Origin of the sequence: Nonomuraea sp. NPDC049269 (genome assembly GCF_043197155.1) — a bacterium.
GTDB lineage: Bacteria > Actinomycetota > Actinomycetes > Streptosporangiales > Streptosporangiaceae > Nonomuraea.
Genome location: NZ_JBICSO010000010.1, coordinates 340,066 through 395,995, shown reverse-complemented (window position 1 = coordinate 395,995; position 55,930 = coordinate 340,066). Strand labels below are relative to the sequence as shown.

The following is a 55,930-nucleotide window of genomic DNA, read 5'->3' as shown; positions in this document are numbered from 1 at the left end:
AGCCGAGGCCGCCGTGCAGGTCAACGTTGCCGACGGAAGTTCGCGCAACGTGTGCCGGGCGGTGGTCGCTTGTGGTCGTCTAGCGCAGGGCGGCGATACCTGTCAGGAAGATGTCGACGCCGGCGAGGAATTGCCGGCGATCGTCGTGCTCGCGCAGCTGCGTCGCCGCCGCGTGCACGAACGGGTACTGGCTGGGGTTGACTTGCGCCCATTGCGCGGCAGCGGTGTCCAGGAAAGCCGCTCGGTCGGTGTCGCTGTCGGCGAGGTGCCGGGCGTTCGCGGCGTTCTGCACGGCAACACCGAGGACGTAGTTCATGAGCGTGCCGGCCGCGTCGAAGCGCGCTCGCTCGGGGACGGCGAGTGCGTCCAGCAGTCTGGCGATGCTCTCGTAGAAGTCCAGCAGCGCGGGTCGCCATGGTTGCCGGGAGAGTTCTGCCCCGACCCAGGGGTGTGCGTCGATCGCGTCGAACAGGCCCAGGGCCAGGCGGCGCAGGGTTTCGCGCGGGTCGGTATCGATGACCGCGCCGGACAGTACGCGGGTGATGATGTCGTCGGTGGCGGCCGCGAGCAGGTCGCTCTTGTCCGCGACGTGGTGGTAGATCGCTCCGTAGCCGGTGCTCAGGCGAACGGTGAGCGCGCGCAGGGTCAGCGCACTCTCGCCGCCGCTGTCCAGAAGCTCGGTCGCGGCCTGGATGATCAGCTCTCTGGACAGGCCGTCCGTGCGCCGCGGGGCCCGCTGAGATCGCGTCGCGGTTTTCTTGCCCATGGTCCTCATCATCGCACGAGTGGAGCGTCACTCCAACATCGTGTTAGCTTTTGGAGTGACGATCCAATCCGGATCGGTTCAGCGAGTCTGTGAGGAAACCCATGACGACACCGGTCACGATCATCGGAGCGGGCCTGGGCGGCCTGGTGCTGTCTCGCGTGCTGCACGTGTACGGCATCCCGTCCACGGTCTACGAGGCGGAATCCTCCCCGTCGGCGCGCACGCAGGGCGGGCTGCTCGACATCCGCGACTACAACGGCCAGCCGGCGCTGGAGACGGCAGGCCTGACCGAGGAGTTCCGCGAGCTCGTCCTGGAGGGACGCCAGGCGATGCGGCTCCTGGACCGGGACGGGAACGTCCTGCTCGGCCTGCCCGACGACGGGACGGGTGGCAACCCCGAGGTGCAGCGCGGCGAACTGCGGCAGATGCTGCTCGACTCGCTCCCGGCCGGCACCGTCCGGTGGGACCACAAGGTCAGCGGCGTGCGTGCCCTTGGCGACGGCCGCCATGAGGTGGCCTTCGCCAACGGCACCGCCGCCACCACGAGCCTGCTGGTCGGCGCGGACGGCGCCTGGTCCCGAGTCCGGCCACTGCTTTCCGGTGCGACACCGGAGTACACCGGCTTGTCGTTCATCGAAACCCACCTGTTCGATGGCGACAACCGGCACCCGACCAGCGCGAAAACCGTCGGCGGCGGAGCGATGATGGTGCTCGAGCCGGGCAAGGGGATCCTCGCTCACCGGGAGCGCGGTGGGAACCTCCACACCTGGGTGATGCTCTCCAGGCCGCAGGACTGGTTCGCCGATATCGATTTCACCGACCCCGCCGCGGCCATCGCACAGATCGTGCGGGAGTTCGACGGCTGGGCACCGGAGCTCACCGCGCTGGTCACCGACGGCGAGACCGCGCCGGCCCTGCGCACCATCTACACCCTGCCCATCGAGCACCGGTGGGATCGGACACCGGGGGTGACCCTGCTCGGCGACGCCGCGCACCTCTCGGCCCCGAACGGCGAAGGCGCCAACCTGGCCCTGTGCGACGGCGCCGAACTGGGCAAGGCGATCGCCGCGCACTCCGACGACATCGAGACCGCGCTCACCGAATACGAGCAGGCCATGTTCGTGCGCAGCGCCGCGTCCAACGCCGAGGCCCCTGATCTTCAGGTGATGTTGGGCGACGGCACACCCCACAACCTGATCAACGCCTTCACCGGGAGCTGATCAGCACAGGGCGGCGGCGATCCAGTCCTTGATCGGCATGGGGAACAAGAGAACAGCCACCAGCGGTAAGACCGGACGGCGATGTCGTCGTCATGACGACCTTTGACGACGTCCGGGAGTTGTGCCGTGGAACCTACCTACGACCTCACCGACCCCGACGATGCCCGGCGGTTCCTCAACGACGACCCTGCAGGGGGGCATCCGGAAGCGAGCCCATCTGCGTCGGGCAATTGGCCTCGCTGCTGCAGTTTGCAGGGCCGCATCAGGCCAACCACACCCTGACCGGAGATGAGGCGTTGCGGGACTGGCTGACCGAGCCCGAACTGATCGATGCGGTCCGCCTGCACGGGGTCACTTGGGAGGAATTCGCGCCCGTGCTGCGCTACCGGTCGTTGGTCAGCATGACGGTGCCCTCGTTCGGGAAGCCTTCGGGGTGGCTGTGGCCGATGGCGTCGTCCCACTTGCCGTCGCTGATCGTGTTCCAGTAGTCCTCGTCGGTGCGGATGCGCTCGCGGGCCTGCTTCGAGAGCAGCTCGTAGCTTCCCGCGCTGGCGTAGCGACCTTGGGCGGCAGCGAGCTGGTTCTTCCAGTAGTAGCCGATCTGTTCCGCCATGTTGCGGTAGGACTGGACTCGATGGAGCACCTGTTGGTAGAAGGCGGAGCGATAGCGCGGGTCGAGCTTGGCGGAAACACCCTTGAGCGTCGCCACCAGCTCGTTGGACTCGTTGATGTAGCGCTGGAGCTCATCCCCGTCCGAGGTAGCGCTGAACGGGAAGACCTGACCGTTGTGGATCCTTCCTGAGTTCGCGTTGGAGGAGTTGATCTCCCCCCAGAACTCGGCGCGCTTGGTGTTCTCGAGCGCGTCGAACCTTTCCAGCGCGTCGGCGACCACGGCGGCGTCCTTGCCCCTCAGCCGGAAGTCTCGCTGTACGTGCTCGGTGCGGAACCTGGTGTCGTCGTAGCCCTCGACGTCCCACGCGAGCTTGGCGAACAGGTCGAGCTTGATCTCGCCGGGCTTGATGTCCCCGACGTTGAGGATCCAGTAGCGTCCCGCGGCGGAATTCCACGCCCGGCGCAGCTGCTGCACCATCAGGGACATCGGCGTCGAGTTCAGCCACAGGTAGCTCTTCGGCTCGCCCCAGTAGGAGATGTGGTAGTAGACGCCGTTCCCGCCGGACCGGGCGGCTTCGGATCGCGTGGGCACCTGGCGCAGATAGCCCTGGTTGTCCTCGGTCCACATCAGGGTCACGTCGGCGGGGATGTGGTCCTTCAGCCCGGCGTTGTAGAGATCGTTCATCTCCTTGCAGGGGATGAACACCTGCGGCACGGCGTCGGCGCTGCCGTAGACCTCTGCGATCAGTTTGCGCTGCTCGCGAATGACGTCGGCCAGCATCTCGATCTTGTCTTTGAACCCGTACGGGTTGCCGGGTGTGAACACCGGATCGCTGTCGTGCACACCGCGGATGCCCAGGGCGAGGATGTTCTCGAAGCCGGCGTTGGCGACCACGCGCCGGCGCCAGTACTCGAGGATCGCGGGCTTGTTGATCGAATAGTTGAAGGCCGCCACGGCGTCCGGGCCCTTGATGTCGAGCGCGTCCTTGTTGCGGTCGTACCACTGTCGCCACTCGCCCTCGTTGTTGCGCAGCATGAGCTCGGCGTGGGAGGAGGATGCGACCACGCCGTACGCCGCCGCCTCGCGGGCGTTGATCGGTGTCCCGTTGTCGTACGTCCCGGTGTCGGTGACCGCGTTGAACGCCCTGGAGGCCAGGTGCATCGCCGGCCACAGCGTGTTGAGCCTGAGCCGCAGCATCAGCTCATAGACGTGCCGGTAGTAGTTGACATCAGGCGTGCCGTCGCGGGTGGGGAACTTCTTCTTCGCCCACGCGATGGTGCGTTCTTCGTCGTTGATGAAGATTCCGCGGTACTTGACGTCCGGCCCGTCCTCGACCCGGGTCTTGCCTTCGACCTCGATGTCGTCGCGCTGCCTGACCGGCACGTCACTGTACCAGTACCAGGGCGAGACGCCGATCTCCTCGGAGATCGAGTAGATCCCGTAGATCGTCCCGCGGGCATCGCTGCCCGCGATCACCAGCGCGTTGCCGACTCCGGGGAGCGGGTTCTTGATGGTCTTGGTCGCGTACGCCTCCCACGTGCCCTTGATCCCGGCGGCCTCGTCGAACTTGCCGGCTGCGACGATCTCGTCGATCAGCCGGCTCTGTCCGAGCTGGCCGACGATGATCGCGGTCTTCTGACCCGTGGCGTTGGTCAGCAGGGCCGGCTCGCGGTAGAGCTCTTGATCGAGCAGTTCGCCGCACGATCACAACGCGAGGGCGAGACGATCCGCCTGCCTACCGAGCTGGTGCTCCGCGAGTCGTCCGGCCCAGCGGGACGCCGCGCCTGAGTCGCCCTGTTCTAGGGTGCCTGCATGAAGATCCGCGTCGCCGCAGCGGAGGATGCCAGAATCCTGGCCCTGCTGAACCCTCACGTTCATGTGATCCACGCCGCTCACCGCCCGGACGTCTACCGCGTCGACCCACCTGAAGAGGAGCTGACCGACTACTTCGCGACGCTCCTGGTCAAAGACGTCACGCGTGCGTTCATCGCCGAGATTGATCGTCCAGTCGGGTATGCCGTGGCTGCCATCGTGCGTCGCGAGGAAAACCCGTTCCTCCAAGCCGAATCCTTCATCGTTCTCCATCAGCTGGCGGTGGATCCGAAAGCCGCCAGAGGCGGGGTTGCGAGTCAGCTGATCGAGGCCGTGCGGAATGCAGGCAGGCTGGAGGGCTGCCGGAGGCTGCTGACCGACGTGCTGGACTTCAACGAGGGCGCCAAGGCCTTCTATGCGGCGGCCGGATTCGCTGAGTTGAAACACGTGCTGGAGCAGCCGCTTTGATGCTCGCGTGGAGTTGTGGGGGCCAGGAACGCCTCGGCTGCTGCGTATTCTCCCAGAACGCCATACTGCGGATAATGAACCCTATCTGCGATAGAGGCGCAAGATCGCCGATCGCTGCTGCCTACCTCAAATCCGGTGCGATCCTTCCGAAGGTCGACCGAGACACTCGATGTCGACGGTAACAGGTGGAAACCCCTGCTGATGAGCTTTCCGCCCCGAGAGAAGGTCACAGACGAATTGGCTACGGGGATTTTAGTGCCGGGGCTCGGGCCGCCAGCCAGGTAGGCTGCTCCGGATAATCTGCTGGCAGGCTCAGATGCTACAGGTGAATTTTGAGCTGTACAGCCTGTGACGGCGAGAATCAAAAGCGCCGCTAAAAGGCATGCAGGCTGTTCTTCATGTTGATCTCCTTTGCGGTCTCAGCCGCCGCGAACCCCTTGCTGACTGGATTGACGACCAACTTCAGCACGTAGACTTTGGATGGTGCCGTACAGGTTGGCGTGTGACCAGAAGAGCGGCCTGAGCACGCGCCGGTCGACGTCGGTGGGCGGGGTCACGTTCGGGTTCGAGCGGGCACCGTGGCGTACGATCTGACGGTGCCATTGACGCCGTCAGCCCATGCCATCAGCCAGTACGCGACCACGACCGATAATCTCTCCGCGCGTATCGCGTTGCACGTCGGGAAGCGCACCGTGCTGATCACCGCGGCTCGCTGAACGCGCTGCCGTTGAGCAGCCCCATCGGCACGTCTGTCGATCTCCGGAGTTTCCTGCACGGCCAAGAGCGCTTGATTAGCTGATGCGCTCGAGGTCCGGGCGGCGGGCCGAATTGAGGGCATTGATCAGCTGGCCTTGACGGTAGACGATCGCGCTTTCGGGAAAGTGGTCCCGTTGCCGGCGAGTGCGGTCCAGCTGTCGGCGTCCGAAGTGCCCACTGCACGGATGTCCGACATTCTGTGCGCGCCCGGTGATTCGGTTCTAGCTAGTACTCCAGCAGCACTTTGGAATTTTCCCTGTTCAGGGCTATCTGGCCGTGGCCGCCGTGTTCGAGAGGAAGCGCCGGCTCCTACGACCTCTACGCACTGCCGGGCGCCCCGTCGCGCTCGCTTCGTCGGGCGAGGCGCTGGGCCTGCCCGTTGTGCACATCGCTCACCCACTCCCAGCCGGGCTTGGCCGATGGGCCGACCCGCGGGTCACTGGGAACCTGGCCCTCACGCAAGGCGAGCCCGTACGCCCGATCCAGCTCGATCCGTGCGTGTACCTGATCAGCTCCGCCGATGAACCCGTGGCCGGGGACGAGGACATCGACGTCACCCGCCACGCCCTCCAGCAGCCGCAGCGCGGCGAGGTAGTCCTCGATCGGGTCAGCGGTGCCGTTCAGGTCGAGCATCGGAATCAAGACATCGGAGAGCATGTCGCCGGCGACGAGAACCCCGCGTTCTTCGATCAACAGCGCCGCATGACCCGGTGCATGCGCTTGATGCTCGATGATCCGGACTTGAGGGCCATCCCAAGGGATCTGCGCGGTTTCGGCGGGCAGGCCGGTGATGAGGCCGAGCAGGTCCAGCGGTACCTGCCCGGCGATTTCCGTCTCGAGCAGGTGGTCGGCGATGCGGGCCTTCGCATCCGCGTCCGACAGCTGATCTCGGACGGTGGCCGCGCAGCGGGCCGTGCCGTAACGAGGGGCGGTGCCGAGCTGGGCGTGCCAGAGCAGGTGATCCCAATGAGGATGCGTCGAGAAGCCTGCCACAACGGTCTGGCCCAAATTGGACAGGTCGTTCGCGAGGCAGGCCATTTCGTGGCCCTGGACCCCGGGGTCGATGAGCAACACGCCAGCCCGGCCTTGCACGACAACGGCGTTGCTCTGGCAGAACTCGCTCTCGTGGATCAGCACACCCTCCGCGACCTGTCTCAGCACGGTGGCCCCTTCCGCTTGTGGTTTGCAACCGCTCGTCGAGACGGTAGTCCTGGCGGTGGTAGATTGCAAGCACTATGGACGAAGTGAATGAGCCGCGGTCGGAGTGCCCGATCAATGCAGCCATCGAGGCGTTCGGCGATCGCTGGAGCTTGATCGTCCTCCGCGACATCGTCTTCGGAGACCGCCGCTATTTCCGAGAGCTGCAGGCCAAGTCAATCGAGGGGATCGCCTCAAATATTCTCGCCGACCGACTCAAGCGACTCGTCAAGTCGGGACTGCTCACCCGCGAGGACACGCGACCCGGCCAGCGGGCACGCTACAGCCTGACCGAATCCGCGATCCAACTCGTACCCGTGTTCGCGCAGCTGGGCAGCTGGGGACTTCGCCACCGACCCACGAGCAGCGCGCTGAACGCTCGCGCCGTGCTGCTTGAACAAGGCGGCCCCGCGCTCTGGCAAGAGTTCATGGACGAGCTTCGCCGCGAGCACCTCGGCTCCGAACTCCCAGCGCGATCACCGAGTGTTCGCGAGCGCCTGAACACGGCCTACCTCGCTGCCACCAACTCCCCGTAGCTGCCAGGCCGACGGCCACGTCCCAAGGCGCCAACGGACGTCGCCCGAGATGATGTCTCACATAGGAACGGCAGTCGTGTGCACGGCTGTCGCGGAACCTTGGTGGTGAGAGTGGCCGCTCGGCCCGTGCGCCTGGAAGCTGATGGAGGAGAAGGAGGCGAAGGAGGAACTCGGCAAGGGGAAGCTGTACGGCGCACTCGTCGTGCCCGGCAACTTCACTTCCTCCGTCACCGCACTGACCAGCGCCGCAGGCGCCGAGCGCCCGATCCGCCCGACGCTGAGGGTGCTGACCAACCAGTCCGCCGGCAGCCTCGGTTCCAGCCTGGCTCGGGCGGCTTCGACGGCGGCGGCCGAGAGCGCCTCGCTCCAGGTGGGCAGGGAACTGACCGCGCAGAATGGGGCCGAGCAGGCCAAGCTGCCCGCCGCGGCACGCATCCTGCTGGCCGATCCGGCTGCCGTCACGGTGGAGGATGGCCATCCGCTCGACTCGCACAGCGGCCTGGGCTTGACCGCGTTCTACTACGCGCTTGTCCTCGTGGTCTGCGCCATGCTCGCCGCCAATGTCATCAGCGGCCAGGTGGACCACGCCCTCGGCTACACCCACAACGACATGGGCCCGCTGCGCCTGCACCGCCCGCTGATCCGGGCGACCCGGGTGCAGACCCTGGCCATCAGCAGCACGCTCATGATCGGACTGTCTCTGCTGATGGGCACCCTGGTCATGGTGGGCGCGGTCGGCATCATGGGCATGGATGCCTCCCACCTGCCGCTGCTGTGGCTGTACTCGGTGTGCGCCATCGCGGTCTGCGGGATCGGTGCGCTCGCCCTCCTTGCCGTGTTCGGCACGCCCGGCCTGCTGGTGGTCACGTTGGTCTATATCGCGATGGCGGTGCCGACGGCCGGTGCCACCACCCCCATCGAGGCGCTGCCCAGCTTCTACCGCTTCCTCGCGGAGTTCGAGCCGCTGCGGCAGATCACCAGCGGTGTCCGCTCGATCCTCTACTACGACGCCCAGGTACGACCGCAAGGGGCTGCACCGCATCCCCGCCGAGACGAAGGCTGAGAAGAGCACCGTCCCGGCATAGCGGAACGCAACTCACCCCGAACGGGGCCATGGCGCCGAGCGGTACCGATGCGTGTCGCCTTGCGGGAACGAAGGTGTGCACACCATCAGGGATCGGCCGCGGGTCTCTCCCCAAGGGCGTCGCCGAGCCTCTGCGCGGACCTCGGGTGTCCGCTCGGCTCTGCGCGGCGCCGGATATCGCGATGACACACGCTGAAACCGATCGGTTTTCATTTCGCCGGAATGGAGTTAACCTCGCAGTATGACCACCGAAGTGAGGCTAAGTCCCCGCGAGCGGCTGCTGGAGGCGGCGGCCACGCTCACCTACCGAAACGGTGTCGGCATCGGCATCGAGGCGCTGTGCAAGGCGGCGGGGGTGTCGAAGCGCTCCATGTACCAGCTGTTCGAGAGTAAGGACGAACTGCTGGCAGCGAGCCTGGAGGAGCGCTCATCTGCCTTCGTGGCGAAGCTCCTGCCTGCGGCGAACGATGGCCGTTCTCCCCGCGAGCGGATCCTGCACGTCTTCGAGCAGGTGGAGTTGCAGGCGGGTGCGCCCGAGTTCCGAGGCTGCCAGTACCTCGCTGTGCAGATCGAGCTCAAGGATCAGAGCCATCCTGCGAGCCAGGTGGCGCACCGGGTCAAGGGGAACCTGATGGCCTTTTTCCGCGCCGAGGCCGAGCAAGGTGGGGCGAGCGACCCGGACCTGCTGGCCCGGCAGCTCAGCGTGGTCTTCGACGGCGCCAGCGCCCGTGCGGGGATCGGAGCCGACAACCTGACAGGGCTCATCGCACCCACCGTGGCCACCCTGCTCGATGCGGCAGGCATGCGCTGACGCATCGCTTTTCCGAGCAAATCGCCCAGGCCAGAGGCACGACTATCCCTTTCTCCCGTACTTGGTCTGCCCCCCAGCGGAGGGTGACGCGGCTGGATCCGTTCCTGCTTGAGCTTGCACGCGGAAACCGATCGGTTTACAGTTAGGGAAACCGATCGGTTTTCTCATTGAGCTAGGGAGTCCAGGATGGCGACAAATCGGCCGGTGGCACTCGTGACGGGTGCGTCATCCGGCATCGGAAAGGCGGCCGCGCTCGCGCTGATAGAAGCGGGCTTCGACGTGGTCGGCACCAGCCGCGACACCTCACGCGTCACCCCGCTCGACGGTGTGACCTTCGTCGACCTCGACGTAGCGGGTGACGAGTCGGTCATCGCGGCGGTCCGGCAGGTGATCGAGCGGTTCGGGCGGATTGACCTGCTGGTCAACAACGCCGGCATGGGCGCAATCGGTGCCGTTGAGGAAAGCACCGTCGCGCAGGCCCAGGACCTCTTCAACGTCAACGTCTTCGGGGTGATGCGGATGACAAAGGCCGTCCTGCCCCACATGCGCGCTCAAGGACGCGGACGCATCATCAACCTCTCCTCCGTGGTCGGTTTCCTCCCCTCGCCATACATGGCCGCCTACGCCGCCTCCAAGCATGCGATCGAGGGGTACTCGGAGTCCCTGGACCACGAGGTCCGCGAGCACGGCGTCCGGGCGCTTCTGGTCGAACCCGCCTACACCAGCACCGGATTCGAGGCCAACAGCCCGCGGCCCGACGCGCCCCTGCAGGTCTACGCGGACCAGCGGCGCGCCTTCGACCGCATGATGCAGACAGCGATCAAGGACGGCGACGACCCCGCCATCGTCGCCAAGGTGATCGTCGAGGCAGCGACCGACCGGAAGCCGAAGCTGCGCTACACCGCCGGTTCCCTGGCCGGACGCGCCAGCGCCCTGCGCCGCATCGCTCCAGTCCGGGTCTTCGACAAGCAGATCCGCAGGCTCAACCAGCTGGCCAGCTGACGCCTGCCCACCATAAGGAGTCGGCGATATGCCCAGTCACCAGGCGCGTCCCACGATTCACATCCCGGGGACCACCAGCCACACCATCGCCCCGCGCGGAGGGCGCCACAACCGTGAGGGAACGTTGCGTTACCTCAAAGCGGGCACGGGTGCTCCCCTGGTCCTGCTGCACACCGTGCGAACGCAGGCCGAGCACTTCCGCGTCCTCATCCCCTTGATCTCCGACCAGTACACCGTGTACGCCCTCGATCTCCCGGGGATGGGCTACTCCGAGATCGTGCCCAGTGCGTCGTATGCAGAGCCGGCGATGCGTGCGGGCGTCGAACGGCTCCTCACCGGACTCGACCTCTCTGACGTGACGCTGGTCGGGGAGTCCATGGGGGCGGTGCTCGCCCTGACCACCGCGGCCGATCTGCCGGAGCGCGTACGGCGCGTCGTTGCGGTGAATGCGTACGACTTTCGCGACGGAATCGCCCGGTCCAGTCTCCTCGCTCGTCTGGTGGTCGGCGGTGTTCTCACTCCGGGGGTGGGCCTGGTGGTCGCCGGGGTGGAGCCCAAGCCCATCCTCCGCAAGATCCTGCAGGGCGGCCTGGTGGACAAGACCGCTTTGCGGGCGGACTACGTGGACGAGCTCCTGCAGGTGGGCAGCCGGCCCGGCTACCCGACCGTCGCCCGGGCCGTGTACCAGAGCCTGCCCAGCCTCATCGCGGCCCGCGCGCGCTACACCGCGGTCAAGGCCCCCGTCCACCTCCTCTACGGGGAGAAGGACTGGTCCCGGTGGTCGGACCGGGAGGCCAACAAGGAGCTGCTGCCTGCCGCCGATTTCACGCAGGTGCCGGGAGCGGGTCACTTCATCGCACTGGAACGGCCCGACATGCTGGCCGACCTGTTGAACGCTGTGGCGTGACCGCCCCGAGGCCGCCGTGGTCACCCCCGTTCGGGAAATTTCTGAAGCGCATCATGTACGGACGAGCGAACTTCGACCTCTTACGTGCCATGGCTCTCCACAACTGATCACCGAACGTGATCACTCCCCATAGATCGCGCCAGAGCCCAATTACGTGATCGCCGACACCGGTGGGAGGCCGGCGGGTTCATCCCGCGCATGCCCGACTCGCTCGAACAACTCGACCTGCTGCTGCTCACCGTCGCCAAACCCCGCCTCATCCACACCGACGGGATCCACTTCCTGTCCCTGCGCTACCTCGACCCCGTCCTGGCCTTCTACACCCGGGAACAGGCCACCATCCGCTACAACCCCCGCGACATCACCGAGATCCGCGTCTACCTCCGCCTCCCCGACGGCGCCGAGGAATTCCTGTGCCGGGCGATCTGCCCCGAACTCTCGGCCACCACCATCAGCCTCAAAGAGATCACCGCCGCCCGCAACGCCCGCCGCAAACAGCTACACGGCCACCTGACCAGCCGCGACGCCATCGTCGACCGGCTGCTGGCCGCCCACGGAGAACCCCTGCTAGCCTCCCTGGCCAGCACCGATCTGGCCAACTGGGCAACCCTCACCCAGCCCGACGGCGACCGAGCCTCCACCACCCACGACAGACCCAGCCCGCCCGCCGCACCGCTCACCGGCACCACTACTACCCGCGGTGACGCTCCGCGACTCAAACCCGCGTTCCGCAGCTAACGGCCGACATGAGGCACATCGGAACGCTAAACTGCGGGTCAGAAGGTTCCGGCCTAGCGGAAATCGCGAAAAGCCCTAGTGACACGACTTCCTCGAATACCGCACCATAGCCTGCGGTGATGCTGCTACGTTCTGGTGACATGCCTGATCAGGCACGGGCCATGAGAACGAGACGCAAGAGACGGACGACAGCTCTCACGGGCGCACGGTCGTTCAGCCGCTGATCATCTATGCGGGCCGGCATTGACAGCCGTCGCGCGGCGCGTAGTCGAAGATCGGGAACGTCGCCCCGGTCAGGCCGCTTGACCAGGCATGATGCCTAGCCCTAGTGACACGCCGTATCAGCGTGATCGGTTGCATTTCCCCAGTTCAAGCCGTGGATTCATGTGCTTTTCCTCACGGACATCTGCGGAACCCGGGTCAAACGGCGATTCGTACGCACTGGGCTGGCCACCCGCACCGCCTGCCCAGTGATCGCACCCCGCGTGGAGTACCAACTCACCCCGGCAGGCGCACGACTTGAGGTCGTCTTGGACACCATGGCCGCCTGGGCCGAACAAGACCTTCCCCCCACCGGCTCGTTCCGCGTCACAGACCGGTAACCAGGACCCGGTTCTCATGCTCTCCATCCTCAAGGACGGGGCCGTCCCGCACATCCAGCACCTACCCGCCGCACAAGCCTCCCGGCGATGATCGTGAACATTCAACTCACAACTTGCCTGTCCTGAAATCCGCACTGCTCTTGAGGACCGCAGAGTCTATGCTCCAGTTCTCTGGCTGGACCCTCTCCCAGAGACTTCCCTTACCGATTTCCCTTCCCAACTGGTCTTCTCGCCTGAACCACTGCTCAGCACTTCTGATCCTGTTGGGGTGAATTTCGTCGAGCAGAGCGTAATCCCTGGTGATGATTCCATGTTTCCATACATTCCAGAATCCCGTGAAATTGTCGCGGAAGCTCATGGTGCTTTTGTCATTGGGATCGGCATTGTATCCTGCAGGGTGATCGGCAACCCCCTTCAGGTCCGGGCCGTTCCAATATGTGTCCAGATCAGTGTCGATGTACTGTGCCGGATGCTTGGTGACCCTCTCGAACGCCGCAGCCATATCGGCATAGGTCATGTGCTCGATAGCGACTTCGAGGTCCATGCCGTTGGCCCGCTCCGGATGGTCGAAGAGCCAGCGGACATAGAATCCGCAATCTTCGAGAGCCACGTGAGGAACAGCCCCCTCGCCGAGTGGGACTCGCCACGTGACGACACCGTCCTCGATGGTGGGTGTCATGGGCGTCAGCGGCGAGATCACCATCTCGATGTAGGGACCTGACGTGAAGACCGCTGCTCCCATCCTGTCCCTGTTCCTTTCGTTTTGGAACAATACCCATTCGGCCATGCGGCCTTTGCCGTCATAGTGGCCGGTGCGGAACCTGGAGTCGTAGCCCGATTTCTTGAGGGCGTAGTCGAGGTTTCCGTAGACGAAGAACTTGATTCCTTCTTCGATCGCTATCTCATAACTGCGGATGGCCCAGTAGGTCTCCGTTTTCTCACCGGTGTTGAACCCGTCGATGTTGATGAATGCCCCGTCACAGCCGCGAAATCCTTCGCGCAGCACGCCCTCGTCGGCGAATGACCCTTCGAGGGTGGAGACGTTGCCGAGCGCGAGGAGGGCCTGGGCTCGGGGGGAAGTGGAATCCCGGGTGAGGACCTGGACGGAGTACTTCTTGTCGGCGACAAGAGCGCGGACGATGGGTATCCCTTGAGCCCCTGTGCCGCCGATGACGAAGATGGTGGAGGTGGCTTGAGAAGACATGGGTTTTTGACTCCAGAGGTTGAGTACGCACGCGATCAGCACGCGATGGGCGCGGCGCGTTCGGGATTGATCTCTGCATCAGTTTGGCGATCAACGACTTTGGAAACCGATCGGTTTCTCAAAGAGTACACCGATCGGTTTCGAAGCGGCAAGCGCCCGGGCATCCGGATCTTCACGGGTGAACGGTGCGGAGGCGCCTGCGGACTCGGCGCGTGGTCACGCAGCGGCGCTGGCGGTCGGCGTTGCGGGATCCGAAGGCGGACGCGACCGACTTGATAGCGGTCGGCGCGGGTACGAATGACCGGCGGTCGCGGCGGTGTGCTCACTTGTCCACTTGGTGAGCGCTTCCTCGCTCGGCTGACCTCCTTGGCCCAGTTTGGAACTCGCATGGCGATGTTTTGGCTCAGCTGCGTTTGCATGAGGAAACCGATCGGTTTATGGTGGTGGAAACCGATCGGTTTCTCATGTGTGGAGGCAGTCATGACAGCAATCAAGGGCGCCACCGTCTTCGTCACCGGAGGCGGCCGGGGCATCGGCAAGGAGCTGGTCGAGGAGCTCTACGCGCGCGGTGCCGGCAAGGTCTACGCCACGGCACGTGACCCGCGCACGGTGACCCACCCCCGTGCCGTTGCGCTGGCGCTGGAGGTCACCGACCCGGCGTCTGTCGCGGCGGCCGCCGAGCAGGCCCAGGACGTCACCATCCTGATCAACAACGCCGGCGCCTCGGTCCGCGCCTCGTATCTCGACTCCCCGGTACAGGACGTGCGCCGGGACCTGGAGACCAACTTCTACGGGCCGCTGCTGGTGGCCCGGGCCTTCGTGCCGATCATCGAGCGCAACGGCGGGGGTCACATCCTCAACGTCCACTCCGCCCTGTCCTGGCTGGCCGACGGCACGCCCTACAGCGCCTCCAAGGCCGCCCTGTGGTCGCAGACCAACTCTCTGCGCCTGGAGTTGCAGCCGCGCAGCATCGCGGTGACCGGTCTGCACGTGGCCTACGTGGACACCGCTATGGCGGCGGGCGTCGACGCGCCCAAGGCCGACCCCCGCGACGTCGCTGTGGCCGCGCTCGATGGCATCGAGGCGGGAGCGCATGAGGTGCTGGCCGACGACATCACCCGCTGGGTCAAGTCGCAGCTGTCCGCCGACTTGGAAGCCATGTACGCGCAGCTGAAGAAGTAGCACACGCTCACCGATTCAAAAATTTAAGGAAGTGCTTGTGGAAGGTTCGCTCACCCACCGCTTCGTCGACGTGAACGGAGTCAGGCTGCACATCGCCGAGCAGGGGCAGGGGCCGCTGGTCCTGCTGCTGCACGGCTGGCCGGAGAGCTGGTACTCCTGGCGTCACCAGTTCGGGGCGCTGGCGGCGTCCGGATACCGGGTCGTCGCCCCCGACCAGCGCGGCTATGCCCGCAGTGAGCAGCCGCCGGACATCTCCTCCTACACCCTGCTCCACCTCGTCGGCGACGTGCTCGCCCTGATCGAGGAACTCGGCGAGGAGCAGGCGGTCGTCGTGGGCCACGACTGGGGCGCACCCGTCGCCTGGACCGCGGCGATGCTGCGCCCCGACAAGGTCCGCGCGGTGGCCGGGCTCAGTATTCCGCCGATCCTGCCCGGCGGGATGGTCCCGCCCTCGATCACCCGCACCCAGTACGGCGAGGGCTTCTACCAGATCTACTTCCAGCAGCCGGGAGTCGCTGACGCGGAGTTCGCCAAGGACATCCCGAACTCCTTCCGCCGTCTCCTGGTCGGCGCCTCAGGCGACAACCCGCTCGGCAGGGAGCCCCGTCCGCTGGTCATACCCGAGGGTCTGGGCCTGCTGGACACCATGCCGGAGTCGCCCGCTCTCCCGGCCTGGCTGACGGAAGAGGACATCCAGGCGTACGCCGAGGACTTCGCCCTTCACGGGGAGCAGGCGTTCACCGGAGCCTTCAACTGGTACCGGAACATCGAACGCAACAACGAACTGCTCGCGCCTTTCCGGGGGTGCGAGATCGACGTCCCTGCGCTGTACGTGGTGGGAGACCGTGACATGGTTACCTCGTTGCGCGGCCCGGACGGGGGCAGTTCGCTGAGCGAGATTTTCCGCGGCCAGGGCGGGCCGGGCAACCCGCTGAGCGCCGTCGCCCAACTGCACGGCCCGGTGGTGCTGCCGGGATGTGGCCACTGGACGCAGCAGGAGCGTCCCGCGGAGGTCAACGCCGCGCTCCTGGACTTCCTCGCCCGTATCGACAGCTCATCACCCCGATGACACTGCGCAGAATCCGCCTGGCCGGCGCCGTCCGACTGGCATAAGCCCACGGCCCGCGTGGAAGCGGCCACCGAGCTCAACGGCTTCGCCTTCAGCGACCGCCTCCGGTGGGAATGGTCACCTCCACGAGTTCGACCAAGACCCTGGCCTGCCACCGCGCCGAGCGATGGCATAGACGCTCCAGGCACCCGAAGCAGCCCAGACGGTCGCCGACCACATCTGCGTACATCTGACTCACCTCACCCAGAGAGAGGACACGTTCATGCAAGAGCGCAACCCCATCCTGATCACCGGAGCCGCCGGCGAAATCGGCGGTGTGAGCCGAATGATGGTCGACATGCTTCTCGAACAAGGGCACCCCGTGCGCGCGTTCGTACGGCAGGACGACGAACGCGCGCACTCGCTCCGCCAGGCCGGGGCGGAGGTCTTCGTCGGTGACCTGCTCACCATCGCCGACGTGGCCGCCGCGCTGAAGGGCGTCCGGCGCATCTACTTCAGCATGAGCCTGTCGCCGTACTACACCGATGCCGTCAGCCTGATGGCCGCGGCGGCGCGAGCCCAAGGCGACATCGAGGTGTTCGTCAACATCTCCGAGTACGAGCAGTCGTTCATGACCTTCGACAAGATGACCGCGCCGGAGGAAGAGCGGCGTGCGCGGCTCGGCGGACTCGTCGCCAACTGGTCGCCGCAGCAACGGGCCCACTGGGTCGCCGAGCAGGTGCTGGAGTGGTCCGGCGTCCCGACCGTCAACGTGCAGGCGGCCTTCTTCGTCGAGAACCCCATCATGACCTGGCTGGCCCTTGGTTCACTGGCCGACGGTGAACTGCGCCTGCCCTTCGGCGACCACCGGCTCGCACCCATCGCGGGTTACGACGTCGCGGAACTGTGCGCGAAGATCCTGGCCGACCCGGCGCCGCACATCTCCAAGTCCTACGCGCTCACCGGCCCGGAGCTGAAGGACATGCACGGGATCGCTGAGGACTTCGCGGCCGTGCTGGGACGCCCGGTCACCTACATTCCCGAAGATGTCGAAACCTGGAACAAGACCTACGTGGACACCAATATGTCCGCGTACCCGCACATCGCGGAGCACCTGAAGACCCTGACCCGGATCATCGGCCGCGGAGGATACGGCGGCATCACCGACGAGCTGGAAACCCTGCTTGGGCGCCCGCCGAAGACCGTGCGGTGGGCGCTGGAGAACCACCCGCGCATCCGGAAGATGGCGGCTGGCTGAGCCCCTGAGCGCCCAGAACAGATCGAATACCTGCGGATCGGGTTGCTTACCCGGCACGATCTTGGGGTTCGGCGAGGGGCGCAGCCGACCACGGTGTGCGTGCTGCAGTCCCTGCTCCATCTGTCCGATCGGTAGCAACCCCAGTGCGGGCCCTGAACTACGACGAATCGGGGGCCCGAACAGCTTGCGGTTCGTACTCAGCGCAGGGGGCAGGGGAGGGGCAAGCGCGACAGGCATGGGCGCGACCTGCAGGCGATCCACTGCGGCAGATCGTCGCGATCAGCCAGGCAACGCGCGCCGCGACCCGGGCCCCGCCGCCCGCTCCCTCACTCCCCTTCCGAGGACGTCGCCGCACCACGACCACGCCCCATTTCGTCAGTGCCTCGGCTGCTCAGCGAACGAAGACGTTTCGGGGATTGTTGAACAATGCTACGATCCCCTTAAACTTTGCCATGCGCGCGGTCGGTGAAAGGATGCCCTTGACCAGCGACGACAACCGTCAAACCCGCTCTGCCGAAGAGGCGGTGCGTGCCTGCGCGATCCGGGCCACGCAAAGCTGCGCGACCCTCCACAACGCGACGGACGCGGCCATCGACACCGCGCTGCAGGGCATGGCGGAACGGTTGCGGGCGGCGCGGGACACTCTCACGTCCGCCAACGGAGAAGACCTCGCCGCAGCCGTATCCGCCGGGTTGTCGCCCGCCCTTCAAGACCGGCTGCGGTTGACCGGCCCACGGCTGGAGAGCATGGCCGCAGAGCTGCGCATGCTGGCGGACGTGGCGTACCAGCCTCGCGACCAAGTCCTCGAAGAGCGCCCGGACGGTCTCACCTTGCTGGAACGCCGCCGGCCGGTCGGCGTCATCGGCGCGAACTTCGAGGCACGTCCGAACGTCACCCTCGACATCGCCTCCCAGTTCCTCAAGTCACGCAACGCAGGCGTGCTCCGCACCGGTTCGGCCGCGCTCCGCTCGTCCCGGGCCATCGTGGACCAGGTGATCGCACCGGCCCTCGGCGAAGCCGGCCTCGATCCGGACGCCATCCAACTGGTGCCCAGCGAAGACCGCTCGGCGGCGTATGCGCTGGTTTCCCTGCCCGAGCTCATTCCGCTGGTCATCCTGCGCGGCAGCGGCGACAGCACCCGCGACCTCGGCCGCGAGGCCGCCCGGCACGGCGTGCGTACCCTCGCCCACGCCGACGGCGGCGGGGTCCTATACGTGGATTCGGCCGCCGACGACAAGACCGTGCACCAGCTGATCAGCGACAGCCTGGACCGGCTGGGCGTGTGCAACCGGCTCAATCTGCTGCTCATCGACCAATCCGTCTACGACGAACGGCTACCTGGCATTCTGCAGGTCCTGGACCACCTCGGCATCACCGCCTCCCTGCCTCCGCACACTCACCCCCGCGGGTACGAGTGGTCGCTCGACTCGAAGCGGGCGGCCACCGTGACGGTCGACGCCGCCGACGGCCCCCTGCACGCGGCTCGGATCGCCAATGAAGAGACGTCAGGACTGGCCGCCGCCATCGCGACCGAGGATCCGGCCGCCGCCGCGCAGTTCCTTGACGCCTACACCGGCTCCGGCGTCTTCTGGAACTCCACCACCCGGCTCCTCGACGGCTTCAAGCTGCTGCGGCTGCCAGAGACCGGAATCAACATCGACCGGGTGCCCGGCCCGCGCGGCCCGGTGAGCTTCCGCGACCTGTACCTGCGCCAGTACATGATCGTGCCGAGCGGACAGCTTACGTTCTGACCGGACGGTCGTCGCCTGGCGACAGTCCGCCTCACGTCCACATGGAGCCGCGTCGGCGGAGTGGGCTCCGGCGCCGTCTCGAAGGGCTGCCTGTCAGGGAAGGCGGTCGCAGATGTCCTGAAGGCGCCAGCGCAGCGCCGGATCGGTGACCTCCTGGGCGATCAGCCGCAGCTCGGCATGGTCATGGGCAATCTGGCCGCGGCCTCGCACGGCGCCTGCGTCGTGCTGCCCCCCGGATTCGACCCCGAGGCGACCCTGAGGGCAGTGCAGGAGGAGCGCTGCACGTCGTTGTACGGCGTCCCGACCATGTTCATCGCCGAGCTGACGATGGCCGCAGAATACGACCTGTCCTCGCTGCGCACCGGCATCATGGCTGGCGATGACCCCGGCGCGAAGTCCCGGGCAGCGCAGCTGATCGACCGGCTCGGGTTCGACACCGTCGACGCCGGAGCCCTGGCCGACAGCTGGCGTTTTGAGCCCGAGTCCGGCGCCTACACCCAGATCTACCTCGCCAACCCCGACGTACCGGTTGAGCACATCCTTCAGGCCTCCGCCGCGCCGCTGCCGGCCGCCAGGCTGCGCGCCGCGTTGCAGGCGAGCCGGCGGGTAAAGGTCGCCGAGCGCGTCTTCTAAAGTCCGCACCGAGACCCCCATCGCAGAACCGGCGGGGGCCTCGCCTGCCTGGCGCGAGTCGGCGAAGTCGCCGGGTCATGCGGGCAACGAAACCCGTCGCCGAGATAGCGCACGCCGTCGATCTCAGAGCCGCGACCCTCGACGATTTCCTCGCCCGCTTCCCGCAGGACAGGCACGTACACAGGCGCGGACTTCGGACTCGCGTGCGACCCGACTGTCATGAGCTGGACGACGGTGATCATGGCTGGCGTGGGACTGACACAATTCAGCACGTAATCGGTCACGTCCGATCATCTGACCTGGCCGCTGCTGATATCCGAGGGCGCCTCCACCGCGCTGCGCGAGGTGAGGGCGCGCCCTCGGATGCCTGGAGGCACCCTTTTCATGCCGGTCAGTTTCCTCACCACCGAGCAGCGCAGCCGATACGGCGTCTTCAACGCCGTCCCCGACGTCGCCCAGCTGGGCGCCTTCTTCCGCCTGGATGCCGATGACCGGCGCCGGGCGATGGCCGCCAACGGCGCGCGCAACCAGCTCGGCTGGTCCGTGCAACTGGGCACCGCACGGTTCTTGAACTGCTTCCTGGACGATCCCGAGGACGTTCCCGCCGCGGTGGTCGACTACGTCGCCGAACAGCTCGGCCTGCAGGCCGCTGACCTGAAGGGGTACGGCAGCAAGGAGGCCCGCTGGGATCATCAGGAGCAGATCCGCGGCGGCTACGGCTTCACCGCCTTTGAGGGCGAGCAGTGGTTCGCGCTGGCCTGCTGGCTCTACAAACGCGCCTGGACCACGGGCGAGCGCCCGATCGTGCTGTTCGACCTGGCCACCCACCGCCTGGTGGGGGCCAAGATCCTGCTGCCCGGCGTCACCACCCTGGAGCGGATGATCGCCGCTCTGCGCGAGCGCGTCGCCGCCCGCCAGTACGCGCTGCTGGCCGCCGCCCCCAGCCCCCGGACCAGGCCGCCGTGCTGAAGAACCTGGTCAAGATCGAACAGGGCCGGCGCGTCTCCCGGCTGGACCGGCTACGCAAAAGCCCCACCGACGTCAGCAGCACCGGCCTGGTCAAAGCCCTGGACCGGCATGTGGAACTGCGCGACCTGGGCGCGGCCGGCTGGGACCTGAGCGCGGTGCCGCCCGGCAAGATCGCCGCACTGGCCCGCTTCGCGCACGCCGCCCGCGCCCAGGCCGTCGCCGAACTGGCCGGCGACCGCAAACTCGCCACCCTCGTCGCCTTCGCCGCGACCATGACCCCTCAGTCGGCCGACGACGCGGTCGAGGTGTTCGACCTGACGGTCGGCGACCTGCTGCGCACCTCGGCGTTCAAAGCGAACAAGGAGCGGATGCGCGCCCTCAAAGACCTCGACACCGCGGCGATCGTGCTGCGCGAGGTGTGGCTGAAGATCCGCTCCGTCGCCGAAATCCCCGACGGCGACATCCGCGCCGCCCTCGATGAGATGGATCTGGCCGCCATCGGTGCCGCCGCCGACGCCATCGGCGACATCGCCCGCGAACCCGATGAAGATTTCCAAGAAGAGTTGCTGGATCGCTACGCCACCGTCCGACGCTTCCTGCCCAAGCTGCTCAAGCACCTCGACTTCGACGTCGGCGCCGCGTTGGAGGCTCCGGGGCAAGGGGTGCGGCGCGGCCATGAGGTACTGGCGGCGCTGGACTTCCTCAAAGCGATCGAGCGCCGCCGCACCGACATCGACCCCCGCGAGGTTCCCGCGGGCTTGCTGACCTCGGCCTGGCACCGGCGCGTCTTCCCCAAGCGCGGCGAGCACGCAGGCACCTTCAACCGGCACGCCTACACCGTGGCGGCCGTCGAGCGGCTACGCGAATCGCTGCGCCGCCACGAGGTGTTCATGCCAGGCCTACGCAAGTGGGGCGACCCCGCCACCCTCACCGCCGCCAACGCCGCCCTGGTCGAGTTCCACTCCGGCCTGGAACTGGCCCAAGCCTGGGGTGGCGGCGAACTCGCCTCCGCCGACGGGCTCCGGTTCGTGGTCCCGGTCAAAACCATCAACGCCGGACCCAACACCAAATACTTCGGAAAGGGAAAGGCCAAGGGCGTCACCTACTACAATTTCACCTCCGATCAATTCACCGGCTTTCACGGCATCGTCATTCCCGGCACACCCAAAGACTGGTACTACATCCTGGAAGGGCTCCTGGATCAGGAAACGTCGCTGAAGCCCACCGAGATCACCTCCGACACCGCGGGCGCCTCCGAAATCGCGTTCGGCATCTTCCGGTTGCTGGGCTGGCAATTCTCCCCGCGCCTGGCCGATGTCGGCAGCGCCACGCTGTTCCGCGCTGACGCGGCCGCCTACTACGGGTCCATCGACACCCTGGTCCGCAGCCGGGTCAACACCCAGCTCAATCGTCAAGAGTCCCGCCACACCCTGGCCCGCAAAATCTTTCACGGCCAAAAGGGCGAACTCCGGCAGAAATACAAAGTAGGCCAGGAAGATCAACTCGGCGCGCTGGGATTCATGACCAACGTCTGCATTCTATGGAACACCGTCTATACGGCCCGCGCCTTGGAAGAAATGCAGGCCGAGGGCAAGAAAATCTCCGCCGCCGACATTGCCCGACTCTCACCCCTGGGCTTTGAGCATTTCAACATGCTCGGCCGCTACAGTTTCTCCCTGCCCGAGCTGGTCCGCGACGGACAGCTGAGGCCGCTGCGCACGCCCCGGTCCGCCGAGTAACCCCCTCCGGTTCAGCGCACCGGATGCTCCCCGGCTGAAAGCCCCTCGGCGAGCATCCGGCGCACCTGCTCATGCGAGATCCCGGCGCTCGCGCCGATCTTGCGCAGGCCCCACCCCTCACCCCGCGCGCCCGCCATCGCCTCGATCAGCGCCGCGCCGGTCACCTCCTCCAGCATCGCGCGCAGCTCCGACAGCCGCCGAAGCCGCAGCGCGGGCGCGAGGTCAACGATCTCCCGGCAAAAGCGATCAACATCAGCACGCAGGAACGCCACATCCTCAGAATCCGCCATCGGGCAAGCCTGCCCTGGTCAGACCCATGGCGTCAAAACATGTGACACTAAACCCGGTTCACCGATCCACTCCTACTGGCAGGCCTACTTCGACTCGGAGATGCAGGCCCGATGAGAGTAGCGGGCATGGGGCAGGCGCTGTTCCTTCGACGGCACTGCAGCCCTATGCGCATCGGGACTACGAGCGAGGCCACGGTCATCCCTCCTTCGGGCACCGTCGCCGACGACGACAGGGAAGGCCAACCCCGGACTCCCACCGAAGCGTCCAGCTAAGTTACTCGCGGGTACCGCCAACGGCTGTCCACAGGTTCCTCAATCCCGGGGTAGCCGAACCCGAGGCCGTCCTCGCTCCGCAGCCGTTGGCAGTCGGTGATCGAATCGCCGGTGAACACCACGGTGCTGCCCGGTCGGAGGGTGATCGTCATGTGTGCTCCTCGCAATCGGTTCGGGGGCGCTGCGGCGGGGGGTGTCAGGCGTCCTGGGGGACGGTGTCGTCGATGGGGGTGGCCGCCTGGTCGACGGCGGCGTACCGGCTGCGGGCGATCCCCCAGCCGACGAGGGCCGCCGCGATGATGGTGAGGGTGAGGCCCGCGATGGTGACGGCCCGGTGGAACTCGCCGGTCTGCTGCGGGCTCCAGGGGGAGGTGGCGATGTCGCCGGTGAACAGGGTGGCCAGGATGGTGCCGGTGACGACGATGCCGACACCGGAGGTGACCTCGGTGGCGGTGTCGACGAGCGCGGTGCCGATGGTGGTCCGGTTCTCGGGCAGGCCGCGGACCACGTTGAACCCGGCGACGACGCCGACCACGCGCATCCCGGCCGCCACGAGGACGAGCGCGATCGCGACCCACAGGTAGCCGAACCGGCCGAGCAGGCCGTAGACGGCGAGGCCGGACACGACCGCCGCGGCGCTGATCCACGCGGCCCGGTCCAGGCCGACACGCTGCACGAACGGGTCGACGAACGCGCTGCCCGCGATGAGGACGACGACCTGCGGCAGCATCCCGATGGCGGCCAGTGCGGGCGTCCAGCCCCAGTCGAGCTGCAGTTGCAGCGTCACCATGTAACCGAGTCCAGCGGTCGCCAGCCCGGTGGCGGCTTTGTAGGCCAGGCCGCTGGAGACCAAGGGGAGGGCGAGAAGCTTCAGGTCGAGCAGCGGATGGCGGGCCAGGCGCTCGCGCAGGACGAAACAGATCGCCGTCACGGCGGCCGCGGCGGTGGCCGCCCAGGGCGCCCAGGAGCCGGCGCCCTCGTCCACGAACAGCGTCGGGGCGAGGAGCGCGAGCACGATCGTCGCCGTGCCCAGCAGCATCCCGGGGACGTCGAGGGGGTCGCGGTGAAGGCCGGACGGATCGTCGACGGCGATGCCGGACCGCACGCCGAGGAACGCGAGCACGGCGATCGGCACGTTCACCAGCAGCAGGACCTGCCAGGGCGCGATCGCCAGCACCAGGCCGCCCGCCGTCGGGCCGATCGCGAGCCCGACCAGGCCGACGGTCGAGATGAGGGTCAGCGCGCGCACGCGCGGGCCGTCCTCGTCGAACAGCCGGAACGCCAGCGCCATCGATCCCGGGGTCGTCATCGCCGCGGCGACCCCCATCGTCGCCCGGACGGCGATCAGCTGCTCGGCGGTGGTGACCACGGCGGTCGCCAGGCTTGCCACGCCGAGCAGGACCAGCCCGATCAGCATGATCCGCCGCCGGCCGAACCGATCGGCGATCGCGCCGAACGCCAGCATCAACCCGCCGAACACGACCGCATAGGCGCCCGTCACCCACTGCAAGGCGGTCGTGGAGGCGTGCAGCTCGCGTCCGATCACGGGCAGCGCGACGTTCAGGATCGAGTTGTCCAGCATCTCGAAGAGGAACACCGCCGACAGCCCCGCCAACGCGACCCACGCCTCCCGTAGCGATCGGGGAGTACGACCTGGCCGGCCCGCGGCCATCTCATTCATGCAGGTCTGCCTTCACGTCGTGATCCCGGCGGGGACCCTGATCGGCACGGGCGTCGGCGCGGCCCGGCACGGGGCGATCCGGCCGCCCGCGCGGACCGGTCACCTCCGCCTGCGCACGGGACGCGGTCGCGGTGGCGCGCGGCCCACTGGGGCCCGCTCCGGCGACAATGATGGTTGTCTGTTCGAAGGGCATGCCACTAGGTTATGCGACTAAGTTAAGTGACACAAGGAAGTGGAGCCGGGATGCCCAGGACCGGAGCGCGAGGCGGACCGCGGACGCGCGCGAAGATCTCAGAGGTCGCGACCCGGCTGTTCCTCGAACGCGGCTTCGACACGGTCACGGTCACCGAGGTCGCGCGGGAGGCCGGGGTCTCGGCCGTGACGGTCTTCAAGCACTTCCCGCGCAAGGAGGACCTCCTCCTGGACCGCGAGGTCGACGCCGTCGGGCTCCTGCGCTCAGCGGTACAGGACCGCGCCCCGGATGCCGGAGTGCTCCAGTCCTTGCGCGATATGGCGTTCCGTCTCCTCGAGGAGCGGCACGCCCTGTCCGGCCTCAAGGACGGATCCGTCCCCTTCTTCCGGACCGTCGCCGCCTCGCCCGCGCTGGTCGCCCGCGCCAGGGAGATCGCCTCCGACCTCCAGCAGACCCTCGCCGGCGAGCTCGAACACGACCCCGCCTTCGACGGCGACGCCCCGCTGCTCGCCGCCTTCTTCATCGCCGGCTACACCGCCGTACTGGTGGAGACCGCCCGGCTCCTGATCGCCGGAGAACCGGCCGACACCATCGCAGACGACCACCGCGCGCGCCTGGAGCGCCTGTTCGACGCCCTCAACAGCGGATTCGGGCCCCGGCCGTGAGGATCGCCGCAGCACTGCGCGCAGCGGCGGGCAATGCCGCCGCGCAAGACGGCCCGGCTTCGTGTGAGGGGCCGGCGCGGTTCTTGGTACACGAAGGGTCCGCCACCCCGAGCTGCTCGGCCACGTCGCCAGGATCGTGCCGAGTATCCGCGCCGTCCGGCACTGCAGACCCAAGCCGCGCAGTCTGCGATCGGATGTGCCGTCCCCTGGCAGCGTCAGGAGACGACCGCGTGAAGGACATCGGCGAGCTCCCCGGGCGCGGACAGCATCGGCCAATGTCCGGTGGACAGGTCGAATCGGCGCCACGGTGGCTGGTTCAGGAAAGCCAGCATCGGCACCCCGGCATCCAGCAGTGCCCGGAAGTCGTTGCAAGCGATCAGGACGCGGTCCACGCCGGGCCCCGGCTCGGCCAGGCCGGTGAGCCGCTGCTCGTACGTGCCGAACGGCTGGGGCATGGCCTTCGCGCGCATGAGGTCGAGCTGGTCCTCGCTGAGCCCCTCCAGGCTGCCGAACGAGCCGAGGACCTCGATGGGCGGCATCGGCAGTCGCCATCCCTCCCCGTGATCGGCGACCTGCTTGCTCAGCTGCTCCGCCGCCTGCGGCGGCATGAGGTCCAGCATGCCCATTCCCTCGGCGAATGGGGCGCTGTCGAGGTAGACCAGACGCTCCAGCCGCGATCCCAGGCGCCCGGCGGCACCGGTGACGGGTGCCCCGGCGTAGCTGTGCGCCACGAGGGTGACATCGTGCAGACCGTGCTGGTCGACGGCCGTGACGATGTCGTCGATGTGGGTGTCCAGGTTCGTTTCCGGAGTCGCCTGGCCGGCGCCTTCGCCGAGGCCCGTCAGCGTCACCGGCAGCACCGTGTGGCCGCGTTCCCGCAGCGCACGGGTGATGTCTTCCCAGGCCCAGGCGCCCAGCCAAGCGCCGGGAACGAGCACGAAAGTAGCCACGCTTCTCCCTTTCGAAGTGGTGAAGCGAGCATAGGGTTGATACAGGACAGTTTCCGCCCTGTTATTGTGAGTGATCCATGTCTCATCCCCTGACGCGCGTGCTCGCCCTTCTCGAACTCCTCCAAACGCACGCAGGACTCACCGGCACCCAGCTGGCGGACCGCCTGGGCACTGATGTCCGCACAGTGCGCCGGTACACGGCGCACCTGCGGGAGCTCGGCATTCCGGTGGAGTCCGATCGTGGCCGTTACGGCGGCTACCGGCTGGCCCGCGGCTACCGGATGCCGCCCCTGGTGCTCACGAATGACGAGGCCCTCGCGGTCGTCCTGGGTCTGCTCGCTGGAGAGCGGCTGGGCATGAGCAGCACCGCACCGGCCGGCGCCGGCGCCTTGGCCAAGATCGAGCGAGTACTGCCGCAGGCCCTGCGGGAACCGCTCGCCGCCATGCGCGACACCCTGTCGTTCACCGGCAACACCGTGAACGCGCAGGTTCCCGAAACCGGCGTCCTGCTGGCTCTGGCTGAGGCCTCCCGATCCCACCGAAGCGTCGCCCTGCGCTACCGGTCCTGGCGCCAGGAACACAGCGAACGCGACCTCGACCCGTACGGTGTGGTCTTCCACGCCGGGCGCTGGTACGTCATCGGCCACGATCACCTTCGCGACAGTCTGCGTACGTTCCGCATCGACCGAATCGCCTCCATCACACCCCGCGACGCCACCTTCACCACCCCCGCCGGCTTCGACCCGGTCACCCACCTCATCGCCACCCTGGCGCAGGCCCCCTACCGCTGGGAGGTCGAAATCCTCATCGACGGCCCTCTTGGCGAGATCGCGCGACGGCTACCGAACAGCGTCGCCACTCTCACCGCCCAACCCAACGGTGTCCTGATGCGCGCCCGGGCGGAACGGCTCGACGGCATGGCCCACCTCCTCGCCTCCCTGGAATGGCCCTTCACCATCCATAGCCCCGACGAACTGCGCCAAGCCCTCAAGGACCTGGCGCGTCAACTCACCGCGGCGGCCGAACGACAACCGGAGATCCTGGCGCGGTAAATCACGGATTTACCGCGGTCAGATCGCCGCCGTCTGGCGCCTGGAAGACCCTCTGGAGGCTCCTGCATGAGAGCGCGGCCAGGGTGGAGGAGGCGTGACTCGCAACTAATCGCCACACTCTCAGCGTCTGGCAATCAAGTACCGCGTCGAGGGGCTTGCCGGTGTCCGGCCCGAAGGCGGGGAGGCTCCGCGTCAGGCGGGACCGAGGACGCAGAACTCGTTGCCCTCCGGGTCGGCCAGGACCATCCACGGCGCGTCGCCCTGGCCGAGGCCGAGGCCGAGGTCGATGTCGGTGGCGCCGAGGGCCCGCAGCCGGGCCACCTCGACCGCTTGATCGTCACCGCGGTACGGCAGCAGGTCGAGATGGACGCGGTTCCACACGGTCGGCACACCGGGCGTGCGGAGGAACTCCAGATACGGCCCGACACCCTTGGCCGAGCGCAGTCGCGCATGATCGTCGGTCACTTCGTGCAGGGTCCAGTCCATGGCCTCGTCCCAGAACCGGGCCATGGCCCGCGGGTCCGCGCAGTCGACCACCACCGCGGCGATCGGCCCGGTGTCCCGGTAGATCTCCCGAGGCTCCAGCACGCAGAAGACGTTGCCCTCCGGGTCGGCCAGAACCGTCCACGGAACGTCGCCCTGACCCACATCGGCGGGAGTCGCACCGAGATCCTTCAGGCGCGCGACCAAGTCGGCCTGATGGGCCGCGGAGGTGGTGGCGAGATCGAGGTGTACGCGGTACTTCACCGTTTCGGGGTCCGGGACAGTCACGACATCGATGTAGAAGCCGGCGGGGTCCGGCCAGACGAGACCCTCGGGCTCGAGGTTGGTCACGCCGGGTCCCTCGCTGGAAAGACCCCAACCGAGCGCCTCCGCCCAGAACCGGCCGAGCGCCGCGTCATCCCGAGCCTTGAAGTTCACCTGAACAAGCCTCAGCGCCATGCCGCCGATCATATGCCCAACGGATGAAACGGGATTAACCGCGCATTTTCCACTCAACTGACGGTAACGGGCAGGGCGGGGACCAGATTGTCGGAACCCCCGTCCCCGCGGCCGCTCAAGTTCCCGAGGCGAAGAGCCGGCTCACCCCTCCTCGGCACTTGGCGCGAAAACGCGTTGCCAGGGATGCTCGCAAAACGTATGGTTTTGCGCTCGTGATCACACTGGTGGAGCGAGTCCTGCCTGCTCGGCTGGGGACAGGATTTCGGTGGTTGCTGGCCTCGAGCTGGCTGACGAATCTCGGTGACGGGGTCGCGGCTGCCGCGGGCCCACTGCTGATCGCGACGTTGACCAGCGACCCGCTGCTGATTTCGCTGTCGGCCCTGGTGGGCTGGGCGCCGCCGCTGCTGTTCGGCCTGTACGCGGGCGTGCTGTCGGATCGGTACAACCGGCGCAGGATCGTGCTGGTCGCGAACACGGTGCGCGCCGTGGTGCTGGCAGCGCTCGTCGCGCTCATGGTGACCGGCACCGTGACCGTGGCGACGGCGCTGGTGGCGCTCACGCTGCGATCCATCGCCGAGGTGTTCGCCGACAACGCGACAGCCACGCTGACTCCCATGATGGTCGGCAAGGACGATCTCGTCATCGCCAACGCCCGCCTGGGCACGGGGTTCATCACGCTCAATCAGCTCGCCGGGCCGCCGATCGGCGCGGCACTGTTCGGCCTGGGCTTGACCTGGCCGTTCGCGGCCCAGTTGCTCCTGGTGGTGGCGGCGATCGTCCTGGTCTCCCGGATCACGCTGCCGCCGCACGGCCGACAGGCCGACGACCCCGTGATGCCTGACACCGTACGGGAACTGGTCGCCGGGTTCAGCTGGACCATCCAGCACGCGGCGGTCCGCACGCTGGCGCTCACCATCCTGATCTTCAACTTCACGTTCGGCGCGGCCTGGTCGGTTCTCGTCCTCTACACCCAGGAGCAGCTCGGCCTCGGTGCCATGGGCTTCGGTCTGATGACCACCATCGGCGGGATCGGCGGCTTGATCGGCACCGGTCTGTACGGGGCCATCACCCGCAGGGTGAGCCTCGGCGCCCTGATGCGGATCGGACTCATCATCGAAACGTTCACCCATCTGGGCCTGGCCCTGACCCATTCGCCATGGGTCGCCGGGAGCATCTTCCTGGCCTTCGGCGCGCACGCCTTCATATGGGGCACGACCTCGGTCACCGTCCGCCAGCGCGCGGTCCCGCGCGAACTGCAGGGCCGGGTGGGCAGTGTCAACACCGTCTGCGTTTACGCCGGTCTGGTGGTCGGCTCGTTGATCGGCGGTGTCCTGGCCACCCGCTTCGGTGTCGCGGCGCCCTTCTGGTTCGCCTTCGCTGGCTCCGCGGTGTTCGTGGTGCTGCTGTGGCGGCAGCTCATGCTTATCGCCCACGATGATTGAGATGTGACGATTGAAATGTTCGGTGGACGCCTAAGCATGCCTTTCCGAACTCGTCACTCGTCGCGAGGGGTGCCGCTCGCGCCACGAGCGGCACCCCGGGAGCGCTGCGTCAGACGAGCTTGCTGTAGATCCGGGACGGGATCGCCTGGGCCGCGCCCTCCCGGCCGAACTCCTGGTAGACCCGCGACGTGAGCTCCATGGCCTTGGGGGAGTAGGCGGGGTAGAAGCCCTTACCGCACTCCAGGTCCTTCAGCGCCGCCTTGATCTCCTTGTCCAGGTACGGCCTGGCCTGCGCGGGCTTCAGGTTCGGCCGGAAGATGACGTTCTCGCCCTTGGGCTGCTCGCCCTTCCACGCCTTCTTGGCGACGTCCGAAGCCTGCCGCACGATCTTCGTGTGGCTCAGACCGTCCAGCTCGGTCGGCTCGGTCCGGCTGACGCCCAGGCACGCGGCGAACTGCTTGCCCAGCTGGACGAGCTGCTTGTCCTGGTCGAGGACGCTCAACGACTTCCGCACCGCCGCTTCGAGCTGGTCGTAGTAGTCCTCCTGGGAGGTGACGGTCTTGCCCAGCACCTCCTTGACCGCCGCAGAGAAGCAGGACTCGTCGGCGGCGCGCCACTTCTTCAGCTGGCCGGCCGAGAGCGACATCAGCATCTTGTTGTTCGGGTTCTCGTGCTGAACGGGGTTGACGACCTTGTCCTTCGGATAGACGTTCGGGGACCAGACGCCGAAGCCGTACTTGGCCCGGTACGCCCGCAGCGCCTCCAGGTCGCCCGCGAGCCGCTCCTGCTCTCCGGGCTGCCACGTGTACCGAGGCTCCGGCGAGGCGACGTAGTCCAGGCCCCGCTCGGTCATGCAGGCGACGCGCTTGGCTTCCAGCTGCGTCTGCTTTTCGTACGCGGCCGCGTCCCCCGATGGCGGCGAGGTGAGGCCGCCGAACGAGCCGGCGAGCAGGGTGGCCGCGACCGCCTTGGCGATGAACATGGATGTTCTCCTTCTTCCTTGAGGGCATGCCGGATCGATCTGAGGGCATGCGGAACAGAACTCACGGCCGCAAAGGCCGGATCAGGGGGAAGTCTCAGCAGGGGATCTTCATGCGGGACGCCTTCGGCGACACCTCGGGCAGGCCGGGGGCGAGATCGACGGCGAGCACGGCGGTGCCGGTTACCGCGCCCTTCTTCTCGGTGTACTCGCTGTCGGAGGACACTTTCACCTTGCGGTCCCTGGTGTTCACGGTGCGCTCGCCCAGGTATCGGTAGGTCTTCCGGTCGAAGATCAGCTCGGACCGGGTGCCGTTGCCCTCGTCCATGGCGACGGCCAGGCCGGGGCGGCCGGCGGCGTCCACGGCGTCGTGGATGAGCACGATGCCGTCCAGCCCGGCGGCGACCTGGTACAGCGCGGCGCTCAGGCTGGGCCGTACCACGGACTCGCGGACCAGGCTCTGAAGGGAGCGCCAGATGCGCAGCGGCTCCTCTCCCGTGTCGGCCACGATCTTCGCGCGTGCCTGGGCGGGGTCCGTCGGCCAGGCGCCGAGGCGCGCGTACGCCGGCTGGCCGGGGCAGGCTCCCGACTCGGACACGATGTCCTCTACGCCGCGGTCCCAGTACGTGCGGGGCGCCGGTCCCGTGGCCGACAGGTTCTGGCTGCGGCTCAGCCAGGGCTTGCCCACGTCGGCGGCCTCCCAGCGCTCCTCGCTGACCAGCACCTTGGTGTAGAGCGTCCGGCCCGACTTGTCCGTGGTGTACAGGCTGTGCTGGGCCAGCATCTTGGTGTGGACGTACTGGCCGCGCGCCGGCACCGTGTCGGGCCGGCCGGCGGCGGCCCGCGCGGCCAGGGTGAGCAGCGCCTGAGCGTCGGCCGGAGGGGCGGCGATCAGGAAGCCGGGGGTACGCGGGTCGGAGCCACCCAGGCTCACCTGGGTGACGATGATTCCGCCGGTGAGCATCACCCCCATGGCGCCGACCAGGGCGACGCGCCGGACCGGCGGCGCGGACGGCCACCTGCGGCGCGGACGGTGAAACCGTGACGCCTGTGCGGTGCGGAGGAGGCGGTCACGCCCCTTCGCCGCCGCCTCCGGCGTCGGCTCGGGCTCCGCGAACACGGCCTCGATCAGCTTCAGCTCGTCCATCACCATTCCCCGATCGGGTTGACGTCGCCCAGTGTCTCGCGCAGCTTCTTGCGTGCCCTGTTGATCCGGGACCCCACGGTCCCCACTGGTATGTCCAGGGCGGTGGCGATCTCCTCGTAGCCCAGCCCGCCGAACACGAGCAGGAACACCACGTCGCGATCGCCCTTCGCCAGGCCCTTCAGCCCCCGTACGAGCTCCGGCCGGCTGGCCTGCGCCGCGAGCTGCGAGGTCACCCGATCCTCGTGCCCGTCGGCGGAGTCCTCAGCCGCGATCTTGCTGAGCGCGTTCAGGCGGCGGCCCTCCCTGCGGCGGTGCCGGGCCACGACATTCGTGGCGATGCCGAATAACCACGACCGCACGGTGCCCCGCTGCGGGTCGAAACCGTGCCTGCCGTTGAACGCGAGCAGGAAGGCGTCCGCGACCAGGTCCTCGGCCTGCTCGCTGCCGAGCCGGGCGGCCAGATAGCGGTAGACCTCCTTGAAGTACCGGTCGTACAGGAGGGCGAAAAGCTCGGGATTGTCCAGCGACTGCTCGACCACGATGACGTCTTCCATCACATCGCTGGCGTCAGGTGGTGCAGTCATGGCGTCCTTCCGAAGGCAACTATCGTCCAGTGTTCGCCGCTCGGCAGGTTTTCTTCACGCCAATTTCCCGAAACCTCGCATCACATGACAGACGGTGTGCGCATGCTGCGCGGCTCGGTATGGCCGCATGCGACCTCACGGGTACACGGGTTGGCGTCCACTTCGTGCCGGCCCGTTCGGAGCCGTGATCTCGTGGCTGGAAAAGGATTGGACGCGATGATGCTCGGGCTTGTAGCTTCCAGTTGACCGTGACACCGCCCGAGGAGGTGAGACCCATGAACGCTATAGCGATGTGGGTGCTCCCCCTTTCCGTCACGGCCGGGCGATTGACGTAGGTGTCGCCGGGAGCGCCTCACCAACAAGGCACTCCCGAAAGGCAACACCTATGCACTCCCAGCAGGTAACCGCCGAGCCGCCGTCGAACGACAGGGCCGAGCGTGACTCCACGGTGGGCGACGTCCCCGGAGTTCTCCGGTCGCCGGCCTCCGGCGCCGATCGCGCGCCCCTCATCTTCGATGTGATCATTGCCGGGTGCGGGCCGACCGGTGCGATGCTGGCCGCCGAACTGCGGCTGCACGATGTGCGGGTGCTCGTTCTGGAGAAGGAAACCGAGCCCGTGTCGTTCGTCCGCATCGTCGGTCTGCATATTCGCAGTCTCGAGCTGATGGCCATGCGCGGACTGCTGGATCGCCTTCTCCAGCATGGAAGACAGCGTCCGGCCGGCGGTTTCTTCGCCGCCATCCCCAAACCCGCGCCCAAGGGCCTGGATTCCGCGTACGCCTATCTGCTGGGTATCCCGCAGCCGGTCATCGAACAGCTGCTGGAAGAACGCGCGATCGAACTGGGTGCGCAGGTCCGGCGCGGTTGCGCGGTCGCCGGTTTCGAGCAGGACGACGAGGGTGTGACCGTCGAGCTGGCCGATGGGGAACAGCTGCGTTCGCGCTATCTCGTCGGCTGTGACGGCGCGCGTAGTACGGTGCGCAAAGTGCTCGGCGTCGGCTTCCCCGGCGAGCCCTCACGGACCGACACGCTCATGGGCGAGATGAAAGTGGGTGTGCCGCAGGAAGAGATCACCGCCAAGGTGACCGGAATCGGCCAGACCCATCAGCGATTCTGGCTCCGGCCCTTCGGCGAAGGGGTCTATAGCGTCATAGTCCCCGCCGCGGGAGTCAGCGACCGCGCGGAACCGCCCACCCTCGAGGATTTCAAACAACAGTTGCGCACCATCGCCGGAACCGATTTCGGCGTGCACTCCCCGCGCTGGATGTCCCGCTTCGGGGATGCCACCCGGCAGGCCGAACGTTATCGGGTCGGGCGGGTGCTGCTGGCAGGCGATGCGGCACACATCCATCCACCCACCGGCGGACAGGGCCTCAACCTGGGCGTTCAGGACGCATTCAACCTCGGCTGGAAACTGGCCGCACAGATCCACGGCTGGGCCCCGGAAACACTGCTGGACACCTACCAGGCCGAACGTCATCCGGTCGCCGAGGACGTGCTGGACAACACCCGCGCCCAGATGGAACTGCATTCCACCGAACCGGGCCCGCAGGCCGTGCGCAGGCTGCTCACCGAACTGATGGACTTCGACGAGGTGAACCGCTATCTGATCGAGAAGATCACCGCGATCGGCATCCGCTACGACTTCGGCGAAGGCCCTGACCTGCTCGGCCGCCGCCTGCGCGACATCGACGTGAAACATGGCCACCTCTACGGTCTGCTGCATCGCGGCCGCGGCCTGCTGCTGGACCGCACCGAACGCCTGACCGTCGACGGCTGGTCAGACCGGGTCGATTACCTCGCGGATCCCACTGCGGAACTGGATGTTCCGTGCGTCCTGCTACGCCCTGACGGCCACGTCGCCTGGATCGGCGACGATCAGCAGGACCTGGACGACCACCTCTCCCGCTGGTTCGGCAAGCCCGCCAACTGATGTGGCCTGAGCAACCGAACGGCCAGTAGCGACTGACCATCGGAAGGCTGGACGCAGCATCAGCCGTGGTGCTCCGACGCCAGGGTCGGCCTGCGCACCATCATGGCCGACCCTGGTCAGTGGCGAGGGCGCGGTTGAACTAGTCGATGCCTTCTCGGACGTGTCGATTTCTGCGACGCCCCAGCCCCTTAGGTCGTACGCAGGCTCTTGGGACAGCCTCAGCCGGACGTGCGTGGGCGGATCGCGTCGCGCAGGAGGAGCGTGGTGACCACGCTGCTCACCCCGGTCAGGGCGATCGCGAAGCCGACCGGGAGGAATTCCGCGAACACGCCGAAGACCAGGGGTCCGATCCCCTGGATGGTCATGGTGGTGGTGTTGAGCAGCGCGAAACTCTGTCCCTGAAGGTCGGACGGGACCGCCTCCAGGAAGCGTCGCTGCAGGCCGAGCAGGTAGGCGGATCCCATGCCAGTGATCACGTACACCGCGGCGATCGCCGGATGTGGCAGGTCCAGGATGAGCGCGATCGAGGGCGTGCCCATGACCAGCAGCAGTGGCAGGACGAGTCGTTCTCGGGTGGCAGGCGCGAATGCTCGCCCCACCACGACGTCGCCGATGAGCATGCCGACTGACGTGGCTGCCAAGAGGAGGCCGGTCTCCGTTGGGCTGAACCCACGCTGCGCGGAGTACGGGATGAGCAGGCTTCCCGCTGCGGCCAAGTACGCGGCGGGCAGGCACTGGACCATGATCAGCTTGGTGACCCCGGGGGCGGCGACGAGCGCGGCGTTACCTTGCCAGGTCTTACGCACGATCGACCCGCCCGCGCGGACCACCTCGAAGCGCGACAGAAACAGGCGGCTGATCACCAACGCGAGCAGGTGCGCCCCTGCGGTGACCAGCATCGTCCGCTCCACGCCCAGCCAGGCGATCAGCGCCCCACCGGCGGCCATGCCCACCAACTGCGCCGCAACCGCGACGAGGTAGTTCAGCGAACGCCCGAGCACGTAGGTATCGCCGGCGAGGATCTCCGCCAGGACTCGGCCTGCGGCCCCGGTGATGACCGGTGTCAGGCAGGCCACGGCCGCGACGAGGAGCAGGCTGACCGCGACCGGGAGGTGCCCGAACGCGAGCAGCAGCCCGACCGCGCACTGGAGAGCGTAGCCCGTGGTGATGAGGGCCCGCGGCGAGAACCGGTCCGCCATCGCGGCAAGAAACAGGCCGCCTGCGGCTTGGGGGAGGAAGCCGATCGTGAACGCCACCGCCGTCAACAACGGAGAGTTCGTCTGGCTGAACACCAGCACCGCCAGCGCGACGGACCGCAGCGTGTCCGACATAACGCCAAGCAGCCGGGCTGCGAACAGGGCACGGAACTGTGTGACCGCGAAGACCTGGCCATAGGTGGCCTTCGTCGTGAACTTATCGGTCATGGACTGGGATGCTCCCGAAACTTTCTTGGGCCGAACGGTGTCTACCGGTTGATCACGGTGGTTTTGCTCGTCAGTTTCGACAGCGCTCGGGGACTGAGTCTGGAGGGCGTCGTGTCCGGCATGATGGGATCATGGTTCACCCCGGCTGTCACCTCAACTGCTTTTCAGCCCGGGGATTGGTCCTCGCGCTCAGCCGGCGGCGAATCCTTGATCACGTGAGCGCCCAGCCAAGCCGCTCAGCCTGTGCAAGCCCTCTTGGCTACCCACAGTGCCCCGCAACGCCGCCACCGAAGAGGAACGCGCGGGACAGTCGGCACTGAGTAACAGGCGAATCATCGTGCTGGGACTGGTCGCCTTCGCACTGTCCACCGCCGAAGGGGCGGCCTACGACTGGTCCGACCTGCACCTGCGCAACGTCATCGGAGCCGCGCCCAACGTGGCCGTTACTGCGGGTTCCTCCCAGGACCCTCACTCATCGGATTCATGGCCCGGGTCACGACTCTCCGAATCGCCCTGATCGTCCCGGTCGCGTGCGCGGAGCGTGTTCGGCCCGTTGATCGCCGAGGTGCTTGCTCCACAGGGCGAACATCGGGCCGACGCCCTGTGGCAGCGACTGGCCGCAGGAGGTGTCGACCTCGGAGTGGAGCAGCAGCGCGGGCAGGTCGTCGGCGCCGGCCACGGCGTAGTTGAGGTGGATCTCGCCGGTGCCGAAGGTCCGCTCAGGGAAGTCGTGCGCGACGTAGGTGCGGTCGGGGTCGTAGCGGTGGCGGGTCCTGGGGTGCTGGGTCACGGCGTGGTGGCCTGGCCGAGGATCGACTGCAGGGCCTGGGACAGCTGGGCCGCCGTGTCGGCAGGCTCCTGGGCGCGCCAGGCGACGAACCGGTCGGGACGGACCAGGACCGCTCCGGCCGGGCCGTGGCCGCGGTGGCGGGTCCAGGTGGAGCGCGGGTCGAGCAGGTCGCCGTCCAGATGCCCGACGCGGACGGCGTCCAGCGGCCAGGTGTCGGCGAGCTTCGCGGCGGCCCGGCACCAGTCATGGCCGTCCTCACCGGCGATGAGCAGGAACCTGCCCGGCCGGACAAGGTCGTGGACGGGCAGGCGGTGGCCGTGGTCGTCTTCCAGCCAGGCGTGCGGCAAGGGGTGGCCGGGCCGGGCGCACGGCTGGTAGAGGCGGATCGGGTCGGGATTGTCCGGTTCGGGGGTGCCGTCGTCGACGACGGCGGCCGAGGCGTAGGTGTAGCCGTACTCGATGTTGTGCTCGTTGAACTCCATGGACTGCCCCGCGATGGCGCGTCGGACGGCGCGGGCGTATTCGGCGTCCTCGGGCAGCCCGCTCCACAGGCGGCGCATCTGCCGCCAGTTCGTCTCCGGATCGGCCCCGGGCACGATGCCGGCGGCCTGGCTGGTGACGATGTGGTTGAGGGCGTTCTCGACCGAGCGTTGCACGTTACGGGCGGTGACGGGCTTGCGCTCGGGCTCGTAGGTGTCCAGGAGCCGCTTGTCGGCGTGGCCGTGCAGGACGGCGGCGAGTTTCCAGGACAGGTTGGCGGCGTCCTGGATCGCGGAGTTGAGGCCGAGGCCGCCGGTGGGCGGGTGACGGTGGGCGGCATCGCCGAGCAGGAAGACGCGGCCGTCGCGGAAGCGGTCAGCGACCACGCCCTCGATGGACCAGCGGGTGATGAGGTGCACGGTGAGCGGGTGGTCCTCCAGGCCGAGCGCGGTGCGCAGGTCGGCGGCGACCTGCTCGTCGTCGAGGCCGCGCGGGTCGTCGGCGGCGTAGTTGAGGTGGACGACCCATTCCTCCGATTCGAGGCCCCAGTGGTCGGGCCCCATGGGGACCATGGTGGCGCCGCCGCCGGTGTGGGGGAGGGTCAGCCAGCGGATGAGCACCTCGGGGTCGTGGGCGAAGGCCGACAGGTCGGCCGACAGGTGGACGGTGGCGATGCGGGCCAGGTCGCGGGCGCCCTCCATGACGACGCCGAGCCGGCGTCCGACGGTGCGGCCACCGTCGCAGGCCAGCAGGTAGCGGGCGCGCACCTCATAGGTGTGGCCGCTGCCGCGGTCCAGGACGGTGGCGGTGACGCCGTCGGCGTCGGTGGTGAAGGTGGTCAGCTCATGGCCGAAGCGGATGCGGCCGGGGGCCAGTTCCTCGGCGCGGGCCTTGAGGATGGGCTCCAGCCGGATCTGCGGCAGGTTGGTCTGGCGCTGAGGGCTGGCGGCGGCCCAGTCGTCGGACAGGCCGCCGCAACCCCATGACTCGACCAGGCCGAAGCGGCGGCCGTAGTCGCCGGTGGGGCCGGCCAGGCCGGCGTACCAGCCGGAGTAGCGCATCTGCTCGGGCGGGGTGCCGCGCTCGTAGATGGTCTCGGAGATCCCGAGGTCGGAGAGGATCTCCATGGTGCGCTGGTTGAGCACGTGCGCCTTGGGCAGCACGGACGTGGCCTGCAGGGAGCTGACGAGCAGCTGGTCGACGCCGAGGCGGGACAGCAGCATGGAGGCGGTCAGGCCGGCGCCGCCGCCGCCCACGATGAGCACGTCAAGCATGGGGTGCCTCCTTCAGGCGGGGGAACAGCTCGCGGGCGTTGCGGTGGTTGATGGCGTCGTCGTCCGCCCAGGTGTTGAAGTAGGTGACGGCGAGTTCGGGGGCGAAGGGCCAGTCGCTGCCGTACAGGACGTGGCCGGGCTTGGCGAAGGCGAGCAGGGAGGGCAGGGCGGCTGGGCTGGCGGACAGGGCGGTGTCGAAGTAGAAGCCGGCCAGGTCTGCCAGGACCTGATTCGGGTCGCGGCCGGTGTCGCCGAAGACGGTGATGGCCAGGCGGTGGGCGGCGTACGGGACGAATCCGCCGGCGTGGGAGAGGATGAAGCGGATGTTCGGGAAGCGCCGCGGCACGTCGTGCTTGACCAGGGTGAAGGCGGCGCGGGTGGTGTCGAGCAGGAAGTCGGCGGCGAACGGCGGGATACCTTCGACCGTGGGCCCGGGCAGTTGGGCGGGGTGGACGAAGACGACGGCGGCGTGCTCGTCGAGGGCGGCCATGAGCGGGTCGAAGGCCGGGTCGCCCAAGTAGGCGCCGTGGCTGTTCGCCAGCAGCATCACCCCGTCGGCGGACAACTCGTCCAGCGCGTGGGCGGCCTCGGCTACGGCGGCCTTGACATCGGGCAGGGTCAGTGTGGCGAAGAAGCCGAACCGGCCGGGGCGGTCGGCGGCGAGCTGTGCGGCGTACTCGTTTGCCTGCCGGGCCACATACGCGGCATCGCTCCCGTCACCCAGGAAGGCGCCGGGCGTGGTCAGCGACAGGATCGCGGTGGCGATGCCTTGGCGATCCATCAGCTCCAGCGCCTCGGCGGGACTCCACGCCGGGAGCGGTCGCCCGCCCGGCGCGTCCACGCCGTGGGATTGCAGCCAGCGGGCGTACGGCTCGGGGACCAGGTGCTGGTGAACGTCGATGCGGCCGGTCATGCGGATTCCTCCTGAGTACGGGCGGTGCCGTCGGGCCGGGTGGTGGCCAGGACTCCGGCGGTCCGGCGGCTGAGGAGATCGCGGACGCGCTGGTCGATCATGAGGCCCTCGTACGGTAGGCGATGTTGTGCCGGTCGAGGGCGGCGGCCAGGTCCGGGTCCGGGTCGATCAGGGCGACCGGGCGGCCGTCCTCCAGCACGACGTCGGCCGGATGGCCGGGGGCGAGCTCGGCCAGGAGGCGGCGCACGGCGTCGGCGACCAGTTCGGGCTTGAACAGCTTGCCAACCGTGGTCGTCGGCAGCGACTCGACGACGTGAACCGCCTTGGGGGCGGCGGCCGGCTCGGATGCCCGCTTGCCCGCCCAGGCCAGCAGGGTCGCCTCGGTGACCGGGCTGTTGACGGTCACGTAGGCGACGGGTACCTCGCCGGAGTGCGCATCCGGGCGGCCCACCACGGCCGCGCCCGACACCTGCGGGTGGGCCAGCAAGGATTCCTCGATAGGCCGGGGATCCAGGTTGTGACCACCGCGGATGATCAGGTCCTTGGCGCGGCCGGTCAGGTAGACGTAGCCGTCGGCGTCGACGTGGCCGAGGTCACCGGTGAGCAGCCAGCCGTCGAAGATCTTGCCGGTCGGGTCCGGACCGTCGGGTCCCAGATAGCCGGGGAAGACGGCGGGACCTCTGATGGCCAGCACGCCGGTCTGCCCGGGCGGGCAGTCGCCGGTGGGCCGGTCATCGGCATCCATGGTGACGGCCTTGATGTGCTGGTACGGCAGCCGCAGTCCGACCGATCCGGCCCGGGGCGCGAAGGCGGGGGTGGCGGCGCTGGCGCAGGTGGCCTCGGTCAGCCCGTACCCCTCCAGCATGGGCACCTTGACCCGCTGCTCGAAGTCGGTGCGCACGCGGCCGGGCAGTGGGGCGGCGCCGACGGCGCCGGCGCGCAGGCTGGAGATGTCCACCCCGTCGGGCACCGGCGGCAGACTCGCGTAGACAGTCGGCACGGCCGAGAACGCGGTGACCCGGTAGCGCTCGATGATCCGCCAGAAGCCGGCCATGAGGGCCCGGTCGCGGTAGCCGAGCGGGCCAAGGCTGACCACCCCGGCGCCGTGCATGAACGGCGCCAACCCGGTCACGTGCACGGCGTTGACATGGAACAACGGCAACCCGGCCAGCGCCACCCCGTCACCGCCCGCGTAGGCGCCCGAGCAGCCGAGCACCCAGGCCATGTAGACCTCCATGGCGTGCGTGTGCGGGGCGATCTTGGGCGTGCCGGTGGTGCCGCCGGTGTGAAAGTACGCGGCCAGGTCCCCCGGCTCGGGCCGGTGGGAGGTGATCAGGCGGTCGCCGGGCTGTTCGGCGGCCAGCCGCTCGAAGTCGCCGCCCCGCATCGTCGCGGAGGCGTGAACGGCGTCGAGGGAGGCATTGCCACCCACGACCAGCAGCGCGCGCAGCCCCGGCAGCCCCCGGGCGACACGCAACGCCTTCTCCCACAGACCGGGCAGCATCGCCGACCCGGCCACCACCAGAATCTCGGCCCGGGTGAGGGTGAAGATGTCGATGATGTGCTGCTCGGCCAGCATCGGGTTGACCGGGTTGGCCACGCCGACGGCCTGGGCGCCGAGCAGGGCGGCGTAGGTGTGGCCGGAGTTGGGCAGCAGCAGGCCGATCGTTCCGCCCGGCATGAGGCCCAGACTGGTGTAGAGGTTGGCGGCCTGATGCACGCGGGTCAGCAGTTCGCCGTAGCTCCAGGTGGCATCCGCGCCTTCGCCCAGCAGGTGCAGCGCGGGCGCGTCCGGGGTCGCGGTGGCGGTGCGGGCCAGCAGCTCATAGGTGGAGGCGGGCAGGTCCCGCTCGGTCAGCGGCACCGCCTCCACCAGCGGTAGGTCCTCGGGGACCAGCACCAGCGGCCGGTTCCCGTCGGTGTGGTGGCTCATGTGCTGTGCGCTCCCGCCATCAGCGCGGCCAGGTCTTCGGGCTCGATGAACGACGGCGGCACCGGCGGCCCCCAGCTGTAGAGGATGCGCATGTCCTGGAACACCTCGGGCTTCCAGATCGCCTCGTCGACGACGCAGTCCAGGTCGCTGTAGTACTCGGAGAAGTTGCCGGCGGGGTCTTTGAGGTACCAGAAGAAGTTGGAGCCGATGTGGTGCCGTCCGAGCCCCCACACGTGCCGTTCGGGATGCCCTTCCAGCATGCGGTGAGCGCCGCGGCCGATCTCGTCGACGTCCTCGACCTCCCAGGAGGTGTGGTGCAGGTACGGCACCGGCGCGGGCTGGACCAGCACGTTGTGGTGGTCGATCGAGCAGCGCAGGAAGGCGGCGATGCCGGGCACCTCGTCGCTCACCTTGAACCCGATGCCGTCGGTGAAGAAGCGCTGGCTGGCCTCCTGGTCGGTGGAGCCGAGCACCACGTGACCGAGCTTGCGGGGGCGTACCGGCTGCTCGCGCAGCACGCCGGGGGAGCGGGTGTCGACCCGGTCGGCGCGGCCGGGACCGTTGTAGACGGGGGCGGGCTCGGCCGGGCGGGTGATCCGGTCGGCGATCGACACCTGGACGCGGACCTTGGTGCCGGGGTCGCTCACCCGGCCTTCGGCGTCCAGGGCCAGGTCCAGCCGGGCCAGGCTCGCGCCGATGCGGGCCATGTCGTCGGGGTCGTCCACGCCGACGCCCAGCTCGACCAGGCGGCGGGTGGGGGCGTGCACGAGCCGCAGTTGCTCGCCGCCGTCGGCGGTGGCGAAGGTGTGCTCGCCGGTCGGCCGCAGGCCGAAGTCGGCGTAGTAGGCGGCGGTATCGGCGACGTTGGGGACGCCGATGGTGATGCGGGTCAGGCGGTGCAACGCCATGTCAGGCTCCCGTGAACGTGGTGCGCAGGGTTCCGATGCCCTCGATCGTGGAGTGCAGGCGCTCGCCCGGGGCCAGGAAGCGGGCCGGGGTGCGGGTGCCGCCGATGCCGCCGGGGGTGCCGGTGAAGATCACGTCGCCCGGCAGCAGCGGAGTCACCGCCGACAACTTCTCGATCAGCTCCGGCACCGGGAAGATCATCTGGCTGGTACGGGCGTGCTGCATGCGCTCGCTGTCCAGGAGACAGGAGATCTCCAGGTCGCCGGGGTTCGCGAACTCGTCCGGGGTGACCAGCCACGGCCCCATCGGCCCGAAGCCCGGGAAGGATTTGCCGAGGGAGAACTGCTGCGGCTGCGGCGGCGACAGTTGCGTGATGCGCTCGGACAGGTCCTGCCCGACCGTCAGCCCGGCGACGTGGTCCCAGGCGTCGGCCGCGGCCACCCGGTGAGCGTGTCGGCCGATCACCACGACCAGTTCCACCTCCCAGTCGGTCAGCCCGCCCTCCGGCAGCGCGACCACGGCGTCCTGGCCCGTCAGGCAGGAGACGAACTTGGTGAACACCGGCGGCCTCGTCCCCGGCTCGATGTCCGACTCCTCGGCGTGGTCGCGGTAGTTCACCCCGATCGCGAACACCTGGCGCGGCGCCGGCGCGGGCGCCTCCAGGTCGGACTCGTCGAACGGGACGGGCGCGGCGTCGGTGCTCCAGGAACGCAGCTCGTCCCAGCGCTCGAACAGGGCCTGCGGGTCGGCCGGGAAGCGGCCGCCGCCGGCCTTCTCGATGTCGACCGCGCCGTCACCGGTCAGGAGCACGGCCCGGCCGGCGAGGTTGGCAACACGCATGGGCTTCCCTTCGTCATCAGTTTGCTACGCCGATTTAACGAAGGGCCCGCCGCCTGCCGCTTGTGCCGCGGGCCCAAATTCTCGCCGGGGCTTGGGCTCTGGGCGGGCTCGATCGGGCTCAGCGCGGAGTGCGGGCGATCTCCAGCGCCAGCCGAAGCTCCAGCAGGTCCTCCGGCAGCGGACGGCCGAGCAGGCCCTCGGCCTGCTTGACCCGGTACCCCACGGTGTTGCGCGAGACGTGCAACATCTCGCCCGCCCGTTGCGGACTGCGGCCCGAGGCCAGGTACACACGCAACGTCTCGCGCAGCTCAGCCCGCCGCGCGTCAGCGCCGGCCAGCCCGCCCAGCATCTCCTCGGCGAACCACTGCGCCCGCTCCCCGCTCGCCGCCAGCAGCGACCGGACCCGGATGCCGGCATGACGGCACAACCGGGTCTCCGCCAGAAACGCCTGAGCCTCCCTGGCGCCCAGATGGCTGCGCCGGAACCCGGCCACCCCGTACGCGACCGGGCCGACGGCCAGCCGCAGCCCCATCGGCACCTCGACGTCCGCGCTGGGGGCAGAACCCGAGAGCCGTCCCGTCCACGCCCACACATCCGACGGGCCCTCCTGCACCGTCAGCACGCCGTGGCCGTCCATCGCCCGCGCCGCCTCCGCCGCGAAGCGCCGCAACACCTCGGCCGGAGTGTCGAGTTCGTCGGCGACGACCACGAACGCCACGTGGTGGCGGGCCAGCTCGTAGCCCAGCGTGCGCTCGGCCGCCTCCTGGTCGATCCGCCGCCCCGCCACGATGTCGTCCACAATGCGGTGCCGCGCCGCCTCGGTGCTGGCCTGCCAGCGGTCTCGCTCGGCGATGTACTCCTCGGCCATCCGGCTGGCATGCGTGTCGGCGTAGGAGAACAACAGCTCGCTGACCCGATGGCTCTCCGTCGTGCGCGCCGGCTCGGGTTCGGCGTCGATGGCGTCCATCAGCCGCTGGTGCAGGCAGGCGTGTCCGATCCGTACGCCGCGTAGAACCAGGTCCAGCGGCACCCCACGGTGTACGAGATCCGCGTTGCCCTCCACCGCCTCCACCGGCACGAACTCCGGCGAGGGACGGGTGTCCTGGCACAGCCCGGTCAGCGCCGTCAGCACGCTCGCCTCCACCGAGCGCCGCAACGTCTCGAACGGCGTGCGCCCGCCGCCATAGGCGGGCACTTGCCGGATGACCTCCTGTGTCATCCACACGGCCGTCTCCACCGCCCACTCCGTCGGCCCGTTGCCCAGCGTCTGACGGGCGAAGGCCAAGGTGGCGGGGGTTGCCGCAGGGGGATGTCCGCCGCCCTGAGCCCGCAGGCCCAGCAGCCATTGGCACCGCATGTCACTCACGTGGCCAGTCCTAGCACGAAAGGCCCCGCAGGCGGTGGACGGGCTGGCGCAGCGCCCCGCCGCCTCCAAGCGATGGGCACGACACCGCGCTCTGTTCCTCGAACCCGGCGACGTCGCGTCATGACGGGACTGGGTGACGGCGTGCCGGCCGTACCTCGACGAAGAGAGCCGCTGGTTTGACCTTGACGCTGCGTCAACTTCTAGCATCGGGGCCATGTCGATCACTGTTCTTGACACCTATTCCGCCATGCGGCGGATCCTGCTGGCCCCGGTCGCGGACCGCGTTGACCTGCTGCGTTCGATGCTGGAGGCCAACAGGGGCATGTACCGCTACAACCCCGGCGAGGTCGACCTGGTCGCCGTGCACCTCGAAACGTCCGGGTTCCCCATCGACCGCGACGAGGGGCGCTGCCTCGACGCGCTCGAAACCCTGGCGGCGGCCGGGGCCTGGGAGCGGATGCAACGCGCCCTCGACAACGCTCTCGCCGTACTGCTGGAGGCGACGCCGGGGCTGGAGGCCCCGGACATCACCGTGCTGTTCGTCCTCGGCGATCCGGGTGACGAGCACTTCATGGGTCCCTGCAAAGGATTGACCGGGTTCGGCGGCATCTCGGGCCACATCGCCATCACATTCTGGCCCTTCCCCGAGAACGTGGAGCGGCTGGAAGCCACCGCCGTGCACGAACTGCACCACAACCTGCGGTGGAGCCCGGGCGGGGTTGTGTGGGACCCGATGACCGTCACGGTCGGCGATCACATCGTCGGCGAGGGCCTGGCCGACGCCTTCGCCCGACAGCTCTACGGCGACGAGCTCGGCCCCGCCCGCATCGGCGTGCCGCACCTGCACGACGACGAGGTCTTCAGCAAGGTACTCACCGGGCTCGACGTGACAGACATGCAGAACTTCACCGCCTGGGTGCACGGCGACCCCAGCGCCGAGCGCTTCGGCCTCACCCCGGTGGGACTGCCGATGGGCGCCGGGTACGCCGCGGGCAACCGGCTGGTCGACACCTACCTGGCGGAAACCGGGCAGACGGCGGCGCAGGCCCTGCACGCCGACAGCTCGGAGATCATCGCAACCACGCTCCGCCGCGGGTAACACTGGAACGATGGAGTGGACGATCCAGGAACTCGCGACGAGGGCCGGCATCACCAGCCGCACCCTGCGGCACTACGACCGCTTCGGACTCTTGGCCCCGTCCCGGGTCGGCGAGAACGGGTACCGCTACTACAACGCCACCGCGGTCGCCCGGCTCCAGCGGATCCTGCTGATGCGCCGGCTCGGCATGGGCTTGCCGGCCATCGCCGAGGTCCTGGCCGACGAAGTGGACACGGGCGACGGGCTCCGCGCCCACATCGCCGCACTGGAAGAGGAACGAGACCGCATCGAACGGCAGATCCGGTCTGTACGTCACACGCTCGAGGCCCTGCAGGCGGGGGCGGAACCGCGGATGGACGTCATGTTGGCGGGGTTCAACGACCACTACAAGGACGAGGTGATCTCACGCTGGGGCGAGCGGGCGTTCCAAGTGAGCAACGACTGGTGGCACGGCAAGACCCTTGACCAGCAGCTCGCCTGGAAGCAGGACGTCGAGGACCTCGTCGCCGCATGGGTGGCCGCGGCGAAGGCCGGGGTTTGCCCGACATCGGAACACGCTCAGTCACTGGCCGCCCGGCACGTCCGGTGGCTGAGCCAGATCCCGGGCACCCCCACGGCCGAGGGCGACCGGGAGTGCTCGATCTCGATGGTGAAAGGCCTAGGGGACATGTACGTAGACGACCCCCGCTTCGCCGGCATGTACGACGATGCCGCGGGGGCGAGGTTCGTCCGCGACGTGCTGCACGCGTACGCGCGGACCCGGATGTAGCTCGTAGAGGAGGCGGTCGAGCGCTACGACTTCCGAACCGCAAGGCGATGGCGCCGTCGCTGTGCCTGACCACATCGAGCAGGTGATGCCGCGGCAACGGGAGGCCTTCGTGGAGACGGTGCTGGAGCTGCTGCCGTTGCCCAGCACCGAAGACGACGGCGATCTGGAATGGCGGGTGGAACTCCTGGCGGCAGGACAGAGGTCACTTGCCGGCCTGCCGCTCGCGCAGGTACCAGGCTGCGATCGAGTATGGCGGTGCCGCGGCCTGGGAGCGGGCGGCATGCTCGACGATCGCGTCCTGCATGAAGCGCAAGTCGGCGGGTCGGGGGTATGTGGCGTAGATCGGCTGGAGCATCGCGGTGCCGAGGTCGGTGAAGACGCCAGCGTCGGTAAAGATACCTTTGTGGGTCAGATAGGTCAGCAGTCCGCGCCGGTCGGCAATGCCCAGGGAGGAGTGCAGGGCAATCGATTCCCACACCCGGTCGACGTCCGCCGCGGCGATGCCGTGCTCGGTCAGCACGGATGCCGCCAGATCGGCGCCTTCCACCTCGAACCGGGCCTGGCCGGCCGCGAGGGTGCCCAGCCCCAGATCGTGCATCACGCAGGCGGCGAAGAGCAGGTTCTCGTCGTAAGCCGCGTCGTTCAGGCAGCCTTCCTGCTCGGCCAGCAGGCGGGCGAACAGGAAGCTGCGGATGCTGTGATCGGCGATCGGCGTGCTCTCCGACTTATGTACGAGGGCGAGGCTCGCGTCGGCCAGCAGTCCCGTGGGCAGGGCGAGGATGTCATTCATGCCCCGACCGTATGAGCGCGGAACAAGAACGAGAAGCGGCCCGAGTGCCTTGCATCGCCAGGATCGGGTCATGCCTTCGACGAATTGACTCCGAACTCCCATAGCTCCGGCGAGCCGCCACTCGGTTGATCAGTGGGTACGGCGCGGAGGTGCCAGAACCTCTGTGACCTCGGCGACGACCCGCAGGTCGGGTTCGGCTACGAGGGTGGCGGGCAGGCCACGGCGAACATGGGCGAGCAGACGGCCAGGGTGGCGGGCTCGATCTTCAACCTGCCGGACAAGATGGTCGGCATCTGGCACGCGGCCTTCTCCGGCGAGGTACGCGACCCCGAGGGCCCGGTGGGCATGGTCGGCGCGGGCCGCTTGGGCGGCGAGATCCTGGCCTCCGACTTGTCCAACGAGGAGAAGATCGCCACCTTCGTCGGCCTGCTGGCCGGTTTCAACCTGGCGATCGGCATGTTCAACCTGATCCCGCTGCTGCCGCTCGACGGCGGGCACATCGCGGGCGGCCTCTGGGAGGGACTCAAGCGGGCCTACGCCAAGGTCATGCGGCGGCCGAAGCCCAAGTACGTCGACGTCGCCAAGGTGCTGCCGCTGACGTACGCGGCGGCGCTGGTGATGATGATCATGGCAGGCCTGCTCGTCTACGCCGACCTGGTCAACCCGCTCACACTGACGAACTGACGTTCTCGTGAGTAGATGATTGCCCACTTTCCGCTTCTAGCCCGGCTCGCAATGCCGACTGTTCGACGACAGGGCGGCCTGTCGCGAGTTCGGCAACGTACTTGTAGGCCCCCACTCGGGTCCGTGTCACCGCACCACAAACCCGGACGGGTGCACCGCGGACCGTCAGCCCCGACCTGGGCGGGCCCGATTCGAGGGCGCCGGCTGGCTTCTCCGGCGACCTACCCGTCTCAGCGGAGATGACCGTGCAGGAACGTGTGGATGCCCGCGGCGACTGTCTCGGTAAGCTCTTCGGCGGACAGAGCAGCGTGATGCGCCGGCAATTCGGCTGAGATCAGCAGCAGCAGGTGCAGTGCCGCGCGGTCGGGGTCGTCGATGCGCAGCAGTCCCCGGTCGGCCAGCTGTCGCAGGTGACCGGCCAGCTCTCGGCGGACACGCCGTGGCCCGGTCTCCTGCCAGGCGTCGATCGCTTCCTGAGGGATGTGGCCCGCTTCGGCGTTGATCTGTCCGACCATGGAGAAGTGGGCGGCGCTGTCGGGCATTGGCGTCGCCCAGTCCCGTCCGAACTCGATGAGGTCGGCCTCCAGGTCGGTGACCTTGCGCAGGTGGCGGTCGATGATGGCGATCTGGACGTCGGCCGCCCGCGTGGCGCTCTCCTGAATCACGGCCAGGAACAACTCGGCCTTGTCGGTGAAGTGGTTGTAGATGGTCCGGGTCGACACACCAGCCTCAGCCGAGATCGCGTCGATGCTGGCGCGCGTGTAGCCGTCGCGGGCGAACACCGTCAGGGCGCCGTCCAGGATCGCCTGCCGCTTGCCGACCAGTCCTCCGCGAGGGCGAGGCGTCGTGGTGTTTTCCCTGGTCATCCCAGATCCTCCAACATATTTACAACAATCGTTTTACTTTTTGCCATACACGTTGTACTTTACCTCGTGCCGCGGCCCCGCGACACACCATGAGGAGAAATACGCATGATCAGGATCGCCATCGTCATCGGCAGCACCCGCCCCCGTCGCCGGAGCGCGGTCGCGGCCCGCTGGGTCGCCGAGGTCGCCGCCCGCCACCTCGCCGTCACCTCCGGAGAAGCGACCTTCGAGATCGTCGACCTGGCCGAATACGGACTGTCGGTGCTGGATGAGCCCGTGCCCGCGCTGTTCGGCGACTACCAACACGCGCACACCCACCAATGGGCCCAAACCATCGCCTCCTTCGACGGGTTCGTCTTCGTCACTCCCGAGTACAACCACTCGGCCCCGGCCGCGCTGAAGAACGCCATCGACTTCCTGTACGCCGAGTGGAGCAACAAGGCAGCCGGCTTCGTCAGCCACGGCGTGCACGGCGGCGTGCGTGCCGTAGAGCACCTGCGGCAGGTCATGACCGAGCTCCAGGTCGCCAATGTGCGCACCCAGGTCGCTCTGTCGGCCTTCACCGATTTCGAGATCACCGATCCGGCCGAGCCCGGCGCGATCGCCCCCGGCCCACACCAGGAGCCGACCCTGAACGAGCTGCTCGATGAGGTCATCGCCTGGTCGGACGCCCTGAAGAAGCTCCGCGAGGCAGCAGGTCCGGCAGTGGCGGCGTGAGCATGCGATACCGGCTGCTGGGCCGTACCGGACTGCGGGTCTCCGAGGTCTTCCTCGGCGCGATGACGTTCGGCGAGGAGCAGATCGGCGCCTCGCCGCAGGATGCCCGCCGCATCTTCGACCTGTACGGCGAGGCTGGCGGAAACCTCATCGACACCGCGAACTTCTACTCCGAAGGGCGGAGCGAGACCATCCTGGGCGAACTGCTGGCGGGCCGTCGCAACCGGTTCGTCGTGGCCAGCAAGTACACCGTCTCCCGCGACGGCGGCGACCCCAACGCCGCAGGCAACCACCGCAAGAACCTCACCCTGTCCCTGGAGGCCAGCCTGCGGCGACTGGGCACCGACTACCTCGACCTGTACTGGGTCCACCTGTGGGACAGGCACACGCCGATCGAGGAGACCATGCGGGCGCTGGACGACGCCGTGCGTGCCGGGAAGATCCTCTACGTCGGCATGTCCGACGCCCCGGCTTGGGTCGTCTCTCACGCCAACACGCTGGCCGAGTGGCGCGGCTGGACCTCGTTCGCGGCCATCCAAGCCCCATACAGCCTGCTCAACCGCGACATCGAACGCGAACTGCTGCCCATGGCCCAGACGTTCGGACTGACGGTCGCTGCCTGGGGACCGCTCGCCCACGGCGTCCTGTCCGGCAAGTTCAGCTCTGCGGCGGGGCCACAACAGGCCACGCGGATCAGCCCGCGCTCACTTGGAGCCCGAGAGCACACCGTCGCCCAGGCAGTGCGAGGGGTTGCCGACGAGATCGGGGCCTCCTCCGCGCAGGTGTCCATCGCCTGGACTCGTGCACGCTCGCGGGCCGTACACCCGATCCTGGGCGCCAGAACCGCCGAGCAGCTCAAGGACACGCTCGGCGCCCTGGACCTCACCCTGCCCCAGCACACGGTGCGACGCCTGGAGGCGGCCACCGACTTCACGCTCGGCTTCCCCGGAGATTTCCTCGCCCAGGCCGACCCGGCGGTATTCGGCGAGTCCGCTGCCAGGCTCGACGGAGGACGCCTCCCATGAGCGTGGTGGTCACCCACCGACGTCAGAGCCGTCCCGCTGTAACCCTGGCCGCGGTGCTGCTGGGCTTCCTCACCTTGCCGATGCTGATGTCCGGCACGACCGTCGCGCCGTCGCTAGACGGGCGCTCATGCGAGCATCCGGCGTACCCGCTCATGCGAGATCCCGGCGCTCGTACCGATCTTGCGCAGGCCCCACCCCTCACCCCGCGCGTCCGCCATCGCCACCATCAGCGCCGCACCGGTCACCTTGTCCAGCATCGCAGTGCCAACGGATGTGACGCTGAACCCGGTTCGCCGTTCCACTCCTACTGGCAGGCCAGCACCTGACCGCGCCCCGGCTGGGGCTGTCTTCAGGGGGCGTCATGTGTCGTGGCGTGCCAACTTGACCAAGGCGAGGAAAGCCACGAAGACCACGGTGAACAGGTTGATGGTCATCATCGTCTCGTTGAGCGCGTGCGCGTTCCAGACTGCTCCGGTCGCATCCGTGATGTCGTCGCCCGAGGCGGCCACGAAATAGGGGATGGTGCTGAGCCCAAGCCCCGCGTAGACGAGAACCGACTGCAGCGACGGTTCGAGCCTGGAGCTTCGCACGGGTGCCTGGCGACGGGCCAGGTACAGGGCGAAGATCTGGAAGAACAGGTAGGTGACCAGCCACCAGCCGAGGTAGTTGGTGTAGGGGACGCCGAACACGCCGCCGCTCCGCTCCCAGATCCACACGTGGTTGCCTGTCGAGGCGATCGAGTCGCTGCCGAGGTCGAACATCGTCATGATGGCTGCTGCGGTCATGGGCAGGGCGACTACGTTGACGCGGTGCCCGGTGCCCGCCCGCCAGGAAAGCCGGGTGTCCGCCTCGTCGAGCAGGACGTTGGCCACCTGCCAGCACAGGTAGCCCAAGCCGAAGTAGACGGGGCCGATGAAGATCGGCACATCGATCAGCTTCGGGCTACCGGTGTAGTGATAGTGGCCGAAGGGGAAGCCCGTGGAAATGCTGAGATTCTCGAAGAAGTTGCTCACCACGAAGGTCACGGCAAAGAAGAGCAGCAGCGCCTTCGCACCGTAGCGACGCACGCCGTAGATGAACGCCAGCGGAATCGACAGCAGCAGAACGAACATGTAGGGCGCCGACCCTGAAAGCGGTGCTATCAGGGCCACCGCGAGCGCGGCAGCCGTCAGTACCCAGGTGATCACTCTCCAACCGTCGAGCGCCGACCGGCGCGGTAGCCCGCCGTGGGTGCCGGTGGCAGTGGTGTCCGAGCCTGTCCTGGCGGCGCCGAGAGGTGCGGGTCGGCCGACTGCCGGTGCTTTCCGTTCGTGAGTGGAGTCGGTAGTGGTCATTGCGGAACTCCATGGTTGGGTGAGTCCCCCCGGCAGCGCCGGCGTCCGGGCAAAGATCAACCTTCAGTCAGGCTGACGTGCGCACTGCGCACCTCGGTCGGCCGTGTCGCAGGGGGACGGTCAGCGGGAGGTGAGGGGGGTTTCGGACTCAACGCGGGTGAGCTTTTCGGGGTTGCGGACATAGTAGAGACCGGTGACGCGGGCGTTCTCCACGCGGAAGGCCAGAACGCCGTCGATCTCGCCGTCCAGGCGCAGGATGAGTGCGGGGTTGCCGTTGACCGTCGTGAGCTCACTGGTGAAGGTGCCGCCGGCTTTGACGATGCTGGCGGCCATGTAACGGAGGACCTTGTCATCGCCGACGACCGGCCGCAGGGCCGCAAGCCTGAGTCCGCCGCCGTCGCTGACGAAAACAACATCCGGGGCGAGTACGCTCAGCAGCCCCTGCAGGTCCCCGGTCACGAGCGCGTTCTGGAACGAACTCAACGCTGCACGGGCTTCTTCCGGGGAAGCCGGTGTGCGCGGCCGGCGGGCGTCGACGTGCCGGCGGGCGCGGTAGGCGAGCTGGCGTGCGGCGGCGGGGCTCTTGCCGATCGCGGCCGCGATGTCGTCGTAGCCGATGTCGAAGACCTCGTGCAGCACGAAGACGGCGCGTTCGGTCGGTGAGAGGGTTTCGAGGATGAACATGAGTGCCAGCGACAGGTTCTCGGCCAGGTCGACGTCCTCGGCCACGTCCGGCGCGGTGAGCAGGGGCTCGGGCAGCCAGGGGCCGACGTAGGCCTCCTTGCGCCGTTTGAGGGTGCGTAGCCGGTTGAGTGCCTGCCGGGTCGTGATCCGTACCAGGTAGGCGCGTTGGTCCTGCACCTGCGTCAGGTCGACCTTGACCCACCGTAGCCAGGCCTCCTGGAGGACGTCCTCGGCGTCCGCCGCCGATCCGAGCATCTCGTAGGCGACGGTGAACAGCAGGTCGCGATGGGCCACGAAGGCCTCGGTCGCGGGGTCGGCGGGGTGGTCGTTCATGTCGTGCGCTTCGCTCTCTCGCGGTCGGCCCCATATGCCGGAAGCAGGCCGTGGAAATGTACCCAGGCTGAAGCCGGGTTGTCGGCAGCAGCCTCCCCACTGATCTGGTGGGAATGGCGCCCCGGCCGCGGCATACGAGACTGCGGCGTTGTGTGCTTGGGCCGGACCAGTCGGTCCGGCCGAAGGAGGGGACTTGGCGGCTATGCCGCGCGTCCGGCGTTGGACGGCGTCGTGCGGTGATCAGGCTGAGGCGTTTCAGCTGCGCGGGAACTGGCCTTGCGTGCCCCGGACGCCAACTGGTTGAGGGGGAACCGGCAGGCGAACTCCTTGACCTTGGCACCGAGCCGCCCGCTGATGTGGAGCGCGTTCGCCCTGTCGTTCAGGTAGGAGAACTGGGTGACGCCCTCGTTCCGGCCGAGGCTGATGCACTGCCCGGCGAACATCAACCGGACGGGAGCGGGTGTTCTCCCCGCGATCCGGCGCAGGATTGTGGCCGCGGCCCCCGCGCCCAGTTGTACGGCGGCCTGGCAGCTCATCCGAAATGGCCGGTCCGTCATCGCCGCCGCGTCCCCAGCGGCGACGATGCGCACGTCGTCCACACTGGTCAGCGTCGCGTCGGTGAGCAGGCGGCCTTCGGTGTCGGTGCGCAGCCCACTGCGGGTGGCCAGGTCCGGGACCCGGAACCCCGCGGTCCAGATCGTCACCGCGCTGGGCAGCTCGCGGCCGTCGTCGAGCCGTACGGCGTCGCGTGTCACTTCCGTCACCCGCGCGCGGGGACCTTCGATGACGGTCACACCCAGCTCGGCGAGCCGGCGGGCGACCGGGCGGCGGCCCCGGGCATGCAGGTAGGGACCGAGCACGTTGCCGCAGACCAGGGTGACCTCGCGACCCAGTTCGGCCAGCTCGGCGGCGGTCTCTATGCCGGTCGGGCCGGCTCCGACCACGGTCACCGGAGCCGTCGCGGGCGCCGCGGCCAGCGCCGACCGCAGTCGTCGCGCCCCCTCGAGGTCCGACACCGAATGAGCGAACTCTGCCGCTCCGGGCACGCCGGGATCGGCGGCGCCGCTGCCCACCGCGTAGATGAGGTAGTCGTATGAGAGCGTGCCACCGCCCGCCAGCGACACCCGGCGCTCGGCAGCGTCGATCCGGGTCGCGGCGTCGACCATCAGCCGGACGTTCCCGCCCAGAACCTCACCGAAGCCCTCGACCGCGTCATCGGAGCCGGTCACGAGCTGGTGCAGGCGGATCCGCTCGACGAAGTCGGGACGTCGATTGACCAGGGTCACCGACACGCCATCGCGCCGAGCCAGGCGATTGGCCGCCATCACGCCCCCGTACCCGCCGCCGACCACGACCACCTCGACGTTCCCGTTCATCATGTCTCCCTCGTGTTGTGGACTCGGCATAGAGACACCAGCCGCGCATCCGGCGTAACGGCCCGCGGATGAGACGTAGCGCACATCGGACGCGGCGGGTTCAGCGGGTGACCCGGGCCTGGCGGTACCGGCTACGGAAGGTGGCTGGTGTGGTGCCGGTGCGCTGGATGAAGTATTTGACGAAGTTGCTGGTGTCGAGGAAGCCGAGGCGGGTCCCGATGCCCGCGACGGGTTCGTCGCCGTGGGCGAGGAGGCGTTTGACCTCCAGCACGACGCGACGGTCGATGAACTCCTTGGCGCCGACGCCGGCCGCGGCGAGCGCGGCCCGGGTCAAGGTGCGCGGCGAGTATCCGAGGAGGCGTGCGTAGTGTCCGACGTCGCGGGCCCGGGTGAAGTCGGTCTCGACGGCGGCGCGGAAGCGCTGGAAGGTTTCCGCGTGCTCGGCGGGCAGGGTGCCCACGGGTGCGGTCAAGTGGGTCAGGCGCAGCAGGAGCACGGCGAGCAGCCGCTGGAGGATGGCGGAGCGGGTGGGGGCCGGCATGTGGGTGGTGCCGTATTCGTGGGCGAGGTGGTCGAGGGCCCGGTGCAGGGCGGGGGCGTCCTCTCCGGTGATCTGCCACAGGGTGCGTCCGAAGGGGTCGTCGAGACGGACGTCGGTGGCGGTGGCGGGGTCGAGGAAGTCGGGCTGGAACAGCACCAGAGTGCCGTTCGCCGCGCTGAGGTCGCCGAAGCGCTGTACCTGGCCGGGGCGGACCCACAGCCAGGTGCTGTCGGTGACGGCGTAGTCGGCGAAGTCGACCATGTGCCACAGCAGCCCCTGTTCCACCGTGAGGAGCAGGTGGAAGTCCGGGCGCTGTGCGCCGCCGGCGCCCTCGGTTTCCCGGGCGCCGTCCGCCCCGCCGTGGCGATGCATACGGCGGCGCAGTTCGGCGATCGGCATCACTTCGACACCGACCGCGCCGGCCGCCGGCGGCACGTACTGGATCTCCGGAATCGATGCTTGTCCGTTTTTCACCACGATGAGTCCTCACCGTACCTGGGCGGAACCGTTCGCGGCTCCTATCGTTGACATCAGTCGAGAGCATAAGCGGCGGCAAGGACGTCGAAGATCTCGGCCGATGTCGATGACTGACTTCTACCAATCTAAGGAGGCCTCGAATGGCAGACCGCATTCGTCTGACGTACGCGTTCGACGCCTACTGCGGCTGGTGCTACGGCTTGGGCCCGGCGCTGCGGCAGTTCGCTGACGGCAACGCGGACCGTATCGAGCTGCGGGTGTTGTCCGGGGGGCTCTTCTCCGGCCCGCGCGCCCTGCCCGTGGCGGCGTACCCGCACATCCCGGACGCCACCCAGCGTATCGCCGCCGCCACCGGGGTCACCTTCGGTGAGGGCTATCACCACGCCGTGGCCAAGGGGACCTTGGTGCTGGACTCCACCGACGCCGCCGTCGGCCTGGTCGCGCTGAGCCGCCAGGCTCCCGGACGTACTCTCGAACTGGCGAGCGCCCTCCAGCGCGCCTGGTGCGTCGACGGCCACAGCCTCTCCGACCTCGACGTGTACCGGTCCATCGCCGCCGGGCACGGCCTCGACGTCAGTGCCGTCATCGAAGCCTTCCTCGACCCGGCCACCCGCACCGAAGCCGAAAGCGGCTTCCGGGAACTGCGCCGGCTCGGCGTCGACGCCTACCCGACCCTGCTCCTGCACACCCCCACCGGCAACCACCGGCTCGGCGGACCGATCTCCAGCGCCCTCCAGCTCACTGAGGCCCTGGACCGGCACCTGGCCCCCGCCTCCGCCTGACCACCACGACAATTCACGAAGGAAAACACTGCCATGACGAACATCGCTGTCTTCGGCGCCAACGGCACCATCGGCTCCGCCATCGTCCGCGAGGCCCTCG

The 55,930-nt window shown here is 68.2% G+C and carries 55 protein-coding genes and 1 pseudogene (1 of these 56 cut by a window edge); 28 read left to right on the top strand and 28 right to left on the bottom strand.

The features are described 5' to 3' along the window. Positions 1-79 precede the first annotated feature (79 nt). Positions 80-766 (bottom strand): TetR/AcrR family transcriptional regulator, encoded by a 687-nt coding sequence (locus tag ACGFNP_RS48155; RefSeq protein WP_393329810.1) that lies wholly within the window; start codon positions 764-766, stop codon positions 80-82. A 101-nt stretch (positions 767-867) separates the two neighbouring features. On the opposite strand from ACGFNP_RS48155, the gene ACGFNP_RS48150 reads away from it, so the two are divergent. Continuing rightward, positions 868-1,986: an FAD-dependent oxidoreductase gene (locus tag ACGFNP_RS48150; RefSeq protein ID WP_393329808.1), complete on the top strand. Its 1,119-nt coding sequence runs from the start codon at positions 868-870 to the stop codon at positions 1,984-1,986. Between the two features lie 382 nt (positions 1,987-2,368). On the opposite strand, the gene ACGFNP_RS48145 is transcribed toward ACGFNP_RS48150, so the two are convergent. Then, positions 2,369-4,075 (bottom strand): glycosyl hydrolase 115 family protein, encoded by a 1,707-nt coding sequence (locus tag ACGFNP_RS48145; RefSeq protein ID WP_393329806.1) that lies wholly within the window; start codon positions 4,073-4,075, stop codon positions 2,369-2,371. A gap of 336 nt (positions 4,076-4,411) precedes the next feature. On the opposite strand from ACGFNP_RS48145, the gene ACGFNP_RS48140 reads away from it, so the two are divergent. Together ACGFNP_RS48140 and ACGFNP_RS48135 are read left to right on the top strand one after the other, a co-directional pair. Continuing rightward, a complete protein-coding gene (locus ACGFNP_RS48140) occupies positions 4,412-4,879 on the top strand; it encodes a GNAT family N-acetyltransferase (protein WP_393329804.1) in 468 nt (155 codons plus the stop codon). Positions 4,880-5,457: 578 nt separating this feature from the next. Then, a complete protein-coding gene (locus ACGFNP_RS48135) occupies positions 5,458-5,595 on the top strand; it encodes a hypothetical protein (protein ID WP_358327449.1) in 138 nt (45 codons plus the stop codon). 358 nt (positions 5,596-5,953) lie between these two features. On the opposite strand, the gene ACGFNP_RS48130 is transcribed toward ACGFNP_RS48135, so the two are convergent. Then, positions 5,954-6,796: an MBL fold metallo-hydrolase gene (locus tag ACGFNP_RS48130; RefSeq protein WP_358327447.1), complete on the bottom strand. Its 843-nt coding sequence runs from the start codon at positions 6,794-6,796 to the stop codon at positions 5,954-5,956. Positions 6,797-6,870: 74 nt separating this feature from the next. On the opposite strand from ACGFNP_RS48130, the gene ACGFNP_RS48125 reads away from it, so the two are divergent. The 7 genes from ACGFNP_RS48125 to ACGFNP_RS48095 all read left to right on the top strand — a co-directional run bounded on the left by ACGFNP_RS48125 (position 6,871) and on the right by ACGFNP_RS48095 (position 12,512). Continuing rightward, positions 6,871-7,368 carry a winged helix-turn-helix transcriptional regulator gene (locus ACGFNP_RS48125; RefSeq protein WP_393329802.1) on the top strand — a complete coding sequence of 166 codons (498 nt, stop codon included), beginning with the start codon at positions 6,871-6,873 and terminating at the stop codon, positions 7,366-7,368. Between the two features lie 142 nt (positions 7,369-7,510). After that, a complete protein-coding gene (locus ACGFNP_RS48120; protein ID WP_358327443.1) occupies positions 7,511-8,431 on the top strand; it encodes a DUF3533 domain-containing protein in 921 nt (306 codons plus the stop codon). Positions 8,432-8,693: 262 nt separating this feature from the next. Continuing rightward, on the top strand, positions 8,694-9,263 hold the full coding sequence (locus ACGFNP_RS48115) for a TetR/AcrR family transcriptional regulator (RefSeq protein WP_358327441.1): 570 nt from the start codon (positions 8,694-8,696) through the stop codon (positions 9,261-9,263). Between the two features lie 186 nt (positions 9,264-9,449). After that, positions 9,450-10,265 carry an oxidoreductase gene (locus tag ACGFNP_RS48110; RefSeq protein ID WP_393329800.1) on the top strand — a complete coding sequence of 272 codons (816 nt, stop codon included), beginning with the start codon at positions 9,450-9,452 and terminating at the stop codon, positions 10,263-10,265. Positions 10,266-10,293: 28 nt separating this feature from the next. Further along, positions 10,294-11,172, top strand: coding sequence for an alpha/beta fold hydrolase (locus tag ACGFNP_RS48105; protein WP_393329798.1), 879 nt, complete (start codon positions 10,294-10,296; stop codon positions 11,170-11,172). 198 nt (positions 11,173-11,370) lie between these two features. Further along, entirely contained in the window at positions 11,371-11,910 is a 540-nt protein-coding gene (locus ACGFNP_RS48100; protein ID WP_358327435.1) for a Mu transposase C-terminal domain-containing protein, read from the top strand. A gap of 386 nt (positions 11,911-12,296) precedes the next feature. Continuing rightward, the gene (locus tag ACGFNP_RS48095; protein ID WP_358327433.1) at positions 12,297-12,512 is read left to right on the top strand and encodes a winged helix-turn-helix transcriptional regulator; all 216 of its coding nucleotides are present in this window, start codon (positions 12,297-12,299) and stop codon (positions 12,510-12,512) included. A gap of 106 nt (positions 12,513-12,618) precedes the next feature. Here the strand turns inward: ACGFNP_RS48095 and ACGFNP_RS48090 are convergent, their stop codons facing one another. Beyond that, a complete protein-coding gene (locus ACGFNP_RS48090; RefSeq protein WP_358327431.1) occupies positions 12,619-13,716 on the bottom strand; it encodes an NmrA family NAD(P)-binding protein in 1,098 nt (365 codons plus the stop codon). Between the two features lie 480 nt (positions 13,717-14,196). On the opposite strand from ACGFNP_RS48090, the gene ACGFNP_RS48085 reads away from it, so the two are divergent. The 7 genes and pseudogenes from ACGFNP_RS48085 to ACGFNP_RS48055 all read left to right on the top strand — a co-directional run. After that, positions 14,197-14,898: an SDR family oxidoreductase gene (locus tag ACGFNP_RS48085; protein ID WP_358327429.1), complete on the top strand. Its 702-nt coding sequence runs from the start codon at positions 14,197-14,199 to the stop codon at positions 14,896-14,898. 37 nt (positions 14,899-14,935) lie between these two features. After that, positions 14,936-15,967: an alpha/beta fold hydrolase gene (locus ACGFNP_RS48080; protein ID WP_393329796.1), complete on the top strand. Its 1,032-nt coding sequence runs from the start codon at positions 14,936-14,938 to the stop codon at positions 15,965-15,967. 262 nt (positions 15,968-16,229) lie between these two features. Then, complete coding sequence (locus ACGFNP_RS48075; RefSeq protein ID WP_393329794.1) at positions 16,230-17,204, top strand: NmrA family NAD(P)-binding protein; 975 nt, start codon at positions 16,230-16,232, stop codon at positions 17,202-17,204. Positions 17,205-17,683: 479 nt separating this feature from the next. Next, positions 17,684-18,955, top strand: coding sequence for an aldehyde dehydrogenase family protein (locus tag ACGFNP_RS48070; protein ID WP_393329792.1), 1,272 nt, complete (start codon positions 17,684-17,686; stop codon positions 18,953-18,955). Positions 18,956-19,015: 60 nt separating this feature from the next. Beyond that, positions 19,016-19,588, top strand: coding sequence for an AMP-binding protein (locus tag ACGFNP_RS48065; protein ID WP_393329791.1), 573 nt, complete (start codon positions 19,016-19,018; stop codon positions 19,586-19,588). A gap of 384 nt (positions 19,589-19,972) precedes the next feature. Continuing rightward, the gene (locus ACGFNP_RS48060) at positions 19,973-20,557 is read left to right on the top strand and encodes a DUF4158 domain-containing protein (protein ID WP_393329789.1); all 585 of its coding nucleotides are present in this window, start codon (positions 19,973-19,975) and stop codon (positions 20,555-20,557) included. A gap of 923 nt (positions 20,558-21,480) precedes the next feature. Then, a pseudogene (locus ACGFNP_RS48055) lies at positions 21,481-22,296 on the top strand (Tn3 family transposase); the annotation flags it as partial. 11 nt (positions 22,297-22,307) lie between these two features. Here the strand turns inward: ACGFNP_RS48055 and ACGFNP_RS48050 are convergent. The 4 genes from ACGFNP_RS48050 to ACGFNP_RS48035 all read right to left on the bottom strand — a co-directional run bounded on the left by ACGFNP_RS48050 (position 22,308) and on the right by ACGFNP_RS48035 (position 24,733). Next, positions 22,308-22,586, bottom strand: a complete 279-nt coding sequence (locus ACGFNP_RS48050; RefSeq protein ID WP_393329788.1) for a hypothetical protein — start codon at positions 22,584-22,586, stop codon at positions 22,308-22,310. 269 nt (positions 22,587-22,855) lie between these two features. Beyond that, positions 22,856-23,011, bottom strand: a complete 156-nt coding sequence (locus ACGFNP_RS48045; RefSeq protein WP_358327419.1) for a hypothetical protein — start codon at positions 23,009-23,011, stop codon at positions 22,856-22,858. A 44-nt stretch (positions 23,012-23,055) separates the two neighbouring features. Beyond that, positions 23,056-24,540 (bottom strand): MFS transporter, encoded by a 1,485-nt coding sequence (locus ACGFNP_RS48040; RefSeq protein ID WP_393329786.1) that lies wholly within the window; start codon positions 24,538-24,540, stop codon positions 23,056-23,058. Continuing rightward, positions 24,533-24,733 carry a hypothetical protein gene (locus ACGFNP_RS48035; RefSeq protein WP_358327416.1) on the bottom strand — a complete coding sequence of 67 codons (201 nt, stop codon included), beginning with the start codon at positions 24,731-24,733 and terminating at the stop codon, positions 24,533-24,535. The genes ACGFNP_RS48040 and ACGFNP_RS48035 overlap by 8 nt, the downstream gene beginning before the upstream one ends. Positions 24,734-24,783: 50 nt before the next feature. Here ACGFNP_RS48035 and ACGFNP_RS48030 point away from each other — a divergent pair, with 50 nt between their 5' ends. Further along, positions 24,784-25,398 carry a TetR/AcrR family transcriptional regulator gene (locus tag ACGFNP_RS48030; RefSeq protein ID WP_393329784.1) on the top strand — a complete coding sequence of 205 codons (615 nt, stop codon included), beginning with the start codon at positions 24,784-24,786 and terminating at the stop codon, positions 25,396-25,398. Positions 25,399-25,613: 215 nt separating this feature from the next. On the opposite strand, the gene ACGFNP_RS48025 is transcribed toward ACGFNP_RS48030, so the two are convergent. Next, positions 25,614-26,348 carry an alpha/beta fold hydrolase gene (locus ACGFNP_RS48025; RefSeq protein ID WP_393329782.1) on the bottom strand — a complete coding sequence of 245 codons (735 nt, stop codon included), beginning with the start codon at positions 26,346-26,348 and terminating at the stop codon, positions 25,614-25,616. Positions 26,349-26,425: 77 nt separating this feature from the next. Between ACGFNP_RS48025 and ACGFNP_RS48020 the strand changes: the two genes are divergently transcribed. Then, the gene (locus ACGFNP_RS48020; protein WP_393329780.1) at positions 26,426-27,400 is read left to right on the top strand and encodes a helix-turn-helix transcriptional regulator; all 975 of its coding nucleotides are present in this window, start codon (positions 26,426-26,428) and stop codon (positions 27,398-27,400) included. A 192-nt stretch (positions 27,401-27,592) separates the two neighbouring features. Here the strand turns inward: ACGFNP_RS48020 and ACGFNP_RS48015 are convergent, their stop codons facing one another. Beyond that, positions 27,593-28,342 (bottom strand): VOC family protein, encoded by a 750-nt coding sequence (locus ACGFNP_RS48015; protein WP_393329778.1) that lies wholly within the window; start codon positions 28,340-28,342, stop codon positions 27,593-27,595. A gap of 212 nt (positions 28,343-28,554) precedes the next feature. Between ACGFNP_RS48015 and ACGFNP_RS48010 the strand changes: the two genes are divergently transcribed. After that, a complete protein-coding gene (locus ACGFNP_RS48010; protein ID WP_393329776.1) occupies positions 28,555-29,784 on the top strand; it encodes an MFS transporter in 1,230 nt (409 codons plus the stop codon). Between the two features lie 109 nt (positions 29,785-29,893). Here the strand turns inward: ACGFNP_RS48010 and ACGFNP_RS48005 are convergent, their stop codons facing one another. From ACGFNP_RS48005 to ACGFNP_RS47995, 3 genes are all read right to left on the bottom strand, one after another. Beyond that, positions 29,894-30,766: a hypothetical protein gene (locus tag ACGFNP_RS48005; protein WP_358327404.1), complete on the bottom strand. Its 873-nt coding sequence runs from the start codon at positions 30,764-30,766 to the stop codon at positions 29,894-29,896. A gap of 94 nt (positions 30,767-30,860) precedes the next feature. Further along, positions 30,861-31,910 (bottom strand): CU044_5270 family protein, encoded by a 1,050-nt coding sequence (locus ACGFNP_RS48000; protein ID WP_393329774.1) that lies wholly within the window; start codon positions 31,908-31,910, stop codon positions 30,861-30,863. Further along, positions 31,910-32,494: an RNA polymerase sigma factor gene (locus tag ACGFNP_RS47995; RefSeq protein WP_393329772.1), complete on the bottom strand. Its 585-nt coding sequence runs from the start codon at positions 32,492-32,494 to the stop codon at positions 31,910-31,912. The genes ACGFNP_RS48000 and ACGFNP_RS47995 overlap by 1 nt, the downstream gene beginning before the upstream one ends. A 508-nt stretch (positions 32,495-33,002) precedes the next feature. Between ACGFNP_RS47995 and rox the strand changes: the two genes are divergently transcribed. Next, positions 33,003-34,427, top strand: coding sequence for a rifampin monooxygenase (rox, locus tag ACGFNP_RS47990; protein WP_393330140.1), 1,425 nt, complete (start codon positions 33,003-33,005; stop codon positions 34,425-34,427). Positions 34,428-34,645: 218 nt separating this feature from the next. Here the strand turns inward: rox and ACGFNP_RS47985 are convergent, their stop codons facing one another. The 8 genes from ACGFNP_RS47985 to ACGFNP_RS47950 all read right to left on the bottom strand — a co-directional run bounded on the left by ACGFNP_RS47985 (position 34,646) and on the right by ACGFNP_RS47950 (position 44,344). Then, positions 34,646-35,851: an MFS transporter gene (locus tag ACGFNP_RS47985; protein ID WP_393329770.1), complete on the bottom strand. Its 1,206-nt coding sequence runs from the start codon at positions 35,849-35,851 to the stop codon at positions 34,646-34,648. A gap of 493 nt (positions 35,852-36,344) precedes the next feature. Further along, positions 36,345-36,641: a hypothetical protein gene (locus ACGFNP_RS47980; RefSeq protein WP_393329768.1), complete on the bottom strand. Its 297-nt coding sequence runs from the start codon at positions 36,639-36,641 to the stop codon at positions 36,345-36,347. Then, positions 36,638-38,395 carry an FAD-dependent monooxygenase gene (locus ACGFNP_RS47975; RefSeq protein ID WP_393329766.1) on the bottom strand — a complete coding sequence of 586 codons (1,758 nt, stop codon included), beginning with the start codon at positions 38,393-38,395 and terminating at the stop codon, positions 36,638-36,640. Before ACGFNP_RS47975 ends, ACGFNP_RS47980 begins: the two co-directional genes overlap by 4 nt. Then, positions 38,388-39,308 (bottom strand): amidohydrolase family protein, encoded by a 921-nt coding sequence (locus ACGFNP_RS47970; protein WP_393329764.1) that lies wholly within the window; start codon positions 39,306-39,308, stop codon positions 38,388-38,390. Before ACGFNP_RS47970 ends, ACGFNP_RS47975 begins: the two co-directional genes overlap by 8 nt. Before the next feature lie 97 nt (positions 39,309-39,405). Next, positions 39,406-41,241, bottom strand: coding sequence for an acyl-CoA synthetase (locus tag ACGFNP_RS47965; protein ID WP_393329763.1), 1,836 nt, complete (start codon positions 41,239-41,241; stop codon positions 39,406-39,408). Next, positions 41,238-42,149, bottom strand: coding sequence for a VOC family protein (locus ACGFNP_RS47960; protein ID WP_393329761.1), 912 nt, complete (start codon positions 42,147-42,149; stop codon positions 41,238-41,240). The genes ACGFNP_RS47965 and ACGFNP_RS47960 overlap by 4 nt, the downstream gene beginning before the upstream one ends. Before the next feature lies 1 nt (position 42,150). Next, positions 42,151-42,987: a fumarylacetoacetate hydrolase family protein gene (locus ACGFNP_RS47955; protein WP_393329759.1), complete on the bottom strand. Its 837-nt coding sequence runs from the start codon at positions 42,985-42,987 to the stop codon at positions 42,151-42,153. A 118-nt stretch (positions 42,988-43,105) separates the two neighbouring features. Further along, positions 43,106-44,344: a PucR family transcriptional regulator gene (locus ACGFNP_RS47950; RefSeq protein WP_393330137.1), complete on the bottom strand. Its 1,239-nt coding sequence runs from the start codon at positions 44,342-44,344 to the stop codon at positions 43,106-43,108. Between the two features lie 223 nt (positions 44,345-44,567). Here ACGFNP_RS47950 and ACGFNP_RS47945 point away from each other — a divergent pair, with 223 nt between their 5' ends. After that, entirely contained in the window at positions 44,568-45,452 is an 885-nt protein-coding gene (locus ACGFNP_RS47945) for a DUF2268 domain-containing protein (protein ID WP_393329757.1), read from the top strand. Between the two features lie 10 nt (positions 45,453-45,462). Then, positions 45,463-46,221 carry a MerR family transcriptional regulator gene (locus tag ACGFNP_RS47940; protein WP_358327384.1) on the top strand — a complete coding sequence of 253 codons (759 nt, stop codon included), beginning with the start codon at positions 45,463-45,465 and terminating at the stop codon, positions 46,219-46,221. 202 nt (positions 46,222-46,423) lie between these two features. Here ACGFNP_RS47940 and ACGFNP_RS47935 read toward each other — a convergent pair whose 3' ends face one another. Beyond that, on the bottom strand, positions 46,424-47,011 hold the full coding sequence (locus tag ACGFNP_RS47935) for an HD domain-containing protein (protein WP_393329755.1): 588 nt from the start codon (positions 47,009-47,011) through the stop codon (positions 46,424-46,426). A gap of 132 nt (positions 47,012-47,143) precedes the next feature. Here ACGFNP_RS47935 and ACGFNP_RS47930 point away from each other — a divergent pair, with 132 nt between their 5' ends. Beyond that, positions 47,144-47,695: a site-2 protease family protein gene (locus tag ACGFNP_RS47930; protein ID WP_393329754.1), complete on the top strand. Its 552-nt coding sequence runs from the start codon at positions 47,144-47,146 to the stop codon at positions 47,693-47,695. A gap of 230 nt (positions 47,696-47,925) precedes the next feature. Here the strand turns inward: ACGFNP_RS47930 and ACGFNP_RS47925 are convergent, their stop codons facing one another. Then, entirely contained in the window at positions 47,926-48,561 is a 636-nt protein-coding gene (locus ACGFNP_RS47925; RefSeq protein WP_358327378.1) for a TetR/AcrR family transcriptional regulator, read from the bottom strand. 105 nt (positions 48,562-48,666) lie between these two features. Between ACGFNP_RS47925 and ACGFNP_RS47920 the strand changes: the two genes are divergently transcribed. Further along, positions 48,667-49,278 carry an NADPH-dependent FMN reductase gene (locus ACGFNP_RS47920; protein WP_393329752.1) on the top strand — a complete coding sequence of 204 codons (612 nt, stop codon included), beginning with the start codon at positions 48,667-48,669 and terminating at the stop codon, positions 49,276-49,278. A gap of 2 nt (positions 49,279-49,280) precedes the next feature. Further along, positions 49,281-50,303 carry an aldo/keto reductase gene (locus tag ACGFNP_RS47915; protein WP_393330134.1) on the top strand — a complete coding sequence of 341 codons (1,023 nt, stop codon included), beginning with the start codon at positions 49,281-49,283 and terminating at the stop codon, positions 50,301-50,303. Between the two features lie 125 nt (positions 50,304-50,428). Here the strand turns inward: ACGFNP_RS47915 and ACGFNP_RS47910 are convergent, their stop codons facing one another. The 5 genes from ACGFNP_RS47910 to ACGFNP_RS47890 all read right to left on the bottom strand — a co-directional run bounded on the left by ACGFNP_RS47910 (position 50,429) and on the right by ACGFNP_RS47890 (position 55,045). Continuing rightward, positions 50,429-50,560: a hypothetical protein gene (locus ACGFNP_RS47910; protein WP_393329750.1), complete on the bottom strand. Its 132-nt coding sequence runs from the start codon at positions 50,558-50,560 to the stop codon at positions 50,429-50,431. A gap of 102 nt (positions 50,561-50,662) precedes the next feature. Further along, positions 50,663-51,637 (bottom strand): carotenoid biosynthesis protein, encoded by a 975-nt coding sequence (locus ACGFNP_RS47905; protein ID WP_393329748.1) that lies wholly within the window; start codon positions 51,635-51,637, stop codon positions 50,663-50,665. A 120-nt stretch (positions 51,638-51,757) separates the two neighbouring features. Then, entirely contained in the window at positions 51,758-52,654 is an 897-nt protein-coding gene (locus tag ACGFNP_RS47900; RefSeq protein ID WP_393329746.1) for an RNA polymerase sigma-70 factor, read from the bottom strand. Between the two features lie 200 nt (positions 52,655-52,854). After that, entirely contained in the window at positions 52,855-54,030 is a 1,176-nt protein-coding gene (locus ACGFNP_RS47895; protein ID WP_393329745.1) for an NAD(P)/FAD-dependent oxidoreductase, read from the bottom strand. A 100-nt stretch (positions 54,031-54,130) separates the two neighbouring features. Next, positions 54,131-55,045 (bottom strand): helix-turn-helix domain-containing protein, encoded by a 915-nt coding sequence (locus tag ACGFNP_RS47890; RefSeq protein WP_393329743.1) that lies wholly within the window; start codon positions 55,043-55,045, stop codon positions 54,131-54,133. A 143-nt stretch (positions 55,046-55,188) separates the two neighbouring features. Between ACGFNP_RS47890 and ACGFNP_RS47885 the strand changes: the two genes are divergently transcribed. Both ACGFNP_RS47885 and ACGFNP_RS47880 read left to right on the top strand, forming a co-directional pair. Continuing rightward, the gene (locus tag ACGFNP_RS47885) at positions 55,189-55,830 is read left to right on the top strand and encodes a DsbA family protein (protein ID WP_393329741.1); all 642 of its coding nucleotides are present in this window, start codon (positions 55,189-55,191) and stop codon (positions 55,828-55,830) included. A 33-nt stretch (positions 55,831-55,863) separates the two neighbouring features. Continuing rightward, on the top strand, positions 55,864-55,930 hold the start of the coding sequence (locus ACGFNP_RS47880; RefSeq protein ID WP_393329739.1) for an NAD(P)-dependent oxidoreductase. The gene runs 584 nt beyond the window's last position; the window shows 67 of its 651 coding nt (coding positions 1-67); it begins with the start codon at positions 55,864-55,866; its stop codon lies beyond the right edge, outside the window.

Coding starts and splice junctions, on each gene's coding strand:
- ACGFNP_RS47945 (WP_393329757.1), top strand. CDS start 44,568: ATGTCGATCACTGTTCTTGACACCTATTCCGCCATGCGGCGGATCCTG.
- ACGFNP_RS48060 (WP_393329789.1), top strand. CDS start 19,973: ATGCCGGTCAGTTTCCTCACCACCGAGCAGCGCAGCCGATACGGCGTC.
- ACGFNP_RS47910 (WP_393329750.1), bottom strand. CDS start 50,560: ATGCTGGACAAGGTGACCGGTGCGGCGCTGATGGTGGCGATGGCGGAC.
- ACGFNP_RS47900 (WP_393329746.1), bottom strand. CDS start 52,654: ATGAACGACCACCCCGCCGACCCCGCGACCGAGGCCTTCGTGGCCCAT.
- ACGFNP_RS48015 (WP_393329778.1), bottom strand. CDS start 28,342: ATGGCGCTGAGGCTTGTTCAGGTGAACTTCAAGGCTCGGGATGACGCG.
- ACGFNP_RS47975 (WP_393329766.1), bottom strand. CDS start 38,395: ATGCTTGACGTGCTCATCGTGGGCGGCGGCGGCGCCGGCCTGACCGCC.
- ACGFNP_RS48150 (WP_393329808.1), top strand. CDS start 868: ATGACGACACCGGTCACGATCATCGGAGCGGGCCTGGGCGGCCTGGTG.
- ACGFNP_RS47950 (WP_393330137.1), bottom strand. CDS start 44,344: ATGCGGTGCCAATGGCTGCTGGGCCTGCGGGCTCAGGGCGGCGGACAT.
- ACGFNP_RS47985 (WP_393329770.1), bottom strand. CDS start 35,851: ATGACCGATAAGTTCACGACGAAGGCCACCTATGGCCAGGTCTTCGCG.
- ACGFNP_RS47960 (WP_393329761.1), bottom strand. CDS start 42,149: ATGGCGTTGCACCGCCTGACCCGCATCACCATCGGCGTCCCCAACGTC.
- ACGFNP_RS47935 (WP_393329755.1), bottom strand. CDS start 47,011: ATGAATGACATCCTCGCCCTGCCCACGGGACTGCTGGCCGACGCGAGC.
- ACGFNP_RS48125 (WP_393329802.1), top strand. CDS start 6,871: ATGGACGAAGTGAATGAGCCGCGGTCGGAGTGCCCGATCAATGCAGCC.
- ACGFNP_RS47965 (WP_393329763.1), bottom strand. CDS start 41,241: ATGAGCCACCACACCGACGGGAACCGGCCGCTGGTGCTGGTCCCCGAG.
- ACGFNP_RS48045 (WP_358327419.1), bottom strand. CDS start 23,011: ATGACGATCACCCTCCGACCGGGCAGCACCGTGGTGTTCACCGGCGAT.
- ACGFNP_RS47925 (WP_358327378.1), bottom strand. CDS start 48,561: ATGACCAGGGAAAACACCACGACGCCTCGCCCTCGCGGAGGACTGGTC.
- ACGFNP_RS48110 (WP_393329800.1), top strand. CDS start 9,450: ATGGCGACAAATCGGCCGGTGGCACTCGTGACGGGTGCGTCATCCGGC.
- ACGFNP_RS47940 (WP_358327384.1), top strand. CDS start 45,463: ATGGAGTGGACGATCCAGGAACTCGCGACGAGGGCCGGCATCACCAGC.
- ACGFNP_RS47905 (WP_393329748.1), bottom strand. CDS start 51,637: ATGACCACTACCGACTCCACTCACGAACGGAAAGCACCGGCAGTCGGC.
- ACGFNP_RS47915 (WP_393330134.1), top strand. CDS start 49,281: ATGCGATACCGGCTGCTGGGCCGTACCGGACTGCGGGTCTCCGAGGTC.
- ACGFNP_RS48120 (WP_358327443.1), top strand. CDS start 7,511: ATGGAGGAGAAGGAGGCGAAGGAGGAACTCGGCAAGGGGAAGCTGTAC.
- ACGFNP_RS48140 (WP_393329804.1), top strand. CDS start 4,412: ATGAAGATCCGCGTCGCCGCAGCGGAGGATGCCAGAATCCTGGCCCTG.
- ACGFNP_RS48090 (WP_358327431.1), bottom strand. CDS start 13,716: ATGTCTTCTCAAGCCACCTCCACCATCTTCGTCATCGGCGGCACAGGG.
- ACGFNP_RS47995 (WP_393329772.1), bottom strand. CDS start 32,494: ATGACTGCACCACCTGACGCCAGCGATGTGATGGAAGACGTCATCGTG.
- ACGFNP_RS48155 (WP_393329810.1), bottom strand. CDS start 766: ATGGGCAAGAAAACCGCGACGCGATCTCAGCGGGCCCCGCGGCGCACG.
- ACGFNP_RS47970 (WP_393329764.1), bottom strand. CDS start 39,308: ATGACCGGCCGCATCGACGTTCACCAGCACCTGGTCCCCGAGCCGTAC.
- ACGFNP_RS48005 (WP_358327404.1), bottom strand. CDS start 30,766: ATGTTCATCGCCAAGGCGGTCGCGGCCACCCTGCTCGCCGGCTCGTTC.
- ACGFNP_RS47895 (WP_393329745.1), bottom strand. CDS start 54,030: ATGAACGGGAACGTCGAGGTGGTCGTGGTCGGCGGCGGGTACGGGGGC.
- ACGFNP_RS47920 (WP_393329752.1), top strand. CDS start 48,667: ATGATCAGGATCGCCATCGTCATCGGCAGCACCCGCCCCCGTCGCCGG.
- ACGFNP_RS48040 (WP_393329786.1), bottom strand. CDS start 24,540: ATGAATGAGATGGCCGCGGGCCGGCCAGGTCGTACTCCCCGATCGCTA.
- ACGFNP_RS48035 (WP_358327416.1), bottom strand. CDS start 24,733: ATGCCCTTCGAACAGACAACCATCATTGTCGCCGGAGCGGGCCCCAGT.
- ACGFNP_RS48075 (WP_393329794.1), top strand. CDS start 16,230: ATGCAAGAGCGCAACCCCATCCTGATCACCGGAGCCGCCGGCGAAATC.
- ACGFNP_RS48085 (WP_358327429.1), top strand. CDS start 14,197: ATGACAGCAATCAAGGGCGCCACCGTCTTCGTCACCGGAGGCGGCCGG.
- ACGFNP_RS47885 (WP_393329741.1), top strand. CDS start 55,189: ATGGCAGACCGCATTCGTCTGACGTACGCGTTCGACGCCTACTGCGGC.
- ACGFNP_RS48000 (WP_393329774.1), bottom strand. CDS start 31,910: ATGGACGAGCTGAAGCTGATCGAGGCCGTGTTCGCGGAGCCCGAGCCG.
- ACGFNP_RS48100 (WP_358327435.1), top strand. CDS start 11,371: ATGCCCGACTCGCTCGAACAACTCGACCTGCTGCTGCTCACCGTCGCC.
- ACGFNP_RS48115 (WP_358327441.1), top strand. CDS start 8,694: ATGACCACCGAAGTGAGGCTAAGTCCCCGCGAGCGGCTGCTGGAGGCG.
- ACGFNP_RS48020 (WP_393329780.1), top strand. CDS start 26,426: ATGTCTCATCCCCTGACGCGCGTGCTCGCCCTTCTCGAACTCCTCCAA.
- ACGFNP_RS48050 (WP_393329788.1), bottom strand. CDS start 22,586: ATGGCGGATTCTGAGGATGTGGCGTTCCTGCGTGCTGATGTTGATCGC.
- ACGFNP_RS47955 (WP_393329759.1), bottom strand. CDS start 42,987: ATGCGTGTTGCCAACCTCGCCGGCCGGGCCGTGCTCCTGACCGGTGAC.
- ACGFNP_RS48105 (WP_393329798.1), top strand. CDS start 10,294: ATGCCCAGTCACCAGGCGCGTCCCACGATTCACATCCCGGGGACCACC.
- ACGFNP_RS48030 (WP_393329784.1), top strand. CDS start 24,784: ATGCCCAGGACCGGAGCGCGAGGCGGACCGCGGACGCGCGCGAAGATC.